This window comes from Ohtaekwangia sp. (assembly GCF_036568665.1).
GTDB lineage: Bacteria > Bacteroidota > Bacteroidia > Cytophagales > Cyclobacteriaceae > Ohtaekwangia.
Map to the genome: position 1 here is coordinate 1 of NZ_DATCSD010000348.1, position 57,671 is coordinate 57,671.

Consider the following 57,671-nt stretch of genomic DNA (forward strand, 5'->3'; position numbering starts at 1 on the left):
GGTAAGAGCTACTCCATGATCTTCTTCACACAGAAGATTTTTAGAAAATTCACTGGGAATTTTACATTCTTAATTGTAACGGATCGTGATGACCTTGATGGGCAGATATACAAAAATTTTCTTGGAGCAGGCGCTTTTAAAAAGGATGCGAAATGTCGCCCATCGAACAGTGAAGAGTTACGAGAAATGTTGGGCACTAATACTCGATACATATTCACCTTAATTCAGAAGTTCCGTTATCAAAAAGGTAAAGCGTATCCCATTCTATCAAAACGTAATGACATCATCGTTATCGTGGATGAAGCACACCGCACTCAATACAAAGAACTTGCGGAGAACATGCGGACGGGTTTGCCCAACGCACAGTACATTGCCTTCACGGGCACACCTTTGTTGGGAAGCAGGGAATTAACAAACGACTGGTTTGGCGGGACAGTTTCTGAATATAATTTCAAACAAAGTGTTGAAGATGGATCTACGAAGCCATTGTTTTATCATAAACGTGTGCCGGAAGTTCTTCTCCAAAATGATGAAATAGATCAGGATCTGGCGGAGATAGTTAGCGATGAAAATCTGACCGATGAACAGCAGTTAAAGCTAGAGAGAGAATTTGCTCAAGAGATGAGCGTGTTGAAAGCCGATGACCGACTTGAGACGATTGCAAAAGACATTGTTTACCATTTTCCCAGAAGAGGCTACTTGGGCAAAGGTATGGTCATTACCATCGATAAGTTCACAGCAGTACGAATGTACGATAAGGTGAAGCGTTTATGGGAAGAGGAGAAAAGAAATCTTCAAAAGCAAATTAATGAATCCAAAGATGCTTCAGAGAGAGACGAACTAAAGAGGACTTTGGAGTGGATGCGTAAGACAGATATGGCTGTGGTCATCAGTGAAGAGGCTGGTGAGGACGAAAAATTTGGCAAGCAAGGATTAGATATTAAATCACACAGAAAGAGACTTCAAACTGTTGACGAAAACGGGCTTGATCTTGAAGATAAATTTAAGGCCCCTAAAGATCCGCTACAGTTGGTATTTGTATGTAGCATGTGGCTAACCGGATTTGATGCCCCAACGGTTTCAACTCTTTACCTGGACAAACCGATGAAGGATCACACGTTGATGCAAACTATTGCCAGGGCAAACCGCGTAACCGATTTTCTGATTAACGGAAAGGAAAAGAAGAATGGGCTAATCGTTGATTACTACAATGTATTCCGGAATCTGAAAAAAGCATTCGCATCGTATGGTGGCGGCTTAATAAAGGATGGAGAAAAGCCAAGTGAAGACTCACCTGTTCAGGAAAAGGATCAACTGTATGTATTGCTGAATGACTCCATAAAGGAGTGCGATATGTATTGTAAAACATTAGGTATTGAACTGCAACGAATTGTTGAATCGAATCAGGTGTTTAATAAACTGAATTTGTTCGATGAATTCGTAGATAAGTTGGTGTCAAGTGATGATTGCAAGAAGCAGTTCATAGTTTACGATAATACGATAGATGCGCTATATGAGGCTTGTAAGCCTGAGATATTAGGAAAGCGAAATGAGTTTCCTTTAGTGGCCGTCATCCACTATTTGCGTGATGTGATGGATGGTCGGGTGGATCGCGGCAACCTTGACAATGCGAAGCGAAGGATAAGCCAATTGCTTGACGAGAGTATTGTGGCGCAAGAAGAGGCCAAGAATTCGAGAATTGCCGAGTCAGACATTGCGAACGCAGCTGAGAAAAAAGAATACTTTATCAAAGCGTGGAAACAAATTGATTTAAGTAAACTTGACGTTGAGAAACTCAAGGAGCAGTACCATGCGGCTCCTTACAAAAACATAGAGATAGCAGATTTAAGAGCTTTCATTGCCGCTAAGTTGCAACAGATGATGGAACGCAATGTGACACGAGTCGGCTTCGCCCAAAAACTTCAAGAGATAATTGATCGATATAATTCAGGGGGTGCCCTTACGGAAGACTATTTTGACGCATTGGTGAATTTCGTTGACGCATTGCGGGACGAGGAGCTTCGTGCAACGAAAGAAGGCCTTACTGAAGAGGAACTCGAACTCTTTGATCTACTCAAAAAGGAAAGCCTAACTAAAGATGAGGAACAGAAGGTCAAACTAGCTGCCAAAAATCTTCTGAAACGGTTAAAGGAAGAAAAGCCCACCGTGTTAGTCCATGACTGGCACAAGGACACGCAAACCCGAAATCAGGTTAAGAACGTAATTGAACAAATTCTTGATACGTACTTGCCGGATCCAGCTTACAATAGAACATTGTTCGCTTCAAAGAGCAATAAAATTTACGAACATTTTTTCACTCAAGCAGTGAACGGTTTAGGGAAGGCAGTCGCTTAGCAAGGACAATTAACGGGTAAGACCATAAAAGTTAATTCATAACTCATGATACAAAGCGTGATATCAATCAAGCCAGCTTCAACTCTCGAAGACGTTGATTTATATTACATTGACCTGTTTAGGTACATTAAGCAGGGCGCAACGGTACATGTTAGCTTACCCAAAGTACTAAAGAAACAATACTTTGGCTTGGTGCCGGCACTCATCCAGTTAGTCAGCACCTGGGTTCGATACGAGAAATCAGGAAAATTACTTTTGTCAGTCTCTGCCAATCCTAATGCAAATGAAATTGATGAGTTATACGAAAATGAAATTATCTATCCACTTACGGCCTTAGTGTGGAATAGGAATGAGGTGTACGACAAAAGCGGAATGGTGAATTTGCGCTCTGCTCTACGGGATAAGAATAGGGAGATTACGAGCAAAATGAAAAGCGTAAAGGCCTTTAAAGGTTATAAATTACCCTTAATCATTTCAGATCATATTGCTGGAGCAAGTCTTCCCATTTTTGAATCAAGCAATGACTTCAAAAACGAAGAGGAAATTAGGGAGAGCTTAAAACCTGCCGTTAATGAGATGCTTAACTACATTCTGAGTCTGAAGTCTGAACATAATACCGTGCTTGACGACTTAAAAAAAATCACCTTCGAATTGATGAAAAATACCTTTGAATGGGCTCGGACAGATAAAGATAATGTCTCTCTTGACCCTAACATCAGGGGTGTGATTTTCAAATTCTATAAAAACCGCAGAAGAACCCTTGTAAATGATTTTAAAGATCATCCTGGTGTCGTCAATTATTTAAATAGCAAATCGCTCAAAGAGAATACTCTGGGTGAGTTGTATTTTTTGGAGCTTTCAGTTTTTGATAGTGGTGTCGGTTTTATCGACAAGTATAAATCATTGCACCCCTCAACGAAGTTGAGCGATGTTGACATTGTAAAGACCTGCATGATTAAGCATAACACCTTAGCACAAGGACTTGAGAAGGAGGATAAGGGTATTGGATTGGATCGCGTATTGAAAACTCTCAATAAAAAAGGATTCCTCAGAATTAAAACTGCGACTGTTTGCCTATACAGGGATCTAATAGCCAATAATTATTTAGAACTGGAAAAGGGAGATGTCGCTAAGATGGAGTTGTTTGATTGGAAGAATGAGAGTAATTCAAAGTACACGTATTTTCCATCAGCGTCCGGTTCTGTGATTACAATTTTATATCCCCTATCAACTCATGAAGTATAGGATATGAACAACCACTACATCTACAAATTTACCTACATCGAGAAGGAGCAAGGTGTGGAGAAGGTTGTGTCAGCCACAGTTATATTCTGTGATCGCGATGAAATAAATCCGATTACTCTTTCAGTAGCGATTAAGACGTTCTACGAGCAAAATTCACAGACCGATAAGGTGTTTGTGATTGCGAGAAATTCGTTAGAGTTAGAGCTCAAAAAGATATTCGTAGAGAATCTAGACAAAACGTTTAAGGGAATTCCCAAGCGCCAAGAAACGCACTTATTAGATAATTTGTATCTGCTAGTTTTTAATCAAAAGGGTAATATTGAGTTAGTACACTCAAAGCCCAAGAAGATACCGAATGGCTTCCAGAAGAATTACCTCAACGAAGGTTTGCAAAATATTTTCATCAAACGCGGTGGTTTAGTTTCTTCATCCGGGAGTTCTCATCACTACGTCTTTCCATCCGGTAAGCATTGCGACAAGTTTTTAAGAACAGGTAACGTTCTGCTGGTAAGCTCAGAGATATATTTTATTGCCTATGCTTTATTAAGACATTTCGAGTACAATCAGCATTCACAAATTTATTGCGACACATCTTCTATCAATAGTATTGCGTTTGCGTTGGCCGATCTCGTCAATAGGTTCCAAGACGAAAAGACTCGAAGACAAATTCCAATTGAAAGCTTTAGTTCGTATGAGGGATTGTACAAGAACGAGATTAGTTATAAGAACAATGCCTTGTTGTTGATCTCCGCGTCAACATCCGCCAATATTGTTTCATACATATTAGATAATCACAAGGAAATAGACCGTTCAAATATAATAGTGCTTTACTACTTGGGAGAGGTTAGGAATTATTCAAACATAAAGGATAAAGTAATTTGCAATTTAACCCAATCAAAAAATAACCTGAATGGAATTCAGTTTTATCAAACTTTTAAGTCGGAGAATTGTGAATTCTGTCAGAAAGGATCATTTCCTGTCGAAGTAAAGGGGGATTCATTTTTACTGGAGCAGCCAAAAATAAATCGAATCTTGTTGGGGGTCAAAGATCCAGAGAAGTATCTATCGAAGTTTGTCGAGCAATTTAAATCGAAGAAACGGAAAAACACAGTTCTAAAGGCTCACTATAAAGAGAAAAATACAAACAAGTATGAAGTGTATATAGATTACTACGAATTGCTTGATGGAGTAAGGAAATCAAGATATTCAGATTATCGAAATAAGCTGAATGCATACGTCAATCAATATGTCCCAAGCACTACCAAATACATTGTTCACCTGGAAGATAATTCATCTGAGGAACTGGCTGACTATATCATTGATAAAATTGGAAACAACTATCTAACAAGGAAGAAACCGACTAAGCTTTCACAGGACAATTTGGGCAAGATCCCGAAGGAGTCTGAGGGGGCTATATTGGTAGTCGGGTCTTGTATTTCCAACGGCAAGAACTTGTTATACATAAGCAGGGCGTTAAGAAACTACGGCAACTTTAGAGTAGTTTATTTCATAGGTATTACAAGAACAAAGAACAAGGAATATCTAGATAGCTTGAAAAAGAATCTCAAGCAGGGAACATACGGTGCAGAGTCGAGTTCCTTTATTGAAGTTGAATCGATATTTTGTGAGAATAATTCTAAAAACTCGTCATGGCTAAAAGAGATTGAGTTCATAAAGGAGTTCATCGATTTTTTAGCGGATCACATGCCTTCAGCATCAAGAGAAACTCAAAGGTTTTTGAAGCAGCGAAAAGCGGTTCTCGAATTAGGAGCAGGTGATAAGAACAGAGGGTTATCTCAGGAACTGTTCTATCCTCGCGTCCTTGACGACAAATATCATCAACTAGAAATAAGAAAGAACTTCGCCTTCTTCGACTTTGATGATTACGTTGAAGATGTTACGCAATCTGACATTTACTTTACCATTTCTAATATCATCAACGGGCTTAGAAACACAGATAGGTCAGACAGAAATCTAAAACAAACCGTGTATGTCAGGAATATTATTGAGCCTGGTAATTTTAATCGGTTTAATGATGGAATTATCCAAGCATCTATTTTGCGCGCTTCAAAAGCAGAAGAATTAATCTATTCTATCAACCCGGATCTCTCAAGTGAAATGTACGGTGTACTTGAAACGATTATTAAGTACTATGAGGAGGAACAGGGTGAGGCTCTCCTTGAGTTTCTTTATGCTATTGCGATTAAGAAATTGTCTCTCAAGAAAGGAGATCTCTTGAAGGTTTTAAATCTATTGGATGAAAAGTGTAAGGGTGAAATGTTTACTTGTTTTTCGAATTTTATTCGACAAAATGTATTTAAAGGAAAGGAACCGACTCCATTGAAACCAGTAAGACGAGACAAGGCGTCAAAAAAATAACCGGAGAGGTATTCTTGCAAAGTTGCGTTATGTAGAGTTTATGGTGTGGTTTACTCTTATCTGTATTGACTAAAAAATTGATCTATGACTTTTCTTGAGTTAGCAGAGCGTGTATTAAAAGAGGTAAAGAAGCCTTTGTCGGTTTCAGAGATATGGGACTACGCTACAAAGGCCGAGTTTAATGTTAAACTCGGCAGCCAAGGCAAAACACCATCGGCTACACTTGGTGCGCAACTCCATGTAAATGCCCGTGATAACAAGAACTCATTATTCGCCACTATCGGAAGCAGGCCTAAGAAGTTCTACCTGAAATCCCTGAAGTATAATAAGGAACTACTCGTTGAAGAAGATCTTGAAGCGAAAGGCGAAGTCGAAGACACACTTAGATACTCTGAAAAGGATCTCCACCAGCTTCTTGCCTACTTTGTTTACTATCACATGAAGGCGCACTCCAAGACCCTTGATCACACAAAGACCTCGAAGAAATACTATGGCGAGTGGATCCATCCGGATATGGTGGCTTGCTATTTTTCAATTGATGAGCTTAAATCCGAAGTGTATGATTTAATAAGAAGCATCAATAAATCACCCGTTCGGTTCTATTCCTTTGAAATTAAAAAGAAACTCAGCTTTGGAAATCTTCGCGAGTCCTTCTTTCAAGCAGTTTCCAATTCATCGTGGGCACATGAAAGCTATTTAGTAACATCGGACATTTCAGAAGAAAAAGAATTCACTGAAGAGCTGGTTCGCCTTTGCAACTCGTTTGGTATTGGTGTAATACTGTTGGATGTAAATGATCCGGATGATAGCGAAATCGTAATTGATGCTGATGCAAAAGACGGGGTTGAGGTGGACACGATTAATAAGTTGGCGATCAATCCGGATTTCAAGGATTTCTTGGTCCGCATTAGAAAAGATGTTGATTCCAAGGAGATCAGAAAGGAATGGTATGATAGAGTTGAGAGCCGAGAGTCGTTAATCAAATTCTTTAAGAATAAAAAATACAGGTGATGACCTTAAGCCGTTAAGTGTGTTGCAAGCAGGGAGATTCTGACCCAATTGACCACTTTGTTCAGGAGCGTATGGCCAGCTAAAGCTATCTGAGGGATTTGAGCTTCGCCTGGGTTTGGAATCGCTTGATTGCTAGACTAGTTTCTGGTCAAATGGGGGTGTGGAATTGAGTGCTACGTGATCTGTAAATTGATGGTCAAGGCCAAAACGGAAAGATTGGTCACAACCACTTTCGGATTCTCCACACTTAATCTTTTTTTTGTTCATAAAACGGCCAAATTCCTTAAATCTCGAAGAAAGTGGTTCGAGAATTGTCCGGTTAGGACCTCCCGACCGGACAACGTCATTTTAAGTGGAAGGGGTCCGTTCTTTTTTTGTTCTAACTCATTGTTTAGAAGGCATCTATAATGAGTCGCCTCGTTTACTCGAGCGGTTCGAACTCGTTGGCCATCACAAGTGAGGTTTTCTGGAAACATCGAACCAATCACAGGCTTTTTTGCTCGCTATCACCCTGTTCGTACACATAGCTTAGTTTTAAAAGATTGCCAATGCCACGATCCAGTAAAGTCCTCAATGGGAGGGACTAATGCAGAATGCAATTGTGATTCAAGCCGGTCGAGTTCGGCCCTATAGCGAGCTTTCATGTCTTTAAAGTCAACCGGTTCAAGGCCGCGTCAGTCGGAGTCTGATTGAGACCCTAAAAAAGCCCGTTAAACTCGCCAATTTTGGATAGTTTTTGACCTTTAGGAAGCTTCTAGTAAGTCTCTTAGGATTGAAGTTAGGTTTTCTCCAATGGAGTTTGTCTTTTGGCTTGAAAAACGAAAAGGACATGTGAAAAGAGGAAATCGACAATATATTCCGTAGAAAAATCGTATATTTTTAGCCGTCACCTCAATCCAGTATGGCTTAACTGGCTGTCCATGAGCAAAAAGAGATTACCGTCTATGTCGGCGCTCCTTGTCATAAGCTGGCCCGTGCTGTTTGCCCAGGTCAACAAAATGGACACTACGGCCGTGTTAAGTCTTTTGACTTTGGGGAATACACATTTGGAACTCGGCGGTGGCGTGGACAAAGCCATGGCCTATGCGCAAAAAGCCGATGCGTTGTCGGCCGGAGTACTATCTTTTTCAGCGGCTTTGTTTAGCGTATGGAATTCCAACGAAAACGACGAAAGGGTGCGTTATCACCTAAATGCCCTTGAAAATAAGATTGATTTAATTCAAACTGAGTTAAAAGTCATCGAGGCGAACAAGGACTCTACAAGGCTGCAAAAATGAACGAACCTGATCTCGACGTAGAGGGACGACTTCGTGAGTACTTCCCAACATTCTTCGAACTCCTGGGCGATAATAAACTAGATTGGAAGACGGTAAATAGAGTTCTTTCACGAAAGATTGATGAATGGAAAATGAAGTCAAAGGGAGGCACGATCCGGGTGGAATCATCGGGATGGGGGAGAAACAGCTCGATCGCATCGGCATTTTGCATACACTCGCCACGCTGTCTGAACACCCGGAATCCGTTCCCGTCAATGCACTTGTTCCTGTCGAAGGCACGCCGCTCGAAGATCAGCCCCGCGTATCGGTTTGGGAAATGATCCGGATGATCGCTACGGCGAGGATCATCATACCGAAGGCGATGGTCCGCTTGTCGGCCGGCCGCGTAAGAATGACACTCGAGGAACAGGCGTTATGTTTCATGGCAGGAGCTAACAGCATTTTCGCCGGCGATAAATTACTCGCGACACCCAACCCTGGTTACGTGGCAGACCAGGAGATGTTCCAGGTATTGAATCTCAAACCAAGAAAGGCTTTTAAAGATTATCCATTGCCCATTAACCATTTTCCATTGCATTGATCAAAATTTGCAAATGAAATGAACAATGGATACCGAATAATAATGATCAATCTGCCCGTAAGGACTCCACGGGGTTGGTGGTCGCAGCTCTTAACGCCTGCCACACTACAGTGATCATCGCAATTGCAAGGAGCATGAACGCTGTCAAAGCGAACACGAACCAGGTGATTTCGGTGCGGTAGGTATAGCCGCTCAGAAAGTCATCCATGATAAACCAGGCGAATGGCACACCGATGATGAGTGATATCAAAACAAGCCTCATAAAATCATAACACAGCATGCTGATCAGTTGGCGGACATTCGCGCCCAACACCTTCCTGATACCTAATTCTTTTGTCCTCCTTTCCGCTGTGAATGAGGCGAGGCCGAACAATCCCAGGCATGAGATCACGATGGCAATGAATGTAAACACGAGCGAAAGATTTTGAAGGGAATTCTCGCTGCGGTATTCGCTTTCGAACCGCTCGTTGAGAAAATAGTAATCGAACGGATACGAAGGATCAAACTTTTTCTGCGCCGCTGCGATGGCTTCGATCGCCTTATCCACATTCCCATTTTCAATTCTCGCAAAGGCTGTCCCCGATGCCCGCGGGAGACATAAGACGATCACTGGCTCGATCTCGTTTTGGAGATTCTGATTATTCCAGTCCTTGATCACACCAACAATGTGGCCTGGATCTCCGGCTTCAACAACGACGGGCGTACCGATCGCATCTTTCAGACCCATTATCTCTACGGCCTTCTCGTTTATGAGGTAGCTCATTGAATCCGCCTCATCATCAACAAAGTCGCGACCTGCGATGATCGTCATCTTCATTGTTGAAACGAAGTCCTTGTCGGTGAAAACGATCCTGAAATTTGTAACATCGCCAACAGGTTTACCCGGCCAGAATATTGCGGAGTTGTGGGCTGAAATGCTAAAGGGGTTGGTTCCATTGCCAGAGAAGGTCATACGTTTCACTGAAGGCTCATTCAGCACTTCATTCTTGAATGCATTCTTGTTATTCGATACACCTTCGCGCAAACTAAAGCCAATCACGTTCTCACGATCGAAGCCAAGATTCTTTTTCTTGATGAAATCAAGTTGCTGGTAAACAACCACGCTGCAGACCATGAGGATCACGGCCAGCATAAATTGAAATACAACGAGCGATTGACGAAGTCGTGCTCCGCCAAAATGATTCTGGCCCTTCAATACAGCAGCGGCCTTAATCGCCGACAAATACAAGGCAGGGTAGCTTCCCGCCATAACGCCAACAAGACAACCAAATGCAATTACCGCACCGATGAAAGTTGGAGAATAGTCGATCGTAATGTTCTTCGATGTTATTGAGTTAAAGAATGGAAGTAACGTTTGTGTGGCTGCAACGGCAACGATTGTCGAGATCAAAGCCATAAGAGTGGCTTCGCAAATAAATTGAAATGAAAGGGATTGGCGAGATGCGCCAACGACCTTGCGCACTCCAATCTCCCGTCCACGCAGTGACGATCGCGCGGTCGCAAGGTTCATGAAGTTGATGCATGCAATCAATAAGATAAAGAAGCCTATGAAGAAGATTATTTTCACATAAGCGATACGTCCACCATCCGCCTTGCCACTATTGAAATTTCCGTACAGGTGCAGGTCGCCGAATGGATATAAGAATATCTCGCTGATACAATCGTTGCAATGTTCTTTAACCATGCCTTTGATACGTCCATTTAATGCATCGACGTCGGTATTTGATCTCAGTTTTACAAAAGTCAGGCTTTCTTCACTGTCCCAGCTTTCGACCCATGGCTTGCGATCGAGCAAAAGATGGTAGGGGGCAAGGACGTCGAAATGAACAAAGGAGTTTGGACGATTGTCTTCAACAACAGCCGATACCTGGAGGTCGTGTTTGTTGTCGAGGCGGAATATTTTTCCGATCGCGCTTCCGGAAGGGAAATAACGTTGCGCAGCGGAGCGTGTAATAACGATCGAGTTTTTGTTAGGAACGGGGTTCGAAGCGTCTCCTTCGATCACCTTGAAAGAAAACACTTGCATGATCTGTGGGTCGGCCCACAAAACATTTTGCATCAAGCCTCGATCACCATTACTAAGAAGCAACGACACCGGCCAGTCTACCCGTGCCGCCGTTTCAACCGCCGGATAATTTGCGACGAGTTCGCTTGCGATCAAACCCTGCGTTGAGTACCATGTCTCGATGTGCCCATCGGGATAAACCTTGTTGTTCATCACCTCATAGATCTGATCGTTGCCGTCGAAGTACCTATCGAAAGTGAGTTCGTCGTTAATCCAAAGTCCAATGAATAACGCCGTTGTGATGCCCAGCGTGAGACCGAAAATGTTGATGATTGAATAGATCCTGGAGCGCAGGAGTGAACGCACGAAGGTTTTGAGATAATTGGTAAGCATAGGATCAGGGTAAAGGCTTGACACCGATTACCAAATTCAGGCCAGATAATTATTGCTGATTTAGCCTGATTACGGATCTTCGATCAAAGACTTTGTCCGCTCACGGTCGTTCCCGTTCGCTAGTGGACCTTAGCGACGCTGGCCATCAAAAGTGATTTTTTCTGGAAACATCGAAGCAAAAGATATAGGTTTAGGAATGATTCTGTAACTCTTTAGGTAATTGAAATGCCCTAGTTATGAAAAAATACTGGTCCGACTATATACATGATTATTCAGCGTTTCATTATGAATTTAACGTTCAGGTGTCGAATGCTGACTTTAAAGACAAGATACTTTCTGTAGATGCTGCTTTCTTAAAAGCGGGTCATCAGCAAAAACTATTTGTCTATCCGGATCTCGATAGAATAGAGTCTTATTTGAAAAGAAGGAGAGAGCAGTTTTTTTCTGAAGGCAATCGGTGGATAAACCTTATTGATTTCGATCAGTTTGAGGATACGTCGCGGAAAGAATTTCAAATATTCTTGCCCGACAGCGAAGGACGGCTTGTGGCAACACCCTACCATCAGCCATTTATCCGGCTCCGGGTATTGGATATCGAGAACATATCCTTTTTACACTGGTCGGACGTGGAGAATGAGGATGACTGGCATGACGGCATCTTTTTTGGATTGCATTCCAACAGTACGATCTGGAATGAGGATATCGGCCTTATGCTGGACGAAGGCACAGGTAACATGGTTATACTCGATCCCGCAGCCAATAATCGTTTCTTTGCTTACCGTATAGTGCCGCGGTTTAATAGTTTCCTGCGGGATGTCACAACAGCTATTGAATCGTTAGGTGGTAGCGTGACCTTGGGCGAGCACGACGGCAAACAGGTAACAGAACGAGGAATTCTGCTGGATGGACAGCTCATTTTTCAGGAAGATATAGATGCAGGAAAAATTGAGCTTCCGCGCTGACCAGCCGATCATAGTTGAACTCGATTTGATTGAAAGGGACACCTCAAAATTCACGGCTGTGATATGGATCGCAATTATTGGGCTGTACGCCACATCGCATTGATTGTGGATCAGGTAAGCTTTACATATGATTCAACAGTCGGCATCCCATGCTGCATCTTTCGTTTCTCGGAGCTATTATTTTGGACTATTTACACGATATTTTGACGTTCATGTTGATCGTGGAAATCCATGGGCCAGTTCCTGCAGTGCAAGGCAGACGTGGCAGATTCTCACAAAAGAGGCGACGGTGTATTGATAAAAATCATCGGTGGACTCTTTAGATTTTAAGGACCTTCATTTTCACAGCTTTAGAAATTCGGTTATTCTGTCGCTGAGTGGCTTGTTGTCGATGGCAATATTTTGGTGTGTTCTACCTTCATAGATAAAAAGCTCAACGGAATCTGCCATCCCGATTTCTGTCATTGCCGCTTTCAACTCTTCTCCCTGAGAGACAGGTACGATAAGACCATTCGCAGCCAGGTGAAGTTGTGTTTTAGGAAGTAGTTCTGAGAAATACACCGGTGAACTGGCAATCATTTTTAATCTTATCAGCGCTGGCGACTTATAATTCTCCACAAGAGCATTGAGAAACTGACATTGATATGTGTCATCATTTTCATTTGACGATGTTAATTCCAGAAGGTTCACTGGTCCGGCAATGCCTAAAGCTCTTTTTATTCTCTTATCTCGCTCAGCGACTAATAACGCCACGGTGGCCCCTCTGCTACCTCCTCTTACGATCGTTCGATGCACATCGGCCCTGATCTCAGTATTTTCAATCACATTCAGAAAAGCAATGATGTCATCGGCAGCTCCATCGAAAGCATCACAGTGTTCGCCGTCCGAAACAGGAGAAGTATACTCAATATGGTTGATAGTAATGGACAATGACTGTCCTCTCAACGCAGGAAAGGCAAAGATAAAGGGATCATCGTCGATATTGTCCAGAACCAGGTTAATGGAATTGACATAATTGTCGATGTCAAATCCCCCGACATAAATACGAACGGGCAGTGTGTCGTTTCCGGCGGGAATTACCAACGCACCATATTCTTTTTTCCCATTAACAATAAATGATACAATTCTAAGCGTCGCGTCCGCATTCATTATTTTACTTTCCTGTTCTATGTTATAACTTTTCACGGACAAATCCCTCGAATTCCAGTCTGATTGAACAATATCCAGTTCGCTTTGTGTGGGACTGGAAAACAATTCGTCTCGATCGTACCCGTCAAGAAAGTCATCCTCCTTGCAATAATTGCAAATCAGCATAACAAGTAAGATAGAGATGTATGTGGTGCTTTTCCGGGCGAATTTCATAGCAGTGTTATACCCTATGAGTCAGCGAAACGGCTAAAAGTTGTAGTGAAAAATACCGTGAGCGCACACGATAAAAAATCTTTTATAAGAATAGGAGTAAACTTATGGCGCGAACGGATTTAGAATCTGCTTATAAAGCCCGGATAGGCCCGTGGAAAGTTTCAGGCTGAATTGAAAGCCTGAAAAACATTAGCGATACAAACAGAGGTAAATCTCATAAAGAAATGCACTTTCTTGTTTATACTATAATGGTATAAACAATTAATGACGATGGCGTGCCCGCTACCTTGAAGTGTTTATTTAAAGTAATACTAAGGCCAAGGGACACAGATAGGTGTATAGTTAGGTATTATATAAGTAGCGCTTTATTTTTTTATGATTCACAGAAGACAATAGAAAAAAAACTGCGTTTGATAAGGCGGTGAAAGCTATCATTCCTTCGACAAAAGGATTGCGAAAAAAGAAAGTTGCAAGAGTATTTGTTAGAACAATCCTGATGTCGGCAGTTGTTGATTCAAGATCAAAGAATAGTATGGATAGAACTGGTTTGCATCCACCCTATGCTTCAGCTACACAATGGCTCTAGGAATTTTTATTGCACTTTTATTACCGCGGGCGGCGCCCATCTTTTTTTATCACATCTTCTTATGTAGCAGTCGGTGCCGCATTTGGATGCCTGATCGTCGTCAGTATTTTTTACGTGTCCGAAAGAATCAAGAAACCAGCATGGAGCATCAAGCATATCAAGGTAAAGTTTTGAGCTGGCTTGGTCCCAACTGATGTTTGCCAATCGATATTTTAGATTTCGATCCACTTCTTCGCGACTCCAAAATCCATGTGCTTGTAGCCTGATTATGGCAACCAGCAGTTGACCTGGAAGGTATCCAATGCTGAAATTCTGAACAAAGTAAACTTGGTATTTTGAGCAAAGCCCCCCGGATTGGTGGCGCCTAGCTTTGCCTTATCAAACACAAAAAAAACATTTTTATGAAAACAACACTAGAAAACAGCAACTATAACGGGAAGTTGCAACAACCACTCAATTCCGGGTTTAACGCATCATCCACAACAAGCGATGTCATAAAAGGCATTGACTTGACCGGCAAGATCGCCATTGTCACGGGGGGCAATGCCGGGATTGGCCTGGAAACCACCAAGACCCTCGCTGCAGCCGGCGCGACCGTAGTAGTACCTGCACGCGATGTGGAGAAAGCAAAGAAGAACCTGGCGGGAATCGCCAATGTGGAATTGGAAACCATGGATATGATGGATGCTAAATCCATTGATGCTTTCGCTGAAAAGTTCCTGGCATCAGGACGACCGCTTCACGTGCTAATTAACAATGCCGGAATCATGTGGGTGCCATTGCGCAGAGACAGTCGTGGCATCGAGTCACAGCTGGTTACAAATTTCCTGGCACAATTTGAACTGGTAGCAAAACTATGGCCCGCGCTCAAGCAAGCCAATGGCGCAAGGGTGGTCAATGTTTCCTCCCAGGGACACCAGTTTGCACCATTCGACTTTGCAGATCCGAACTTTGAGAATCGAGCCTATGAAACTTTGCAAGGGTATGGACAGTCAAAGACTGCTACCATTCTTTTCGCCGTGGAGCTTGACAATCGTGGGAAGGAGCACGATGTGCGAGCCTATTCACTACACCCCGGTTCTATCGGTGGCACCGAGCTGGGACGCGAAGCTCCCCTTGAACTGTTCCAGAAAATGGGATTCGTAGATCAAAACGGGCAGATGTACCCTGAGGTCGCAGCAAAATTAAAGACTATACCACAAGGTGCGGCTACAACCGTATGGTGTGCTACCAGTCCTGCGCTCGATCAAATTGGCGGAGTGTATTGCGAGAACGTCAACGTAGCCTTCTTGAACAAGGGAGACATTAGTCCGCAGCAGGAAGATCCTAAAACCCCGACCGGTGTGCGAGACTATGCAGTGGATGAAGTTTCTGCGAAGACGCTTTGGAAACTTGCCGAGAAAATGACTGGCATCCGTTTCAATGCCGACTAACGATGTTCTTGAAACGCCTTGAAAATCTAAACCAAATAGAATAACCCCAAAGTTGCCGATGATGGCAATTCGCAAAAGAAACAATATGAAAAACTTAAACGGAAAAATAGCCATCGTTACCGGTGGCAATAGCGGAATCGGTTATGCAGCGGCAAAGGAATTGAAGGAAAATGGCGCCCGGGTGATCATCACCGGAAGGCGCAAGGAGGCAGTTGAAAAAGCTGCCTCCCAATTGGGAGTGGAAGCGCTTGTGGCAGACCAGTCCAGCATCCAAGAGATCAACGCGCTGGTCGTGGCGGTATCAAAACGGTCAGGCACCGTGGATATCCTGGTTGTCAATGCAGGTATCACCCAATTAACCGACATTGAACATGCTCCCGAGAAGGTGTTCGATGATATCATGGGTGTCAACTTGCGCGGGACCTATTTCACCTTGAGCAAATTCATCCCCGTGCTCAGCGAAGGCGCCTCCGTTATTCTTGTGTCTTCCACAACAGCTCATACCAACAAGCCCTACACGTCCATTTATTGCGCCAGCAAGGCCGCTGTCAATGCCGTGATGAAGATCGCTGCTGTTGAATTGGCGCCTCGTAAAATCAGGGTAAACGCCGTAAGTCCCGGACCGATCGCTACCGAGCTTATGGAAAAAGGAACCATGGGCGATCCGAAATTGCAAGAGCTTATTGTCAGCGGTGTTCCCCTCGGACGTTTGGGTAAACCCGATGAGGTCGGCAATCTGATCTGCTACCTGGCCAGCAGCAATGCCAGCTTTATTACCGGGTCGGAATTCATCATTGATGGTGGACAAGTCCTGAATAAATAGAGTAACTCACGTCAGACACGCTGAATCAAAAATTGATGCAGAGAGGGAAGAAGGAATCTTCCCTCTTTTTGTCGTTTGGACTAGGCGAATTTGGAGCACGCTGGGTAAAAACAGGTGCCCGACTGAGTATTTTCAGAATCTGTAACCCAATGACCTGAGGAGTTCATCCAGCTGTTCAAATGTTAAAAAAGGGTCCCATCGCATAGACGGATAGTCAAAAAAGGTTTGCAAGTACCAAAAACCGTCACTGATTAGATACAGTATCAATCGGCGATCTGGACTCTGATAAGCCCCTTGTACATTATCATTAAATATTCCTGGTAAGAGATGATAGCCTCGTCTCAAGAGTTCCTGAGGAGTGATTTCCATAGCGATTAATCTGAATTCAAATATAGCATGGGGTAACCCTGTAACAAACGGACCGGTACTATTCGACGAAGTCTTTTAGAGTCACCTGGCGTTTTGCAGCGTCTAACGGAATAACGTTTTCTTTTGGGGTTTTAATTTCAGTATTATCTTTTTTGAGAGTAATGATGGCCGTGCCGACTTGCACAACGGTCATTTTGAATACACATGATCCGAAACTGACGTAGACTTCGTCACCGATCTGAAAGTTTTCCATTACATTATTATTCGTTTGCGAATGTCTCGACTTGGCGGGACTAACACTATGCCATGAACTTTTGCCGCCAATAAACTACTGTTCCGATAAGCGCAATTTACATTACCCAGAGTAAAGAGAAAATCCCGAAAGACCGGGATCGTGATCAAATCTAAGAAGTTGACTAAGTGCCCTTGTAGCTATGAAATTATTCAATTTTTCGGACTGCCCTTTGCTGTTCCTGGTGTATCATTTGACTCACCTCTGTAAGGCACTTGTCTAACTCCTCGAGGCAATACTGAAATTGAATGACCAGCGCAGGACAGTTGCTATAGGCCTCCAGTTTGGCCAGGTTGATTAAACCAAGCATGGTACACACATGGTTTCGCAGCCGATGGGACACGGTATGTGCCAACGTGTCCAAGAGTGGATAATATGGTTCGTTTGACGACTGCATGGCTTTCATTTATGATTGAGTATTTTTGAGACAAAGGCACCTCCGAGGAGCTTGGCGCTCACTCAGAGATGAACTTCCCATGTGCTATTGGGCTGTTAGGCTTGCTTTTTCACGAGCATGGTTGGAATATATCCGAAGTGTTTCTTGAAGGCGAATGAGAAATGCGACAGATCCTCAAAACCCACCTCGAGGTAAACATCCGCCGGCTTTTTGGCGTGCTGTGAAATTTGATAATGTGCCAGTTCCAGCCGCTTTGTGGTCAACCACTTCTGCGGAGTCTCATTGAAGGTCTTTCGAAAATCCCGGTTGAAGGTAGACAAGCTACGACCGGTGAGATAGCCGAATTTTTCCAGTGGCAGATTGAACATGAAGTGACTCTGCATGAACTTAGCTAAGTCCATCTTTCCCGGTGTTTCAAAGTTCGCCAGAATGCTGTCGATGTCTTCATCCGTTGTGCGCAGGATCGTCAGTGCCTCGTTGACCTTCATGGAGGCAATCTTCTCAGGGAAACCATCCTGCATATCGAAGTAGGGGACCAGCGATGCTAGGCAGCTTTGCAACAGCGGATGATTTTCGAATTGATAAATCTTGTCGGAAACGGGCGGACCTGGCTCAACATCCAGCTTTGAATAAAACTCGCGGAGACGCTCCAGTGTCAGGTGCATCGCTACAGTTTTATGTGGTAATCCGTCTTTTGGATAGTTGACTACAGTGACAACCTGGTTGCGCGGGATGAGAAAAATGTCTCCAGTGTTGAACGTATAGGTGTTTCCGGCCTGGATGATTTTAGTCTCCCCGGACATGAACCAGATCAACATATGGTGTTCAAAATGTGCCTCGGTTTTGAACAGTTCGTCCTCGAAGATCGAAAGCTTGATCTCCTGGGTGATGTATTTCGTTTTGAACTCAACTGCCATAGGTTTCTATATTCGTGACATTTTTAAATTCCTTGGTTTTTGGGGTTGTCCCGCCAGAAATTACTAAATCCTTTCGTTTCGGATAAACTTTTCAATTGGTTTGCAAAATTACCGCATTTAAGCGGTCATCTTTTTGTTCAAAGTTTCAATTTTACTTTGATCAAAGTGTCATCATAAAACCTTGATTTCGGCCTGAAAAACTGGATTTTTGGAGTATCTTGGAAACAATAGGGTGTGATCATGTATTCATTTCCCATCGATGCTGTCAATGCTGACGATCCCAACCTTTGACGCCTTTCCCTTCAATAAGACCGTCCCAAGGCGCTCGCCGGTGGCACGAAACCTGGAGGTAACTTTATTGAACAATTCCTCGGAAACCAGGAAGCTCCTTTGAAAATCATTACAGACACTTTGGATACGGGCAGCCGTGTTAAGGGTGTCGCCGTGGTAAGCGATCTCTCGTTTAACCTCACCGATCTCAACGGCAGTTACGGGGCCGCTATGCAAACTCGCTTTAAATTCGGGTAGCGATCCATAGTTATCCCGGTAGTATTCTGCTCTTTTTTCAAATTGCATTTTGCAGGCAAAAAAGAATCGGACACAATAACCCTCTTTAAGTCCTTCTTCCTCTGCCCAGGTTACTACAATTTCGTCCCCAACATATTGATACACTTGCGCAGCGTGAGGATAGAGGACATCATTGATGTCGGAGAAACAGTCCCTGATAAAGGAACTATACTTGAGATGACCGAGCCTTTCGGCTGTTGCCGTAGAAGATTTTAAGTCCATGAACATAAAAATTCTTTGTTCTTCTTTTGGTGTGCGGTACTGGCCAAGTAGTAGGGGAATAACTATACCCGGACCATATCGCTTGTTCACTTGGTTGATGAAACTAATAACAAGCGTCATGAAGAAGTAGTAAATCATCAATAGGAGAAATGTATAGCTATATGCCTGGTCATCAAAAGATACACCAGGCAATTGCTTCGGGGGCGTGACGATGAAAGCAAACAAAACGTACTTTAAAAGCGCCAGTACCGTCAGGAGCACCACCAGGGATATCAATGTTTTTAAGATGACGATCGTCCCCAGCGGCAAGTTCCTGAATATTTTATGATCGAGTTTGTATCCGGTTATCCCCAGCGCCAATCCATGGATTAACCCGAATAAAACGGCTGCCGCTACCATCGGCCCCAATCTTCCTGCTACGGAGATATTGAATACGCCACTGATCACGATTGCCTCCAAATGCAAAACCGCGACAAGTACCAGGTTGGTGATTACCCAAAAATTTACCTGTGTGCCAACATAGGTCAACAGGGGATACCGAGCCGTATATCGATGGGCGAGCATGGTGTATTTGATAGCTCCTTTCATGTCAGTGAAATGATTAGTTGTGTTAGTCCCGTGGAAATGATGTCGGAGGATAGCCAAACAATTTTTTGAACGCAAACGAAAAGTGGGAGAGATCTTCGAACCCAGCCTCCAGGTAGACATCAACAGGTTTCCGCTTGTATACCGCGATCTGATGGTAGGCTAACTCCAGGCGGCGCCGGGTCAACCACTTTTGTGGCGTAGCGTTGAACGTCTTGCGGAAATCCCGGTTGAAAGTCGACAAACTACGGCCGGTAAGATATCCGAATTTTTCAAGCGGCAGGTTGAACATGAAATGCGTCTCCATGAACTTGGTTAAGTCCGTTTTCCCCGGTGTATCGAAGTTTGTCAGAATCCCGTCAACCTGCGGCTCGAGCATGCGAATGATGCTGATAGCCTCTTTGATCTTCAAGGTTGCCAATTGAGCAGGTAATTCTTCGCGCAAGTCAAAATATGGATCCAAGGATGACATGACACTTTCAAGTAGCGGATGCCCGGTAAAGTGGTACACTTTGTTTGCTGTCCTGGTCATAAGTCGGGCGAAAGGCTGATTATCATAGTAATCCCGCAGTTGATGAACTGAAAGCAGCATGGCAACCGCTTTATGGGAGAGGTCTCCTGGGGTGTTGAGTACAGTTGTTACGCGGTTGCGCGGCAGCAAAAAAATATCACCGGGTTGAAATGAATAGGAAACGCCTGCTTGAATGATTTTGGAGGTACCAGCCATCAGCCAAACGAGAACATGATGTTCAAATAAGACCTCTGTTCGAAACGTCTTGTTATTGTTATTGGATAGCTTGATTTCAGGCGATATGTAGTAGGTCTTGAATTCCATGATTTTTCTGTATGTTGCCAGCCTTCGACTATATCGGAAGGGATTCTCCGAGTTTAAGAATACTGAGCTTATTTTGAATTTTTCCCCCAGCTTCCAATGTCCGTAGTATTTGTTCAGGCTCACCCAGGGGTTCGTCTGCGGAGTCAAACGTTCCATAGTGAAACGGAACGAATGTCTTTGCCCGCGTGTCATGGAAGGCTTTTAGAGCATCAAAAGGGTTCTGATGATTGGGGGCCATAAACCATGTTGGCGCATAGGCACCTGCGCCAATCAGGGCCACATCAATGCTTGGAAAGAGATTACCAATTTCCTTGAAGTGAGATCCATAACCAGAATCTCCACCGTAGTAGATACTTTTGTCACCCCCTTGGATCATAAAACCACCCCAAAGACTCGTGTTGACGTCAAACAGTCCACGGTTCGCCCAGTGCCGGGATGGCAGAAACGTAATTCGCAAATCATCCTGAAGGTCGTACTCCTGGAACCATCCAGCGGTGTGGATAGGCTTATCCGTCCACTCCCTGATGAGTTTGTCAAGCTTTAAACCCGCGATGATTTGGACATTGGGATTGTATTTGGCCAACAGCTTTAATGCGGCTTGATCACAATGATCGTAGTGGGCATGGGAAACGAGGATGTAATCTATGTCAAACAATTCCTTGGGGTCGATAGGGAGTTCTGAGAAACGCTTGCCAACAGGAAGTTCACCGAATACAGGATCGATCAGCAGACGCTTGCCCGACAATTGAATGAAAAAGCTGGCGTGACCCAACCACACGATTTTATCGCGCGCATCATTCAACCAGCCTTCGCCTTTGATAACGGCAATCTTCCAGGTGTCCCTGCCTTTGGTCTGACGCTGAGGATTTCGCTCGAGCATGTACTTGGCTATCTCCCTGTAATCGGGCAGCCACGGGTATTCATGATTTATGAAAAGTCCGTCTTGATCAAGCGGGGTTCCCGGCCAGCCCGGGTTAATCGTCTTTAGCCGTGGGTTGTGGGTGAAGCTCTTGACCACGGGTGTTTTCTTGGTTGCAAACATAGCAGTACCGGTTAGAAGAAGGCTCGATGCAACCAGCCCTCTTTTGATAAATTGACTTCGATTCATACCTGAATGCCTTTGCAATTGGCATAGACAAAGGTATCGCTATGTTCAGGGGTCGACTTTGGTCAGAATTTCAAATTTCCTTTGTTTAAAATGTCAAGCACAGTACGAAGTTAACTACGTTGCCGATTTTAGTTAGGTGGTGATAAGGAGTGAACGATCAATCAATCATTGCGCAGCGCTACGACAGGATTTCTGTTGCTGCCTTTACTGATTGAAAGCTCACAGTGGCCAGCGCGGTCTGTAAGGCAATAGTACCCGCGCCAACGAAATACCACCAGGGCCTGAATTCAGGGTGGGCCATGTTTTGCTTAATTGAACGGCGTCTGTTAACTTGGATGAACTCCCTTCCCACAAGGGCGGTTTGTGTTTTACAAAGTAGACTAAATCCGTATCAATCACGCCGGCCCTCATGTTCCACTTTCAGACCCTTTTACCCTCTCCACCGTTGCGCGATTATATCTATTCCTATCTTGTTGTCGACGTGGTGGATAATAATGACCTAGCCGTTGTGCACGAGGCCCTGCCCATGGGCATCACCACCCTCTGTTTTTCGGATCGCTCCGGATGTTATCACAATAAAGTCAGTTCATCGGACATTTTTTTGCCGGCGCCGGATATTGCTGTGGTCGGACAAATGGTAGAAAAAGGCGAAAGTATTTTCAGTCGTTCCTTCAGAAGTGTCGTGGCCTTGTTCAAACCCACAGCGCTATATCAGTTCGGCGGTGCGGCGATGAATGCCATTGCCGGAACTTATTCGGTTGATGCCACATCCCTTTTTTCACCAAAAGAGCTTCACGATTGTCGCGAACAGATGTTTCAATATGTTGACGGGGAGAAAGCCGTTGATGTTCTGGATCATTTTCTTTTGACAAAACTCGAAACACCCAAGCACAACGTCCGAAACCTCGATAAGCTGGCAGACTATATAAGTCACAAAAAAGGCAACGTTGGCATTGATTGGCTTGCCGACCAGGCCAGCATGAGTATCAAAACGCTCGAGCGCCATTTTGTAGAAAAGATTGGGCTCACGCCAAAGCACTTTGCAAGGATTATTCGCTTCAAAAGTGCCTTTCAACTCCTGGAAGGTCCGGCCCATTCGATGGACGTGTTCAGGATCATTGAGGGCTGTGGCTTTACGGATCAGGCGCATCTTATTAAAGAGTTTAAACATTTCACCAGCCGCACTCCAAAATTCTATTACGCTAGTCAAGAAGTGCTCTCTCCCTTCTTTCTGGGGGCTACATCAAAAAAATGACGACAACGACCCTGGAACCAAATGTTAAAACTGTTGCAATAGAGAAAACCTATAAATAACTGGATACTTCATCATGTTACTGGCACCGTTGGTGATCGTTGGCTTTTTGAAGGATATACTTCGGCCAATACCCTGAATTTAAAAATATTTTAAGCGGGCATCACTTTCATGCCGCGGTTGCGTCGGCGTGGATTGCACTTTTATTGTGCAACCGATCCTGATTCAGACCGGTTAGGGCGCTCAATTTTAGTTCTTCGTTTATTCCCCCCTTACAAAAGAAATACCGCTGACTATCTCATCGGTGTGGATGCAATTGACCTTGAACTGTCGGAAAACGATCCTAATCCAAGCCGCAATGCAAAGGAGATGGATTTCGATATCATGATTGCTTCCACTAGAAGCCTTTGAAGGGGTATCGGGATACCTTGAACGCGTTCCCTCTTTCTATTATCAAACCGACGCGGTTTTTGACTCCATCCTTCCTGGAAACGGCATCGTAAGATTGACGATTTTTTACAATGAACGATGAGGCAATTTCTAGGAACTTGTACTTGTTCCTCGTTGACGCATCCGCTTCGCAGACGGTTGTGATATCCAGGCGTCACTGGAAATAGTGATGCCGACAGATGTCCAAATTCATGCCGTTCGAATCTCATCGCCTGGGCAAATTGTTTTACTTTCCCCAGATGGATATCGAAGGACAGGAGAGACCGAACGAATAGAAAAAGATCAACCTTTAAATATTAAAACTATGTCAACATTAACGCTTGCAGTGAAAAGTATTAAATCGATAACGGAGAGTTCAGGACTCGGTTCCGACGAGCCGTACGTTTTAGTTACAGCGGCTAAACTCAGTGGAGTCATACCCCAACTTGAAGTGACACTATACGGACCGTGGAGTGATGTTGATGAAGGTGAGACCCATGGTACCTTGGTGCTACCCAAGCAATTGCTGCCAGAGGATACATTCGCTGGTCAAGTAGTCCGTCAGCCGTTTTGGGGATTGGATAATGTCAACGCAGCGCCGATAGCCCATCCTGATGAGGTGGTTTTTATTGTTTCAGTAATGGAAAATGATGGGGGCGATCCACATAACCTGCGATCATTTATCAAGCTAGCGGCCATTGCCAGCCTGGCTGCATCCTCCGGCATGACGCGTGCCGTGCGCGTTCGTAAATTGATCAACGATATTGGTGGAATAATGGGGACGATAACAGGCGTGGATTTCGATGAGCCCGTTGGTCTACGCGAGCTGCCGCTAACGGCCGCCAATTTGGTACCGCCGGCGGCGAAGCGAAACACCATACCATTGATCATTCGTGGTGGAAGCGAGGGCTCTTTTCAGGTTGATATAGAATTTGTTTTCAACAACTAAACGCATCACGATATGTCGATTCTAACGCTTGCAGTAAAGAGCATTGACCAATTAAACGATAGTACCGAGGTTGGTTCCGACGAACCCTTTGTTTTGGTTACGGCCGTGAATTTAAGCGACATTGTTCCGCAGCTTGAGGTTGTTCGCTATGGGCCGTTGGAAAATGAAGGTACGTTTCGTCACCAACTATTTTGGGGGCTGGATAATAAGCATGCCGCTGTCATAACTGATCCCAATGACGTTGTGTTTATTGTTTCACTCATGGAAAAGGATGATGGTAATCTTGCGGTCTCTCGGATCATTGTTAAGATGGCTGCCATCGGTAGTTTGATCGGATCTATGGGGATGCCACGCTCAACACGAGTTCAGAATTTAATAAAGGATATTCGATTTGCGATGGGTATTCGAACGGGCATACCCAGTGCAGATGATAGCGTCGGCGTCCACGAACTGATTTTGACACCGACAGACTTAACGCCTTCGGCCTCGAAGAAGCGCATAAGATCAATAGATTTTCACGGCGGAAAGGAAGGCTCCTTTCGGGTAAATATTGAATTGAACTTTGAATGATTGGAGATTTCGACCCCATTGACCACTTTGTTTCAGGAGGGCGTGACCAGTTAAAGTTACCCTTTGACTTCGCTCGAGACCTCTAAAAGCCTTGAATCTATACTGATTCGAGGCTTTTTATTTCATTATTAAACTTTTAAGCGACCGGCTTTGGTGCCCGATGTGAAGATAGGAAATAAAGTGTATTGAAATGAAATTTTGTGCACGCTTCAATTTCGTCAAACCCTGACCCCACATATATAGTATATCTGAGTTGCTATACTCTGCCGATCGATACCCCAGATATATATGTTTGAATTTTATAAGTATATCTTTCCCCGGCGTTTAAAGGTTAGAAGTTCATTCACTTCTCTGGGAATGCACTTTGCTAGTCCATATCAACTACCGGTAGAAGAACTGCAGGACAATACCGATTTCTATGGGAAGCGATCTGTTTCAGGAATTACCTATAGAAAAGTGCTGTACTGCAAAGAGGTACAAAAGGAGTTGTTCAGGCTTGCAGATAAATCCGTGAGCGGCAAGGAGCTTGATGACGAGCTTCGGCTATCAATGTACTACTTAAGCTATAATTCCACGCGGGTTCTTACATACCATGCTCACTATATAACTTCACACCTCGATAAATCCGAGTTTCGTTCCGAAAAATTGAGAAGCTGTCTTTTGAATTGAAGCGGATCATTCAAGCGCAGGTAAAACCTGGTATAAGTTACCATCTAAATGCTCCATCACTGAAGAGCCAGTTGACAGATTATATTAACGTTGAGTTGGAATATCAGGAGCGATTGCAACGCCTTTCAAACTCTCCATCTGATCCACCCGTCCGGTAATTTCCTGGATGGTTTCAAACTTAAATTTGATGCATCTGTCTCGCAGCTCGCTTACTTAATAAAAATTCTCATTGAAACGAAGATGATCCTGAATAACAACCTAAGCCAGTTGATGGGCTTAGTGATCCCCTTTTAATTGGCGGAGAAAATGTATAGTACTGGCCAATAATCTTCGGGCTCGTGCAACGGGGTAAGGCACTATATATACCGTAAATGATTTTCTATTGGCCATGAGTGTTGTCTTGGAAAACGCTCTAAATTCCTGCCGCCGAAAAACATATCTAGAAGCTTCACCTCCAAAAACAATAATCCGCTTAGGCTGAACCCGGTCAATTTCGTTTAACAGGACCGCACGGTATTTATCAATCACCACAGTATTTATTTCCGCCAATGATTTGACAAACGCAGTAATATAAAGTCCTGTGTGGGCTGCCTGTTTGTATATAGCTGATACGTTTTCAGTGGTCCATCCATTGTGTTGTACCTGCACGGTAAAATCATATAAAGACCTGTTGATCAATTCCAGGTTATATAACATTTTCCAGGCACCGGTTTTGCCAATGATAGGGACACGCAACCCTTTCCAGTCTTTGTCAAGCGTGATGTTGCCTTCAACAACCCTGTGAAATACCAGGAAATACTCCGGGTTCTTGTCTAGACCACCACCATGTATCTCAACCAATTCCATGTTGTTTAATACTATATCTTACTTCGATAAATCGTGAAAGGAAGAGATACACGGTACGGTATATACCGGTCATTACTCTATCCTTAAATTTTTAATCGGGTTTGCCCGCGCGGCCTTCGCCGAGTGAAAACTAACCGTGAGTATTGCCACACAAACAGCAGCGCCTGACGCTATCAGGAAGATAACCAAGTCAAGATCGACATGGTATACAAATGTACTTAACCAGCGATCAACAACATACCACCCAATGATACTGCCGAGTACCGATGCGATCAAGGTGAGAATAATCACTTCAGAAGCGAGCAGCAGCATAAGGCTGGGTATACCAGCTCCCAAAATCTTACGTATACCTAATTCCTTAATTCGCTTTTCAGCCGAGAAAGAGGATAAACCAAACAGCCCAAGAAATGAAATCAGTACAGACAGTATTGAAAAATAACTGAACATAGCACCAAACTGGCTTTCTGATTTATACTGTTTGTCCCAGTCTTGAGACAAGAAACTATATTCAAAAGGATAGGAGGGTGCATACCGGGAGTTGATCTCTTTTAATCCTTCTATAGCTTCGCTTTCATGTCCGGTTTTATAGCGTACAAGAATGACGTTATACCAGGAAGGATCAAACGTCATAAAAAGAGGTTCGACTTTATTGTGTATAGATTGAAAATTAAAATCCCTCACCACACCGATAATCTTTCCTCGTCTGGTTCCTCCCAGTGTCAGCAACTGATCAGATGCGTGATCAAATCCCATGGCCCTGGCAGCAGTTTCATTTATAATGAAGGTGGTAGTATCCGTGCTATATTCTCTGCGAAAATTACGCCCCTCGGCCATTTTCATTCCCATGCTTTCTATAAAGCTGTCATCGACAGAAAGACTTGCAAAAGCAATTTGTAATGCAGGATCTTTACCTTCCCATTCCAGGTCCGATCTCGAACCTCCAAAGTCAATAGGGTTCGTACTACAAAATGATACATTCTCAATAACCGGATTATTGACCAATTCACTCTTGATGGCATCGACATGACTTCGCATATCTCCCTTCATGCGCAGGTATATTATACCTTCTCGTTCCAGCCCTATATCTTTACTTTCGATATAGTCCATTTGTTTATTAATTACCAGCGTACCGGCAATAAGGACAATGGAGAGTGTAAACTGTGAGACTACCAGTATCTTCCTTAACGCAAAGGATCCCCGGCCCGGCTTCATTTTTCCCTTCAATACCTGTGCAGGCTGAAACCCGGACAGGTATATAGCAGGATAACTTCCGGCTATTAACCCGGTAAGCATAACAATAGAAAGAAGTATTATGATGGACTGCAAACTCAACAGATCGAGCGACAACGTTTTCCCGATGATCTGACTGAATACAGGAAGAGATATAGAGCAAATCAATAACCCAAGTAGTGATGCAGTAAAGACAATCAATAATGTTTCACAAAAGAATTGTAAAGCAACCTGCCATCGAATGGCCCCTATAGTCTTTCTTAACCCCACTTCCTTCGAACGCTTTTCTGATTGGGCCGTAGTGAGATTCATAAAATTTATACACGCAATCACCAATACGAGGATTGCTATAGCAGAGAACACTTGAACACGCTCAATTCGCCCTCCCGATATCACGCCATTCTTAAATTCTCCATGAAGATAGTAGTCACTGAATCGCTGAATGAATAACTCTCCTTCATGCTGCGGCCCCAGGCGTGATCTCATTACACCTTTCATCTTCCTTTGGAATGATTCGGGAGTAGCATTTGCATTCAATAAGACTACGGTACCAATACTACTCTCCCCCCACTGCTCCAGCCAGTCTTTGTTTTTGTTGAGATACCAGTCAAAAGGAATTAGGAAATCAAATCGCAAGGATGAATTGGCCGGCAATTCTTCTAGTATACCGGTAACAGTAAAACTTTCTGATTCATCCATGAGCAGTGTTTTTCCGAGGGCGTTCTCATTTCCGAAAAGCCTGGCAGCGGCTTGCCCGGTAAGTACAATGGAATGTATATCTTTTAAGGCGTCCAGTATATTTCCTTCCTTCATCGGGAAGGTAAACATTTGCAGAAAGTCAGGATCTACAAACCTGCCTTTCTCATAAAAGCTTTTGTCGTTGGCTTTAAACAATCGCTGATCAAGCCATGTCAGGCGGGTTGATAACCGGACTTCGGGAAACGTTTCTTTCATGAAGGAACGTAACGGACCTGGCGTAGCGACATCGGTATAAATCTCACCGTTCGAATACCGGTGATTTTGCAACACCCGGTATAACTGGTTGCCCTGCAAGTGAAAAGCATCTGTGTTCAACTCATCCTGTACCCATACGAGAATGATCAGGCTGCATGAAATCCCGGCAGCAAGCCCGAGAATATTTATCAATGAGAAAAGTTTATTACGAAATAGATTTCGAATAGCAATAATGAAATAATTTTTGAGCATAGTAATTTTTTGTTACTGTGTTTACCGGAGTAACAAGGCATGGTTACACCATCATCTAGATTATTCCTGAGGCGAATCAGAAGCAGGTATATTTTTACTTTCCAATTTCTCCAGAGCTTCGTCCCACATATAGTCTCCGCACTCATCGTTCACCCACGGTTCATTGTCAGGCTGTATCTTTTCAGTAGATTCCTGCTGTTGGGCCGGGCTTGCCTGCTGTTTTTGCAAGCTGGGTAATCTCTTTACTTTATTCATCGGTATATATTTATACTATATTGGGTCGCTGGATTTTTTCAGCATCTCCAGTTCCTTCTCGAGTTTCTGGACACGTTCCATGAGAGGTTGTAAAGCTTCCTGCACTTCTTCTTCCGTATACCGGGGTGTAATGTGCTGGGGACAATTCCAATCGTATCCCTGTATATGAAATAACATGATACGTTCTGCTTTTGCTGCATACCCCTTGGGCATAAGCCGCTCTGCCAAGTCTGGTCGTTCATTCAATTCATGAATAGAGACGGTGGCAAATAACTTCAGCCGGGTCTTGCTGGCGTAGTCCATTAAAAATAAAGCGGCTTTGTTATTTGTTTCCAGGTTGCCGGTCGTAATATACTGCCTGTTCCCTGCGTAATCGGCCATGCCCAGTGTACCCGAATCAAGTACTTTTAAAAAACCTTTCGGGCCACCACGAAATTGAATATAGGGATAACCGCTTGTTGCTGTTGTAGCGAGGAAAAAGCCATCGAGTGATTCGATGAAGCCGATCTCGTTACCAGTTAGTCCTCCTAGGTATTCTTCTTTTTCTAACCGAGCGTAACTTCTCCTGCTTCCGTATCTTTCCTGCAGCAGCCTCGATGCTTCCGAGAAAGCAATACTTGCAAATGCACGATCCATAGTTATAGGGTTAAATTTTTAAAAATGGTCCTTCCAACCTTTCCTCACCTTCTCCAGAGGGTATACCTACAATCATCTTCTCTACATAGCCTATTATCAACTGGGCAGTCTTTACATCTTCCAATGTTTTATTAAGCATGACTGCCCCTTCAAGCAAAACAATGAATGCTGCAGCAATCTGCTCACAATTAATCGAAGAATGAAATTCCCTCGCATGGATTCCTTTTTCCAACAAGGCAACCAACTTGTTCTTCCATCCCATGACTGCCCACTTCAATTTTTGCTTCAATACAGGAACTGAGTTATCAACTTTGGACATTGCATTGAGAACAGGACAACTACGGTTAGGTAAAGTCTGTTGCAAGAAGACACTGTAAACCCGGATGTAAACCACCATTTTTTCACGAATCGTAGCGCACTGATCCATCTCTGCATTCACCCGCCCATTCAATCGTTCCAGGTTATACTCAAATGCTGCAATCGCCAAGTGAGCCTTGTCTTCGAAATTACTATATATAGTGCCCTTTGATAACCCGGTTGCATCCATGATGTCGGCCAGGGAAGTCTGCGAATAACCCCTGGAGTTGAATAGGTTGGCTGTTCTCTCCAGTATCAAACGGCGCGTTCTCTCGCCCTTTTTCATTGCCAGTGTTTTATTAAAAAGAAGTGGCTATTGGATTTCTAAGCCGTAACAAAAATATACCATTTGGTATTTTGTATCAAAGTAATTTGGACCAAACGGTCTGGAAATAGTTCGGAATGTCGCCCACCGTACAAACATCAAAAAATGGGCTGCCTAGTTTTGAGGCGAACTAGCATAAAATCGAGTCAAATCCACTAATTAGTATAACATGTCAAAGGAAAATCATGCTATTGCCGACTACGCAACGGATCCACGCCTGGATATAGGAGTGAAAGAATTTTTAAAGGCAATAAATTCCGGAATACCGCCACTGGAAACACTGCCGCCCCAGGTTGTCAGAGAAATTCTGATGCAGGCACAGGCCTCGGTAATCGTTAACACATCAGGTATAGATGTCCATGAAAGAACCATTGTTTCGGATGGATTTAGTATCCAGCTATATATAGTCAAGCCCCAGAATACAACAGAAAAACTTCCCGCATTTCTGTTTCTTCATGGCGGTGGCTGGGTTGTAGGTGATTTTGAAACACACAAGAGACTCGTGCGTGACCTGGTTTTCTTCTCGGGTGCAGCAGCGGTATTTGTCAATTATTCTCTGGCACCGGAAGCAAAGTACCCGCAGGCATTGAATGAAATATATGCCACCTTGAAATGGTTGGCTATACACGGGGATGAAATTGGTATTGATGGAGAACGCCTGGCGATCGTAGGGAATAGTGCAGGAGGAAACATGGCTACTGTAACCTCCATTCTCGCCAAAGAGCGGAAAGGACCTGAGATCAAACTACAGGTATTATTGTGGCCCAACCTGGATATAAATTTTGATACAGGTTCTTACCGGGAGTTTGCCGAGCAGCGATTCCTGACCAAGCCTTTCGTTGAGTGGATCTATGATCTATATACTTCAGGTCAGGAGCAGCGTGAACTGATATATGTTTCTCCTCTCCGTGCATCGGTTGATCAGCTCCGTGGTTTGCCGCAGGCGTTGATCGTAACGGCTGAGAATGACATTCTGCAGGATGAGGGTGAGGCTTATAGCCGAAAGCTCAGGGAAGCAGGAGTCGAGTCCGCTTCAGTATGTTACAAAGGAATGATCCATGACTTTGGTGTTCTCAATGCACTGGCAGAATTACCTGCCACGCGTTCCATGGTACTACATGTGGCAGCTACATTAAGAAGATATCTTTTCTAAAATCAGGCAATGCCTGGAAAACCATGCAAGGTATAAATAGAGATACTGAAGCCGGTATATTCTCCTTTATCGGGTCAGCCAGAGGATCATGGAAAGTACAGTCAATGACAACAGTGACTGGCCGAAGCCTGGAATATGTTTCTGCCATTGATGTGAGGGCCGGAGAGCTTAATCTTATTGAAAAGAGTTCTGCCGCCTGGGTAATTACCGCAGCACTGAGTCACGCGAGATATACCACACGGAAGGAGAAAGTGGAACTGGCCGACTCTTCCCTGCAAACAGGTAATCCGGACTTTGATTTTGCCGCCATGATCCCCATTAAGAAATCTGCCGAATGGTGGGAAATGACACAAGATGAAAGAAGACGAATTTTCGAGGAGGACTCTCGCCACATTCGAAACGGACTCGCTTATGCGGGTATCATTGCTCGCAGACTTTATCATAGTAAAGATCGTGGAGAAGATTTTGATTTTGTCACTTGGTTTGAATTTACGTCATCTCATGCGAATGCGTTTGATACTTTATGTGAATTACTTCGTTCCTCGGAAGAATGGAAATACGTGCTCCGGGAGATTGACATCCGGCTTGTCAGGGATAATTGAGATTGGGGAAGAGTACAAAACTTCTTTATACCATTTTGTCAGTCACCCGGATTAAAGATCGCCAGGCCGAGGGCTACTAAATCCTGCCCACTAGGAAATAGCCTTCATCTGGATATACGGAGTTCCTACAGTTTCAGCTATTTATAGTATAGCATTAGGAGCAGATTTGAAAAGACCTGCTCCTTTTGATGGTTTACAACTCAAATGCTAAATTTTATACTTGATAGATTTTTATCCCTATGAATAAAGTAGTAATTGCTATAGGACAATACGGTCCCGTCTTTCTTGACCTGGAGAAAAGCCTCGAGAAGTTGGTATATATAGTAAAAGAAGCAGCGATGAAAGAAGCTCATCTTCTGGTGCTGGGGGAATCCTGGTTTTCCGGTTATCCCTCATGGCTCGATTTCAATGCCGACGTAGCCAACTGGGATAACGGCGATATGAAAGAAGCTTATTGGCAGATATACAGCAGCAGTGTAGCTGTAAAGAGTTCGCAGATGCAGGTGATTACTACACTTGCCAAAGAAAACAAGATTACCCTTGCGTTTGGATTTAATGAACGGGTTGATGCAGGACCTGGCAATGGTACCATCTATAATTCGTTTGCAATAGTCGATCAGCACGGGCAGATAGCTGTTCACCATCGAAAGCTTGTCCCGACTTTTAACGAGCGGCTCGTATATGGAAATGGTGATGGCGTAGGCTTACAGGCAGCACAAATCTCGTGGGGAAGAATAGGAGGAAGTATATGCTGGGAACACTGGATGCCACTTACACGTCAGGCATTGCACGATGCAGGAGAGCACATCCATGTTGCCTTCTGGCCATCTGTGAATGAAATACACACGCTCGCCAGCAGGCATTATGCCTTCGAAGGCAGATGCTTTGTCGTGGCAGTGGGTCAACTACTTTCTTGTGCCGACCTCCCGTCAGCACTCAAACCGTTACCGGAGAAGGTGATCCATAAGGACGGTCTTTTGCTGAACGGAGGAAGCTGTATTATAGCTCCGAACGGAGAGTTCATTACCTCCCCCGTGTATGATCGCGAAGCGTTGATAGTCGCTGAAGTAGATTTATCAGAGACAATCAAAGAACGCCTTACACTTGATACATCGGGACATTACCAGCGAAGGGATGTTTTTAGTTTTAAGGTCAAGGACTCCCATCGAGATTTTTGATATTGGAGTAAAAGAGGCTGCGCTCGTATAGACATTGCCATAAACAATTCAAACCCTGATCTATACTATGAAACGCTTAGTATAAAGAGATTGCTGGTATATATATATATATACTAAGCAGAAAACTTTTTGAAAAGGGAGCTGGCCGTATGCCCTCCAAAACCAAACGTATTGTTAAGCGCGTGAGTAACTTCACACTCAAGATACTTGCCGGTAACAAGATTCAGCCCAGACGGGATTTGATCATCCGGGTTGTCAACATTAATGGTTGCCGGTATAACATCGTTCTTTACCGACAAGATACATATAATACTTTCTATAGCACCGGCAGCGCCCAGGAGGTGTCCTGTCATGGACTTGGTTGAGCTAATCGGTACAGGTATATCTCCAAAAACTTTCTTAATGCCGTTGAGTTCACTCAAGTCCCCTATGGGAGTGGAGGTAGCGTGTGCGTTTATATAGTCTATCTTTACAGGAGAAATGCCAGCATCCTGAAGAGCTTTAGTCATTCCTAAAGCAGCTCCTATGCCGTCGGTGGGTGTACCCGTCAAATGGTATGCATCTGCGGCCATACCGCCCCCGATTATCTCTGCATATACTCTTGCGCCCCGCTGCAAGGCATGATCCAGTTCCTCCAATACCAAAGCACCTGCTCCTTCGCCAATGACAAATCCGTCCCTGTCGGCATCAAAAGGTCTGGATGCGGCAGTTGGAGCTTCATTCCTTTTTGATAAAGCCTGTGAGGCATTGAATCCTCCGATGGACGCAGGAGTAATAGGTGCTTCTGAGCCTCCTGCAATTATGATGGTGGCCTTTCCCAGGCGGATGGTGTCAAAGGCATTAATAATGGCTGTATTTGAAGATGCACACGCTGACACCGTACAATAATTTGGGCCCTGTAATTTATGCCGGATTGAAATAACGCCTGCGGCAATATCGGCTATCATTTTGGGTATAAAGAATGGATTAAATCGAGGCATACCATCACCGGTATAAAACTCCTTTACCTGATTTTCAAATGTACCTATACCTCCATTCCCCGAAGCCCAGATCACACCTATATCGCAGCGTTGAGTAAGAGTATAATTTTCAAATTTTAACCCTGCATCAAGAATTGCTTCGTCACTGGCAGCGATAGCATACTGGGTAAATAAGTCATATTTCTTGACCTCTTTCTTCTCCACGTATCGCTCGACCTCAAAGTTTTTCACCTCGCAGCCAAAATGTGTTTTGAATTTCGCGGTGTCAAATTTTGTAATCCTGTCAGCGCCACTCTTTCCCAGAAGTATATTCGACCAGAACTCATTGACAGAATTTCCCAGAGGGGTAATAGCACCTAGCCCTGTTATAACAACTCGCTTCATTCCTGTGTATATATTAAAGTTTACGCCTGTTTTTTAAACTCTATGAGAAGGCATGTACTGGTGGCATGCGCATACAATACGCCGTTATCATCGATTAGCTGTGCCTCTGCCAGCGAGGTTCTGGCCCCCGTGAAAATAACCTTGCCAACAGCCATCAGTTTACCCTGCTTCACCGTGACTCCCTTTACAAAATTTACTTTCATTTCTATGGTAGTATAGCCTATACCAGCCTTCAATGTAGAGTGTACGGAACATCCCATAGCAGAATCAAGCAAAGTAGAGATCACTCCGCCATGAACCGCTCCAATAGGATTATAGTGAAACTCCTTCGGAAGAAATTCAAAGGCTACGTTACCCTCCCGGATGTCCTTCACATAAATATCCAGTGTATGCAATACCGGCGGCAACGGAAGTTTACCTTCCTGCATGGCACGTAAATACTCCAGTCCGGACATGGATTGCGCTGTAACCGCGCCCTCCAAGGGATCCTGCCATTGATAGGTTCTTTCGCGTGATGTGCTCATAGATATATATACTATATATTCTTAAAACTTGATTTTAGAGACAGTAGCTCTCAATCTCGTGCTTGAGTAACTCCATAAGCTGATTCATTTGCCTTGGACTATCATGAAGGCGAGAAAGAAAGATGCCACCTTCAACAGTAGCGAAAGCCTTCAATGCAAAAATTCGGGCATCCATCTCCCTGGTAAATTCACCGGAAGCAATTCCGGCAACAACGAGTTTATAGATGCGCTGCTGACTACACCTGGCGGCCTGCCTGACACGGTCCTTCATAACCGGTTCGGTATCGTCCGATTCCACACCAAAGTTTAGCAGTGGGCATCCACCCTTGGATTCCTTGTAAATTTTTGCGTACGCGTCAAGGAGCGCGAACAATTTACCCTTGGCGGTCTCCTGGGTATCAACAGCCTCGTCAAGATATACCTGAAGCCTGCCTCGTAAATGATCGAAGGCCGCAAGAGCTATATCTTCCTTGCTTTCGAAATTTCCATATAACCCGCCTTTCCCCAGTTTAGTCACCTCCTGGATATCCTGCACCGTAGTACCTGCCACGCCCTTCACATTGAAAAGCTGAGCCGACTTCTCTAATATGTACTGACGTGTTCTTTCTGCTTTTCCCATTGATCGGTAAATGTAGTGGATAATTCTGGACTGTTTGGTCTGTTTTTAAATCTTTTAAAAATAGACTGTTTAGTCTGTCTTTGTAACCATGCACAGAATAGCCACAAGCCTGACTTCTCGCGAAGTATAAATTATCTGACCGGTTGGTATAGAAATGCAAGTTGTCTGCACCAACCGTATATATTAGGCGCTTATATATATTCAGGAATATCTATGTAAAATTATCCATGACGTTACGACATTTATCCATGTTTTCCCGCCTCACTCATATGATCTTTGTAACGTTAATATCGACACAGCATTCAAAAGAAAAATTTATGACACGTTTAACGGCACTTAACCCGGATGAAACTTCCGGAAAAACAAAAGACCTCTTCAACGTTTTTGCCAATGCTCTAGGTGTAGTTCCTAATATGATGCGTACTATGGGGAACTCACCCGCAATCCTGGAAGGATATATGGGCTTGAGTGGCGCTCTTGGTAAAGGAACACTGGGCAGTAAAATCGGTGAACTGATCGCCCTGACAGTAGCCGAGAGTAATGGTTGTAACTACTGTCTTTCTGCACACACCTACCTGGGAGACAAGCTGGCGAAACTGGATACGGAAGCCATGGAGTTGGCAAGACGCGGAACCAGTAAGGATCCCAAGATCAATGCAATTCTGAAATTTGCACAAGTGCTGGTAACGAAAAAGGGAAATGTCAAGGATGGCGATGTTGCTGCAATAAAAGCAGCCGGCGTAACGGAAGGAGAGGTCGGCGAAATTATAGGCCATGTGGCGCTGAACATTCTGACAAACTACTTCAATATAACGGCTGCAACGGAGATCGATTTCCCGCTCGTTGAAAGTCTTCAGCCAGCAGTGGTATAATAATCAATTGTAGCATTCATCATTAATATTAACTATATAACATCTATGAAATCACTAAGAACACTTTTTACAATGATCGTTGCGATCATCATTCTCCACCCGGTATATGCACAGGTTGTTGAACCTATAGATAAAAATAAAATTGCCAACGGAGGGTATGACCTTGTAAGCTATTTTACCGATGGCGCACCGCAGAAGGGAACCCAGGAGTTTACCGAGGAGATTAAAGGTGTAAGATATCAGTTCGCTTCGGCAGAGCACAAGGATTTATTCAAAAGCAATCCTGATAAATATCTCCCGGTATGCGATGGCTATTGCGCCTGGGGTGTAGCGGAAAAAGGTAAAAGAGTTCCGGTCAATCCGACCACCTACAAAATTATAGATGGTAAGCTATATCTCTTTTTTAATGGTGACTTCAATGGCAAACCTTTCAATACACTGCCGGAATGGAACAAGAACGAAGCGCAGTTGCTTACAGCATTACCAAAGAAATGGGCGGCACTACAGCGATAGCCAGATATAGTATATATTCGGAGAGCCGGGGAGTTGCTTCGGCTCTTTATCTTTTTCCGGCGGTATATCCGTGTTGGCAGAAACTGATCGTTTATACGGGTTTACGTTTAAGATAATTTTTTAAATGCACGGGAAAAAGGAATGGGAAGAGTTGTTGAGGTTCTGTAAGAGTCGCATAGTTGTATAATTTGAATGACACGACCATGCGCGACTATTGTTATGGGAATGAGTTGTAGAGTTTTCTAAAGTGCAAACTCAAGCATAACTTCAATGATCTGACAATCGCTATACCGGAAAGAAGCTATATTATTACATTACATGAAAGGCAGCACTTCGCTTACCCTGGTGAACCCCAAAAACGGTAACCTGGATTTTAAGATACTCACCTTCGATGACGGACGTTACTTTGATCACGTCCAGCGTCATAATTATTATTCGATCATCTGGATAACGGAAGGTACCGGTCGGATGAAAGCAGACTTTGCTGAATATAACTTTGAGAAAGGCCATCTCTTCACCTTTTCGTTGTATCAGCCCTATATGTTCCTTGAACACCAGGTAAAAGGAGTTGCCCTGTATTTTCATCCCGATTTCTTTTGCATTCATAAACACCAGGAACAAGTTGCCTGTAACGGTGTATTGTTTAACAATATTTATGAAGCTCCCTATACACCTATAGACGGCCATTCCGCTGCTTCTCTCTGGGGGCTCATCGATCGAATGAAAGATGAAATGAGTCAGGCAGCTCTAGCGCAGTACGATATACTGGTTTCGTACTTGAAGATATTTCTGATAACGGCTTCCCGCATCAAGGCAGCACAACCACAACGAAATAATGCGACAACGGCAGATATCCATAAGCCTATTATACAAAATCTGAAATCTTCCATCGAAAGAGACTTCAGAGTAAAGCATTCTGCCAGCCAGTACGCAGAGTTACTTAATATAGCACCCCGTTCTTTGGCTAAAATTACCAAGAGCTATTTCAACAAGACTATTACCGAGTTGATCTCGGAAAGAATTATTGTAGAAGCTAAGCGGGAACTATACCTTACACACAAAACCGTGAAAGAAATTGCCTACGAACTCGGATACGAGGATGAACATTACTTCAGTCGATTCTTTAAAGTTAATACCGACACTTCGCCACAATTCTTCAGAGAAACAGTGGGATATGGACGAGGTACTGTTGTGAGTTGAGATATAGATGTAGATGGAGTCCCTATATCTTCACAGGTGGAGTATATACGGGTTCTTCGTATAATGCAAATTTAAGAAAAGCCGAAGAGCAAATCGGCTCCCCGGCTTTGATCTTATTGTTTTATGATTTTTATAGTACGCACCGTACTACCAGTTAAACGGATATAGTATAACCCGTCTTTGAGATATGATACGTTCCAGGTGATAGAACTTCGTTTATTAACCGGCTCTGATAAAAGAGGTTGTCCCTGGACGTTCAACAGTTGTATACTTGTATAGCTATTCCCGTACAAATCCAGTGTAAGTAATTGGTGAACGGGATTGGGATGCAGGTATACTTCAGCATCGTTTATTCCGGATGATTCCACTGTTATCCGGGCCGAGGTTCCATTGGCAATGCTTATTGGTATAACTGTAGATGTTGATGTGCCGCCCGCAGCGGTGGTACTCCTGGCGGTGGCTCGCAAAGTATAAGCACCGTTTGGATAAAGGGAAGTGTTAATCGACCAGTCGTATGGCTTAATATTTTCCTGCAGTGAAGCAATGACCGTGGCGTTCTGTAAAAGCTCGAATATTACGTTAGCTATACCCGAGCCATCGGTAGTGGCTATATCCGGATCATACGCTGTGGCATTTACCGCTATTGTCCCCGACAGTGTTGCATTCGCAGCAGGGCGTGTAAATTGTACTACCGGACTGCCACCGGCACTGTTGGCAATAGTGATGTTGATTGATGACGAACCGGTTGTTCCACCGGCCGCTGCTGTGCTCGCAGCGGTAGCTTTGAGGGTATATATACCATTGGGGTAAAGTTTAGTATTCAGTACCCAGTCGTACGTTTTTATATTTTCCCGTAATGATGTCACCACGGTATTTCCGCTGATTAGCTCAAACAAAACACTGGATATACCTGAACCATTGGTAGTGGCTATATCCGGATCATATGCGCTGGCGTTAATGCTGATCGTGTTGGCTACTGTAGCATTAGCAGCTGGCGCAGTGAACTGCACTACAGGGTCTCCGGATGGTGGCGGTGTACCGTCAAAGTTGTGCACGTTTACCAGTGTATTGGATGGAACGGAAAAGGATCCTATTGCAGCACCATCTTTATATACGGTGGCGGTTTGTGCAGAAGATGACGGGTTATATACCACGTAACTATATACCTGGGTGGAAGCATTAAAGTATACAGTGCTGCTGGGAATACTTATATGGTAATTCCATTGTATATCTCCCAATGTTCGGTTGGCGTGAGTATAATAATATGTTTGTCCTGCAGTAGGCGTACCACGTGCCACAGCACTGTCATTTATATAGTAGTTGTGAAATTTCTGGGCCACGTAATCGGGATTCGACATTTGTGCAAAGCACAATGATACATTTGCCCAATCGGCACCATAGGTGGATTCGTCCCGGTTGCCTTCTTCTGTCAGTAGGTTGGTATATTCCTGCCAGTGCGCGGTTTTGTTGCGTACGGCATAATTCATAAAGGGCCCCCAGGGTAAATATTGTATACCGTGAATGTGCCGTGGTGCTCCACTGAAGAATGTACCATACACGATGCCGCCATCGTATATAATTCCGCCAACGGTATGGCCATAGCTCGGAGGAAAATTTTCGTGATCCCAATCAAACCAGTATTCCATAATCGCGCGCGACTCGGTTACATAGCCAAAGGCTCCGGCATCGCGCATGGCATTATCTCCCAGTGCATTTCCCATCAGAAATATACCGGCCCATGATTGCATGGCTTCAGAGCTTGATTCCTGGTTGTTGCCGTTACTCGAGCTTTTACCCCCTGCATAGGAATGACCACGCCACGGATTGAAGGTGCGGAATAGTGGAAAGTTCTGATCGTTACGATCCCAGTTAGCATATTGTTTGGCAACAAGTTTTATCATCGGTCCATATTGATTCAGAAAATCCTGATCTACCATACCCAGCATGGCACTGGCGTACGTCAGGTATCCATAGTGAAAATGATTGTCGGTAAATTGAGAGCTGCCGTAACTTGAATTGAATCCTACCAGCGCTTTCCATTTATCGTAGCGTGCGTAATACATACTCGCTTCACCCGGTGTATAGGTAAGCCAGTTCTGCAGCAGTGCGCGTGTTTTGGTTTTAAAAGTTTCGAAGTGGGGATTGTTCGTCTCTTTGGCAATCAGAGTATATTTCGCTGCGTTCACCAATACCTTTCCTCCCCAGTATGTATCGCCCGGGTTATCGTTGTTCTGCGCGTAATCGCCAAGCAATACATCCATCTTGGCCGGGTCGTATGCATACGGTATATTTTGAACGGATGGCGATGGCAGGTGAGGTAATACACCATTGAAGTCGTAAGAGAATTTAAAGCTGGTTCCCACACCACATTTAATTGTTCCTCGCGTAGAGACATACTCTCTTCCGTTGAATGAAAAATCCTGTGTGGTTCTTTTATAGTGATGCGGCAGGAAGCCTTGTACTATTCTATTCTCCGGCAAGCCTTTCAGGTTTTGTGTTGTTACGTTCCAGGTAACATCTACTTTGCCCTGCTCCGGCAGGTAGCTCCAGTTTACTTTGGTATCGCGGGGTATAGAGTATGCGAATGTTTTATAGTAAGCGAGGTCTGTTGGCGAAGTAAGGGCTGCCAGTGTGAAGTAGGTTGCGTTCTTCAATGTTACAGCATTACCGGTAAGTGTAAACTGTGTATTGTCGGGTGCATATATACCATAATACTTTCCGCGATATAGCGCACCGATATGATCGGAAGTATAGGGCAGTGTAACAGCCGTTCCGGCATCGTTGAAGAAAGTAACACCCGAACCAAACTCGGTGATCGGATCAAAGCCTGTCGCTTCAAACCACGTCATCGGTGATCCCTGCACAATAGTAACGTCCAGCGATTTTGTACCATTCGGCATGTTGATTGTTAGCGACCAGTCCGTCCAGTTCTTCGCTATATTTTTCTCGGCAGTAAAGCCGACACCTTTTACCAGTACCGGATATTCCAGCACAGGGTTTCTGCCAGACCAACGAGTAAGTGAGAAAAATTCACAACCGTATGCTTCCGGATCAATCACGATCGGGTAGGCCCACAGGTTGCCGGCAAATTGTGTAAGCAATACCTGCGTCCACCAGTCGTTGGTAGGAATTGGTTTGGTATTCCCTGCCGGAACGTTCAGTTCCAGGTTGGTGAAGTCGATTACTTCCTGACCTTCGTCTGCCAGGGGAGCGGATGCATAACTTCCGCTGCCAACCGGCACAACGGTTTGGGCATACGCAGAAAAAGTAAAGAGTGAAGCCAGGATCAATAGAAATACATGACCTCTTGTAATGCGAGATAGGTTTTTCATATATATCATGGTTATAGTGGGGAATAAGAAATATTACCGGTACCGGGGCAAACAAGTATAGATATAGTTGCCTGCTCCGGCCCGGTAGGGATAATTATTTTCTGATCAGTTTGCGGGTGGATACAGTGCCGCTATATTTCAGCTTTATGTAATATATACCAGCCGACAGCTTGCTGCTATCGAAGGTGATGGTATGTTTACCTTTGGCGTGATTTTTTTCAACCAGCGAGGTAGCGATGCCGCCTTGCCCCGGATACAACGTTAAGGCTACAGGCCCGGATTCCTTCACGGTATATTGAATGGTTACCTGACCATCGGCCGGGTTGGGATATAGTACCAGCAGGTTTTCCGGATCATTGCTGTTATCTTTTTCCTCTGCAGAAGCAAGTCGTGATGAACTTCCTGTGCCGTATACTTCTAACTCAAAAATAGAATAACCATATACAGTAAAGCGTGTGGCGCCGTAGATGCGCACGTAGCGCACACTGCTATTCAGCCCGGTGTGATCGTTTACTAATTGATTGTTGCCCGTTATTGGTTTTATAAGGTTCCAGGTCTGTGCATTATCCGATCCTTCAATCAGGTAGTTTACGGCATACGAATTTTGCCAGGTGATCTTTACCCGATTTATAGTATAGGTAGCACCCAGATCTACATATAGCCACTGCGGATCGCTGAAGAGACTGGACCATCTTGTACCCGCGTTGCCATCCACAGCCTTGGCTCCTGTAAGCGATGCATTCTCGGTAGAAGATACCGTGGTTGGTTTGTTCAACGCCAGGTTAACGGTGCCACCACTGGTAACCGTAATATTTACCGGTGACGAAGTAGTGACAGCACCATTGTTATCGGTTGCCTGCGCAGTAAGTGTATACGTGCCAGCAACTACATTGGCCCATGTATAGCTATAGGGAGCGGATGTGTCGGTTCCCAATAACGAAGCCCCATTGTAGAATGATACTTGTGTAACAGTGCCATCGCTGTCGCTGGCGGTTGCTGCTATATTTATAGTGGCGGGTTCTGTTGCTGTACTGTTGTTGGCAGGTGCTGTTATACTTACAGCAGGAGCGCTGTTGCCGGAGGAAGTAAAATGGATATAGTTGGTGTTGATGCCATCGCTGTCAAACACGATGCGCAGTGTCTTTTGCCCGGTAGTGAGGGAGGGTGTAGTAAAAGAAACCGTCTGCCAGGTTTGAAAAGCTCCAGTGTTGGGAAGGCTAATGGTGCCGGATATATTCTGACCATCCAGTTCTACGTGCATGGATTTGCCTGCGGCTGTTGTGGCAATGCGAACCTGCCCGGTATATATACCCGCGGTGGTTACATTTATGGTGTACTCCAGCCACTCCGTTGTAAGCACCCAGCCGAGGTTAAATCCTCCTTCCGAACAAGCCTGTATATCTACATCTTCGGTTGTGCGATAACTGTTGCCGGCATTGCCGGTGGTAAGATCATTGTAGGCAATGGATTGCCCCCCGGTATCAAAGTCTTCGGCTTCGATGCGGCCCGGTATATTTCGTGCTGTTCCTCCATAGGGATTTTGTACGGATGCAGTCGCAGTATAATTAGCCGTATAGGTTGTGTTGACAGCGGGTATACGAATGGATTGATTGGCAACGCCACCATGTGCCCAACTGGTAAAGGTATAATTGTTGTTGCCGAGTACCTGTGGTGTTATAGCCTGCAGATCAACGAGACTATTTACTACCAGTGTTTTTGTAAAAGGAGTGGTGCCTTGTGCGCTCAGCACAGCTTTCAGTCCGGGTACATTACTGTTTACGGTGATATCAACTTTGTTGGGATATATATCTACAGAATCTTTTCCGATCCTTCCGTTGGAATCTGTTACGCTCAGAATAATTCGCAACCAGATATTAGGCGAACTCTCACCTCCGTTGTCTGCAGTAAACGAACCTGACTTTACACCGGATGGCACCACCGGCCCCGGGTGCCAGTGCTCGCTGGTAGGACTATCTTTATGAAAGAAGCGTACTTCCCAATCGAAAGCAGAAGCCGGTAACGTTCCATCTTCCTGGTCGGAAGCATTGCCGCTATAGTTAATCAGATCGCCTACACTCCAGGTAGTGGAAGAAGATGGCAGCGTGATGTCTGCAACTGGTTTGGCGTTGAATGGCAATACCGTTAATACAGCATTGTTGCTGGTAGCCGTACCGTTGGCGTTGGTTACAATACATCTATAATTGCCTGCATCGCCTTGTACGGTAGCAGCGATGGTATAGGTGCTGGAAGTAGCACCGCTGATGTTGGCGTTATTCTTCTGCCATTGATAGGTAAAAGGTGTAGCTCCGGATGCACTTACCGTAAATGATACCGGGTCGCCAGCGGTAACAGTTTTACCGGCCGGGTGGTTTACAATTACCGGTGCCTGTGTATTGTCGTATTCAATTCGCCATAAGCTGCCGGTGTTGCCATACTTGAAGTAGTATATATTTCCATCTATACCTACACTGGTGCCGAGTATAGATCCGAAACCTGTTGCTGAGAATACCTGGTATTGTCCGATCACCGGAGTTGCATCTACACTACGCATCCAGCCGGAGCACCAGTCGGTAAAGTAAAACCGATTCTTATACTGTGCAGGATAATTGGTGGTTGGCGGATTGAAGAATGTGCCCGAGGTAATAGCACAGCCCCATCCGCTGTGGCCATAGTAAAATGCAGCTGTTATAGTATTGGCCGCTTGCTCGGGGCCTGACCGTCCGTTCTGATCCCAGCCATAGTTATAATTTTTAGCAGGATCGGGATTGGTAACATCATCGATCTCTTCATAATTACCACCCACGTTGGCCACGAATATTTTTTGTGACAGAGGATCAAGGCTCATGCGCCACGGATTGCGCATACCGATGGCCCATATACTTCTCTTCTGGCGCGAAGCTCCTGCTTCATTATAGTATGGATTGCCGGGAGCGGGCTGACCATCTTCTGTAAGGCGAAGTATCTTTCCCCTATATGTATCAAGCTTGGCAGCTTCTGCCGAAGAATTACTTTCTCCGATCGCTACATATAGCAAACCATTTTTGAACAGCAGCGCGCCTCCATTGTGAAACCCGTTAATGATCGGATCAAATTGCATAACGCGTGTAACGGACGTTACCACGTTAGACGAATTAATCACGATTACATCCAGGTAATGCAACGTCATGGCCGTGTTGGTATAGAATATATAGCACTTGCCGTTTTGTGCAAAGTCCGGATGCAGCGTTATACCCAGCAACCCTTGTTCGGAAGCCGTAGTGGTTGAAACGGTATGTATCGTGCTGACAACATTGTTTTGAAATACTTTTACGGCACCTGAGCGCTCTGCTATAAAGATGCGGCCATCGGGTGCGTGTGCCATGGCTGTAGCTTCTTTGATGTTATCGCCCGTGAGCTTTTTGTTTATGAAACCTGTGGGCAATTGTGCTGCAAGCTTCTGCGTGCAGAGCAAAAGCACCAGTACACAGTATATACAAAAGAGTCGGGAGCAGGAGAACAGGAGGAGAGAGGTATTTTTTGTCGTGGTTAAATTCATAACGTGTTAAATTGATGTAACGATTGATACTCGGATGCCTGACTATAGCCATGATGATATATAGGTATATATTTGCCGATAATGGAGGAGTTAAGTGAACGGGTATACGGATAGCCACTTTTTTTCAGAGAGACCCGGAGCGTAGTCCGGTACCGGGGGCACAACAAAATAAAAAAGTACCGGATGGTGCCCGGTATCGCGCGCGTACCGCCATCCGGTGATCTATGAGGTAGGTCAGGTTCTATTTATGCTGCAACTCATGGTAATAGTTCTTTAAAGTATAAAATGCTTTTTTCTTTAATCCTTTCTGACTGATGAGTCCTTTGTTGTTCCAGCCTTCCTGGTAGTAAGGATTATTTCTGCGTGGTGATTTGAAATCGGCAAGTATCCAGGGCGACCAGCCTACAAAATTATCGGGCATGCGTTTCATCATCGCGATCTGTTCCTGAAAGTAATACTCCTGGTATTCTTCACTCCATCGCGTAAGCTGATCGGCATGAAAACCACTCACCGCTTCGGCACCTGTTTCACTAAAGAAAAGTGGTTTGTTATACTTTACTTCCCACACGGCTTTTGCACATGCATCGGGCAGACCACTATACCAGCCGAGGTATTCATTTACAGCAACGATGTCTACATATTCTCCCAGGGGATCGTCTATAATGTTTTTATCTTTCGTATAGGTTACTTCAAGAGCGGCAGAAACAAGCCGGGTGGCATCTTGTGCCCGCGCTGTTTCGAGCAGTGACTTCATAAATATATTTCGTGCTGCCGATACTGGCGTTTCATTTCCGACTGACCATAACACAACGCTTGCGCGGTTATGATCCCGGTTGATCATATCAATCAATTGTTGTTTGGCATTTTCATATACCGATGCGCTGGCGAAATTTATAGTCCAATATACCGGTATCTCCGACCACACCATCAGGCCTAACGAATCGGCCACGCGGGTCATGCTTTCGTTGTGCGGATAGTGTGCGAGTCTTACAATGTTGCAGCCTAAATCTTTTGCCCAGCTCAATAATTTAACGGCATCACGAGCGCCATGGGCTCTGCGCATCTCTTCCGGTATCTCTTCATGTATACAGATGCCTTTCAGAAACACCGGTTTACCATTGAGCAATACCTGTTTCTCTTTTACATCAATGGTGCGAAAGCCAATCTTCTCCTGCAACTTGTCTTTTTCGCTGGTAATATTTACGGTATATATCTTTGGGTTTTCGGGCGACCAGTATTGAAGTTCCGGTGCAGCAATCCGCACAGATGCTGTGCCATGTTCTGCAGCAAAACTCTTTTTTACTTTTAACTCCGGTATCTCTATGGTTATTTTTTGAGTATTTCCGCCTGCTATATTTACCCAGCCGGTAATAACCGGTTTTTTAGTGTCGGTTGAGGAACGATCCAATTGCAACATATAGTCTGCTATATATTCAGACGGTAACTCCACCAGTTGTACACTGCGCGTTATACCTCCGTAATTCCACCAGTCGGTGTTTAGCGTGGGGATCTCGTCTGCCAGGCGCTTGTTATCCACTTTCACCACCAGGAAATTATCGGTTGGCTTCAATAAATTATCGGGAATCTCCAGGTTGAAAGGTGTAAAGCCGCCTTTGTGACTACCGAGCTTCTTCCCGTTCAGGTATATATGTGCCTGGTAGTTTACCGCGCCAAAGTATAGATATAGCCGGTTGGTGGCGCTGGTTTTTGTGTAGTTGAAGGTTTTCTTATACCAGATCGTGCCTTCGTAGTATAGCAGCGTAGGGTCTTGTGAGTTCCAGTCGCCCGGCACTTTTAACACGCGTGCATCGGAGTAGCCGTGTTCCTTGCGATCGCTCTTGTCGTTGGGTATATCTGTATTCCAATAAGCTTCGCGGTCGCTCTCCGCGCGCTCCATAAAACGGTAGTTGTAAAAACCGGTTTCGTAAGGATCAATAATATATTGCCATATACCATCGAGCGAAGTAATTTTTCTTCCCGGTATATTTCCTATCGTACGGTCTTGTGCTGCCGTAGCTATACCGATAAGAACGGCTACGCTGCCCAGTAAAATTCTTCTGCGTGTTTGTAGATTCATTTTATAGTATAAAGTGGTTCAATCTCATACCGACAACTTCTGTTACAAAAAAGCACTATACCAGCCAGGCACCGGTATAGTGCATGCTCATCGTTCTATTGGTAGCCTGGGTTTTGGTCCAGCACAGCATCCTTGTTCAGGTTTCTTTCCGACTGCGGTATAGGAAGCAGCATGTTGTAATCCTGTATAGTATTGTTCGCCTGGAAGTTCAACGCTTTTACGCGACTCACCAGTGTTTTTGTTCGTGCGAGGGTCATTCTCCGGTTCTCTTCCCCGATCAACTCGCGTACGCGTTCATCGAGTATAAAATCCAGTGTAATGTCCGATGCCTGCACCTGGTCAGCATGGGCGCGGGTGCGGAGTACATTTATACTCTCGGCTGCTTCGGTAAATTTACTTTGCATGAACTGCGCTTCTGCCAGCAGTAAATAAGTTTCACCCAGTCGCATGCGGATGTGATCTTTAAAAACTCCGTAGCCAAATTCATCGGCCGGTATAAAATGATTCCACTTGGTGGTATAGGGACAAAGTTTGAAGAGTGTATCACCGGGAGCAGGATTGATCTTTTTGCCGTAGTTGGCATTGGCCGGATCGTTATAGTAAAAATCGCGGTGAATGTTATACTTCGAGTTGCGCATATCGTTGGCCGCATATAGTTTGTTGGTTACCCAATAGGTAAGACGGATGCGGCCTATACCTCTTCCTCCCAATGAATCAGCGATCTTCATGCCCGATATCTGGTAGTAGGCTGCAACCCAAATGCGTCTGTGCTGGTCGTTGGCATTGGCAGAACCTCCGGGCACATTATACTCTTGTTCAATTACCCAGAGTGCTTCTTTGTTACCCTGGCGTCTTCGCTGATTGCCATAGATAAACATATCGGAGAAAGGATCGCCCGGTGCATCTTTCTTTACTCCATAGCGAGCCGTAATGAGGTTGAAGTCTCCGCTGCCAATCAAATCTTTACATTGCTGTTCAGCAAGATCAGGTTTGTTGTCGCGGATATATACTTCAGCCAGTAAATGCTGGGCGGCACCTTTATTGATGCGCCCTTCTATTTTTACACTGCCAACACGCGGAAGGTTTGCTACAGCAAACGTAAGATCATCGATGATCAGATCGTTTACATCTCTCACCGATGCGCGGGTGAAATCTGTTTTCGGTTTATCGATTGGTTCGGTAATCAGCGGAACACCACCATAGAGTGTTGCCAGAAAATTATAGGCATAGGCACGAAAGAATTTTGCTTCTGCCAGAAAACTGTTGCGGCCTTTCTCTGATAGTGGCAGCGACTCGTCATTGGCATAGTATATAATCTGGTTGGCGTTGTTAATTACTTTATAGGCCCACGTCCAGAAGAAGCTTACGCCTTCGGATTGTGCGTTGAGCGTAGCGTAATTGCTGAACGGAGTTTCTACTCCCTGAAAATTACCCTGCACCGTTACATCGGTACCATTTTGAAAGATGGCCAGTAAGCCCTGTGGTTCTCCCAATGTATACTGTTCGCGTACCGAAGCCTGCAGCCCGACAATGGCAGCTTCCAGTCCGAGTGAATCTTTCAAGGTGTTTTCGGGCGAGTAATTGGATTTCAGCTCTTCATCGAGGAACGAACTGTCGCAGCTATAGAGTATAATAACCGACAGCATTACGATGATGCTATATTTCAATGTTTTCATAGCAGTATATCTATAGTTTATTTCAGGTTGATGTTTAGTCCCATCACGTAAGAGGCTACATACGGATAGTTATTGCCGGTAAAGTCAAGGCTGGAGTTATAGTCGTTCTCCGGATCCCATCCCACCCAGTCGGTGAAAGTATATAAGTTGCGTCCGCTGATATAGGCCGTTAATCCTCCCAGCCCGATCCTGCCCAGTGTACTTTGCGGGAAGGTATAGCTGAGTGTTATATCCTTGATGCGGGTATAGTCCTGCTTCACCGGGTAGGCATAACCGCGCGGGTTGGTATAGGCCAGTGAAGGACGCGTGTTGCTTTTATTCTCTTCCGTCCAGTAACCTAATTGAGAAGGCGTGTTGATGCGTCCGGTCTGATCGCCCGTGTTGAGCATCGAGTTGGTAACTACAGCACCCTGGAAGGTCTGGATAAATATACTCAGGTGGAGATTGCCATAGTCGAATGTGTTGATGATACCACCCGTCCATTTGGGAAGACCACTTCCGAGATATTCACGATCGTCACTGGTAATTTTACCATCACCGGTCTTGTCATAGAATTTCAAATCACCGGGTTTGGCACCAGGGTCAATCTTGGAAGCATCTTCTCCGTTTTGCCATACACCTTCCAGCCGGTAATCATATACTGCGCGAAGAGGCTTGCCTATAAACCATTTGTTACCAATGTCATCTTTGTTATCGCCATAGAGCGACACGATCTTGTTCCGGTTAGCACCATAGTTGATGTTGGATGACCAGGTAAATTTACCGCTCTTCAGATTTACGGTGCGCAGCGTAACTTCTATACCTTTATTATCTACAGCACCCAGGTTGTCGAGTATAGAAGTATAGCCCGATATATTTGGTAACTGACGAAGCAGCAGCAGATCTTTTGTTTTGGTTTTATATACCTCTACCGTACCGCTGATGCGCTGATCAAGCACGGTGAAGTCAACTCCTACGTTGGTACCGGTTGTGGTTTCCCAGTTGAGGTCGCTGTTGCCGAGTCGGCCGTTCACTTGCATGCTGCTGGAAACTACCCCGGTATAAGTCTTGCCATTATATATATACTTGGTAGTGCCTTGCGAAGTGATAGTCTGATATGCGCCCACGGCCTGGTTACCGGTGCGACCATACGATACACGCAGCTTCAGGTTGTTAATCGCCTCTATATTCTTCAGGAAGCTTTCTTCAGAAACATTCCACCCCAGGGCAACTGAAGGGAAGAATCCATATTTACTGGTAGAGGAGCCAAAGGCCGAGTAGCCATCTCGTCTTGCTGTAAGCGTTAACAGGTATTTACCACCGAAGGAATAATTTACTCTTCCCATCTGCGATAGCAGGGCTGTGCGATACGGCCTCACATTGCTGCGACTGGTATTGTTTACTGTGGCTACAGCACCGGCATCTACACCATTATAGCTAAGACCATCGTTAATAAAGGTGTTGGCGTTAATGGTAGAAGTAAAGAAATTGGTTTCCTGTGCACTATATAATCCTGTAAGGTCGATGTGATGCTTGCCCAGGTCTTTTTCGTAGAAGAGTATATTTTCTACCAGCCAACTGCTGGTTTCGGAGTTGTTGATAGAGGCTGCACCACCGGTGGTTTGTCCCGCAGCTAAACCGGAGTAGGTGGCAAACTTGGTGGGCAGGTACGAATAGTTTGTGTTGAGTTTATATTTTAGTCCGCGCAGAAAAGTAGGCTCTATATCAATGTAAAAAGTGCCGTTCAGGTTATTGCTCTTGTTTACTTCATCGCGGTTCAGTCCCAGCAGCGGATTTTTATAGAGCAGCTCCGGACGCATAGGGTATATTTCGTAGTTGCCGTTCTTGTCGTACATAATACCGTACGGACTCATTTGGGTGGCGAGTGTAAGATTTACCGAGCCGCCACCATAATCGTTGTTGGCATAGAACAACGATGTGCCTGCGCTTAGCCAGGGCGTGATATTTACATCGAGGTTAGAGCGGAAGGAGGCACGCTTAAATTCATAGCCTTTCAAAACACCTTGCTGTTTCTGGTAAGCACCCGATACAAAATACTTTACGCTCTCGGTGCCGCCAGATATACTCAGGTTGTGATCTTGTATATACCCTTGCTGCGAGACAGCATCGATCCAATCGGTTTCTTTGCCGGCCAGGTAATTGGCAAATTCGTATTGATTGGGAACCGGAGGATCGTTCGGTGTCTGGTTGCGTTGCTTGGAGTAGTCGAGATATTTTTGTGAATAGGCCGCGCCCTTCAACGGAGTGATTGTATGATGCATATACTCCATACCGGCATAAGTATTATACCGGATACTCGGCTTGCCCGATTTACCTCGCTTGGTAGTAATAAGAATTACACCGCTTGAACCACGGGTTCCATAGATAGCAACAGCGGATGCATCTTTTAATATTTCGATGGACTCAATATCATTGGGATTGATATCGTTGGTTGTGCCACCCATGTTGCTGAAGGGAACACCATCTACTACAATGAGCGGGCTGGTGTTAGCTGTTATGGAATTTACCCCGCGCACCAATACGCTGGCGGAGCTTCCGGGTGCCGATGAGTTTTGCGTAATATATACTCCGGCCGTTGTTCCTTCCATGGCATGCAATACATTGGTAACGGGCAATTGCGCGAGGCGCTCTTTGGGTACGGACGAGACCGAGCCGGTTATATCTTCACGCTTTTGTGTACCATACCCAACCACTACAATTTCCTGCAGCGTGTTGAGTTGTTCCGTCATGGTAATGTTCAGCACCGCGTCTTCGCCTACACGTTTTTCCTGCGTGGCAAAACCGATAAAGGAGTAAACCAGAATCGCTTCGTTGTCAGGCACCGTTAAGGTATAATTACCATTGCTGTCGGTAGAAGTGCCTGACGTTGTTCCTTTGATAACAATGCTTACACCCGGTATAGGTTGATTGTCGGAAGAAGTTACAAGGCCCTTTACTTCTTTTCCCTGTGCAAGCACCTGGAGCGAGGCGATCATAAATAAAGAGTATACCGTGAGGTATCGGATGAGAGTAATAAACTTGATCATATAGTTGGAGGTTAAGTAGCGGTAATAAAGGGGCAGTAACCCAAACTGCCCCTGGTTAGAAAAACTCTATAGCAGATGCCGATAGATTATTGTTTGATGAATTTGAGCACCTGCATGCTGGTGCCGATCAGGCGCACATAGTATATTCCTTTTGGCAGGGATGATACTTCTACCTCGACTGCGCGTTGCTGACCTATATTGGCCGTGTGATATACCTGCCCCTGTGTATCGAGTATATATAGCGTGGTGTAGCCCTCGTCTCCACAGTTGATATATACTGTTCGCGCAGCAGGATTCGGTGACAGCGTAACGGCTCTACTTTCGCTACGTTGTTCGTCTCCCGCTATACGCGCAACAGTGGTATTGGCAATGGTAACCGGTATAGTTACCGACTTGGCTGTGCCGCCTGCAGCCGTAGTGCTGGTAGCGGTAGCACGCAATGTATAGGCTCCGTCAGGATATAGTCTTGTATTGAGCGACCAATCGTAGGTCTTGATGTTTTCGCGTAGCGATGCTTTTACGGTGGTGCCTTGCAGCAGCTCGAAAAATATATTCGATATACCGGCTCCATCGGTAGTGGCTATATCCGGATCGTAGGCAACAGCATTGATAGCTGTAGTGCCGCTGATGGTAGCATTGGCTGCAGGCGTGGTAAACTGCACCACCGGGTCGCCTGTAACATTGTTGATCGTAATGGTAATACTGTTGGCTGTGGCTGTTCCTCCGGCAGCAGCTGTGCCGGTGGCGGTAGCACGAAGTGTATATATACCGTTGGGGTATAGCTTTGTGTTAAGAGACCAATCGTATGGTTTAATGTTCTCGCGCAGCGAAGCAACAACAGTCCCTCCGTTCAGTAATTCAAACAACACATTGTTTATACCGGCACCATCAGCTGTTCCAACGGTAGGGGCGTACGCAGCAGCGTTAATGGCAATCGTACCACTCACGGTGGCGTTCGCGGAGGGACTGGTAAAGCTTACAACGGGATCGGTACCTTCAACAATAGCTTGGCCGCCATTCTTAAAGTATATATCATCAAACTGCAGGTCGCTCGCTGCACCACTGCCCGATACCATAAACAGTTCGCTTACATTACTGAGATCCACTACATCGGTATAGTCAGACAGCGGAATCTCTACTACGTGCCACTGGCCATCGCGCACAAATCCATACGGATCGCTGCCATTCACAAAGCTGATATACTTCAGCCCTACGCCCGGCAGGCTTCCGCTCTTTATACCAATCCGGATGGTAGCCGTTGAAGTTGTCTTCATGGCAAAATGCAGGCGACTGTCCGGATAGCGGAATGCGCTGAGATTATATTTCAGATTAGGATTGAACCCAAATCCGAACCACGGATTGTTTTGCAACGTGGTTCTATACGCCAGCGACTGTGTTCCTTCATACGGAGTCTGAGCTATAGGAGCGAGGGTGTTTTCCCAGATATACAGGTTGCCATCGGTTCCCTGTATAAATTCATCTACACGCGGAGCTGTTTCGGAGAGCAATACAAAATTACCATTCTGCGGAGCTTCCAGCGGAACACTCTCGGTTAGGTATACATTGTCTATCGCCAGATCGAATGCTGTGGTGGGCGCAGCGCCTTTTACCGTGAGCACCTGTTTGATCGTGTTATAGTCAATGTCATCAAATTTATTCATCGGCACCACTACTTCATGCCATTGCCCATCGCGTATCAATCCATACTCAGCTCCATTGAAAGTATACCAGGCTTCACCGTTGTTGGTAGAAGAATAGGCAGAGTTGATAAAACCAAAACTGATGGGTTGTGTGCCATTGGTCTTTACGTGCATGTGCAGGTAGCCATTAGCAAAGCGACTCAGGTTTATATCTTCCGTAGAAGATATACCCATACCATACCAGGCACCGGTGTTGATGTGATAGGAGAGTACACTGCTTCCTTCATACGGCGCAGTGCTAACGGGTGTCATGTTATTCCATACATAGAGTGTTGCCTTGGTGAAGTCTACCTGGCTTACCACGGGTGTTGTTTCGGTCCATATACCGAAAGGACCTTTCAATGCTGTATTACTGGCGAGACGTGTTTCGGTATAGCCGTTGTCGTATACCCGCACATAGTCAACATACATTTTGCCCGGAAATGTTGCTGTGATCAGGTCGGGATTGGTAATGCCGGGATAATTACCACCCACGGCCATGTTGAGAAGTATAAATGCGAAATTGTGAAACTCCGATTTATCTACATCGGTAATATCGCGCGTGAAGAAAGCTACATTGTCTACATATACTGTTACGGCAGAGGGAGTCCAGTCCAGTTTAAAGAGATGATAGTCGAGGTAAAAATCATTCGCTACAACGGTGTTGCTACTGGTTCCGGCATAGCCACCCGGTGCGGGGGCATCTTCAAACCAGTGAATGGCCGCACCTACTCTGCGGTTTACCACGCCTGCTGTTATAGCATCTTTGGAACCGAGCTCGAGTATATCTATCTCTCCGCATCGGGGCCAGCCTACATTTCCGAAGTTGGCGCCCATCATCCAGAAGGCAGGCCATAAACCATTGGCTACATTAGGAAGTTTGATGCGCGCTTCAATAGTACCATACTTGAAAGCGAAGCGACCGAGTGTGTTAATGCGACCGGAAGTAAATTTCCGGTTCTCATAGTTTTCTTTTCGTGCTTCAATCACCAGGCTTCCATCTTCTATCCGCAGGTTCTCCGGCCGGTCGGTATAGTATTGCAATTCATTGTTGCCGAATCCGCCACCTCCCGTGGTATATATCCAGGTTTTCGGATCGATGCGTGAGCCGGTATTAAATTCTTCTGACCATACGGGTGTTTGACCAACGAGTGAGTGAACAGGAAGCACAAGCAATAACAGTGGAATGAGCAGGTAACTGTGTACATTTTTTTTCATGATGTGGGGGTTTGGGGTTGCTGATTGATTTTAACCGGGTACCCGTTGCTTCCGGGTTTCCTGGTTGTTACCGCAGAATATATTTCGCGGAACAATCGTTTGAAGTAGTCCCAATTTCCCGTCAACCGAAAAAAAAGACACCCTATTAATACTCAAATGTCACTCAACAAAAACTCACGGAGTTCAATCAAACACTTGATTGATAATGGATTGATCATTGAAATTTTTTAAAGTATAGGCGTAGCGTTGTCAGCCATCAGGGCGATAAGCGGTGTAACAGGCAATTGATTAAGCGGCTATTGATTCCGTCTTTTGCCTTTTTTTTCTAATTTAAATCGGATGCAGTACCTAGTTCAGTAATTATTTTCGTCTATAGCAGTATAGCCATTCCCCATGGATCGCCTTGAAAAAAGTGTCTTGACTGTAGTCTTGCTTTTGACTTTTGCCTGCGCCAACGGGCAATACCATAACCTGGACTTCAGACCGGTTGACCGGAACAATTCTATAGCGCAGGCGCATATTCTTTGCATGCACCAGGACAGCCAGGGTTTTCTATGGCTGGGCACGTTCAATGGATTATACCGCTATGATGGCTATAGCTTCTCGAAGTTTTCGGTAACAAAAGCAGAAGGCGGGCTGGAAGAATTTGCGCACGAAGTACATGCGCTCTTTGAAGACGAGCAGCACCAGCTCTGGATCGGCACGCCCGATGGTATATATATAGTAAACAAATCGTCAGGTATGGTAAGGCACCTGGCGCACGATGCGCAAAACAAAAATTCACTCAGCAATAACTTTGTTAAATGTATAGCGGCTGCCAGCGACAGCTCGGTGTTTATTGGTACTTATGGCGGTGGCCTTATGCTCTATAACCTGCAAAACGAACAATTTACAACCTATACCTATAACGAAGATAATCCTGCTGGTATTACCAGTAATTTTATCAATACCATTTTTACCGATGAAGATGATAACGTATGGATTGGCACCGAAGGAGGTGGTATAACGATATTTGATAAAGCAAAGCAAACCTTTTCACATCCGCAGGGTTTCGGGCAGTTCGTACCAGATAACACCATCAATTGTATTACAGAAGATCATGACGGGCTCTGGATTGGAACCTGGAACAAAGGACTCTATAAATATGAGAAGTCGACCGCGACCTTTATTCACCACGATTTAGGAGAAGGTAAAGCAACCAAAACAATCCGGGCAATCATAAAAGATTGGAATGGAAATTTATGGCTGGCCAATTATGGCGATGGCCTTACGATCTATAATCCACTGAAAAAAGAAGTTGTTCACTATCAATATATACTCAGTAAAGAAAAACGAAAATACCATCGGTACCTCTGGTCGTTGTATAAAGATAACTCAGATATAGTATGGATCGGAAGTTTTGGTGCAGGACTATATAATTACGATCGTAACAAAATACGTGTGCAAAATTTTATTGCTGATGAAGCGGTAAATGAGGCCGTAAGCGATCTTGCTATAACTGTTGTGATGGAAGATAAAAAAGAACGCCTATGGCTGGGCACGTTAGGCAATGGCGTGGTGATATACGATCCGCATACAAATACATTGACGAGACTATCGCGGAAGCCGCTCCTAGAAAATGCCATTATACAATCCATTTATGAAGACCGGGAAGGACGTGTCTGGATTGGTACAGACGATGGGCTGTGGTGTGTGAAGAATATGATATCGGAAATTGTTTGGTATGAACCGGATGTAAACAACAAGAACAGCATCAGCAACAATGGTATATATGCCATTCGCCAGGACGCAGATGGTGATCTGTGGCTGGGTATATGGGGTAATGGTATAAATCTGCTTCGTAAAAAGGAGATCGATAAAAAAGATCCACGTACCGCAATCTTTACCAAGATTGGTGATCGCGATAAAGAGTACGATAAACTTTCCAAGAGCAGTGTGTGGAAGATACAGGAATATAAAGCCGGAGAGCTTTTCTTTTGCACCAACCAGGGACTCTATAAATATACCAAGCGCGATAACTTATTAAAACAGCTGAGTGTCGACAATGTTAACGCGATATACCAGGATAGTCACTCGCACATCTGGGTAAGCACATATGGTAAAGGCGTACTGCGATACAATACCGGTAAGGAAACGTTCGAGAGCTTTACCGTAGAGAAAGGAATTGTCAGCAACGTAGTATATGGTTTCTCGGGCGATTCGAATGGTAATACATGGCTGTTTGCTGATAAAGGCATTACACGGTTAAATCCGGATAAGGGCTTTGTGCAAAATTTCTTGCTGCAGGAAGATCTCAGTTTGATCAAAATAGGACAGAAGGCATTCAGTAAATTACACAACGGACTAATTCTAATAGGTGGCGAGCGGGGGCTGCGTGTATTCAATCCGGAAAGTGTGCATGAGGGTGTGAGCGATAACCCGGTATATATAACAGATGTGAAGATATTGAACAAATCCATTAGCACACGTGGTGAGAAATTTCTTGATATACCTTCGCAGCAACAACTGGATATTCGGCATAATGAGAACAACGTTCAGTTTGAGTTTTCCGGATTGAACTTCAGCGGACCAGAAAAAGTAAAATATGCTTACAAGCTGGAGGGTTTTGATAAAGACTGGGTCTATACTGATGCTGATCATCGCACGGCTACCTATGCCAATCTGCATGGCGGCTCC

41 protein-coding genes and 1 pseudogene (1 of these 42 running past the window's edge) are annotated in these 57,671 nt (G+C 44.7%); 19 read left to right on the forward strand and 23 right to left on the reverse strand.

What is annotated here, in order from left to right:
- The 6 genes and pseudogenes from VIN08_RS19630 to VIN08_RS19655 form a co-directional block, all read left to right on the forward strand.
- A partial coding sequence (locus VIN08_RS19630) for an HsdR family type I site-specific deoxyribonuclease (protein ID WP_331968581.1) occupies positions 1 to 2,355 on the forward strand: 2,355 nt, incomplete at its 5' end.
- Positions 2,356 to 2,400: 45 nt separating this feature from the next.
- Positions 2,401 to 3,600 carry a hypothetical protein gene (locus VIN08_RS19635; RefSeq protein ID WP_331968584.1) on the forward strand — a complete coding sequence of 400 codons (1,200 nt, stop codon included), beginning with the start codon at positions 2,401 to 2,403 and terminating at the stop codon, positions 3,598 to 3,600.
- Positions 3,601 to 3,603: 3 nt separating this feature from the next.
- Positions 3,604 to 5,979 carry a hypothetical protein gene (locus tag VIN08_RS19640; protein ID WP_331968587.1) on the forward strand — a complete coding sequence of 792 codons (2,376 nt, stop codon included), beginning with the start codon at positions 3,604 to 3,606 and terminating at the stop codon, positions 5,977 to 5,979.
- An 84-nt stretch (positions 5,980 to 6,063) separates the two neighbouring features.
- Positions 6,064 to 6,990: an HTH domain-containing protein gene (locus VIN08_RS19645; RefSeq protein WP_331968590.1), complete on the forward strand. Its 927-nt coding sequence runs from the start codon at positions 6,064 to 6,066 to the stop codon at positions 6,988 to 6,990.
- A 920-nt stretch (positions 6,991 to 7,910) separates the two neighbouring features.
- On the forward strand, positions 7,911 to 8,267 hold the full coding sequence (locus VIN08_RS19650) for a hypothetical protein (protein WP_331968593.1): 357 nt from the start codon (positions 7,911 to 7,913) through the stop codon (positions 8,265 to 8,267).
- A gap of 157 nt (positions 8,268 to 8,424) precedes the next feature.
- Positions 8,425 to 8,847, forward strand: a pseudogene (locus tag VIN08_RS19655) (biotin synthase); the annotation flags it as partial.
- Positions 8,848 to 8,893: 46 nt separating this feature from the next.
- On the opposite strand, the gene VIN08_RS19660 reads toward VIN08_RS19655, so the two are convergent.
- Positions 8,894 to 11,245, reverse strand: a complete 2,352-nt coding sequence (locus tag VIN08_RS19660) for an ABC transporter permease (protein ID WP_331968594.1) — start codon at positions 11,243 to 11,245, stop codon at positions 8,894 to 8,896.
- Positions 11,246 to 11,481: 236 nt separating this feature from the next.
- Between VIN08_RS19660 and VIN08_RS19665 the strand changes: the two genes are divergently transcribed.
- Positions 11,482 to 12,207, forward strand: a complete 726-nt coding sequence (locus VIN08_RS19665; protein WP_331968597.1) for a hypothetical protein — start codon at positions 11,482 to 11,484, stop codon at positions 12,205 to 12,207.
- A gap of 342 nt (positions 12,208 to 12,549) precedes the next feature.
- Here the strand turns inward: VIN08_RS19665 and VIN08_RS19670 are convergent, their stop codons facing one another.
- Complete coding sequence (locus tag VIN08_RS19670) at positions 12,550 to 13,569, reverse strand: hypothetical protein (RefSeq protein WP_331968599.1); 1,020 nt, start codon at positions 13,567 to 13,569, stop codon at positions 12,550 to 12,552.
- 987 nt (positions 13,570 to 14,556) lie between these two features.
- Between VIN08_RS19670 and VIN08_RS19675 the strand changes: the two genes are divergently transcribed.
- Together VIN08_RS19675 and VIN08_RS19680 are read left to right on the forward strand one after the other, a co-directional pair.
- Positions 14,557 to 15,588: an SDR family NAD(P)-dependent oxidoreductase gene (locus VIN08_RS19675; RefSeq protein ID WP_331968602.1), complete on the forward strand. Its 1,032-nt coding sequence runs from the start codon at positions 14,557 to 14,559 to the stop codon at positions 15,586 to 15,588.
- 58 nt (positions 15,589 to 15,646) lie between these two features.
- Positions 15,647 to 16,411, forward strand: coding sequence for a glucose 1-dehydrogenase (locus VIN08_RS19680; RefSeq protein ID WP_331968605.1), 765 nt, complete (start codon positions 15,647 to 15,649; stop codon positions 16,409 to 16,411).
- A gap of 427 nt (positions 16,412 to 16,838) precedes the next feature.
- Here VIN08_RS19680 and VIN08_RS19685 read toward each other — a convergent pair whose 3' ends face one another.
- From VIN08_RS19685 to VIN08_RS19715, 7 genes are all read right to left on the reverse strand, one after another.
- The gene (locus VIN08_RS19685) at positions 16,839 to 17,033 is read right to left on the reverse strand and encodes a hypothetical protein (RefSeq protein ID WP_331968608.1); all 195 of its coding nucleotides are present in this window, start codon (positions 17,031 to 17,033) and stop codon (positions 16,839 to 16,841) included.
- Positions 17,034 to 17,220: 187 nt separating this feature from the next.
- Positions 17,221 to 17,382 (reverse strand): hypothetical protein, encoded by a 162-nt coding sequence (locus VIN08_RS19690; protein ID WP_331968611.1) that lies wholly within the window; start codon positions 17,380 to 17,382, stop codon positions 17,221 to 17,223.
- 182 nt (positions 17,383 to 17,564) lie between these two features.
- Positions 17,565 to 18,386, reverse strand: a complete 822-nt coding sequence (locus VIN08_RS19695) for an AraC family transcriptional regulator (protein WP_331968614.1) — start codon at positions 18,384 to 18,386, stop codon at positions 17,565 to 17,567.
- Positions 18,387 to 18,632: 246 nt separating this feature from the next.
- Complete coding sequence (locus VIN08_RS19700; RefSeq protein WP_331968617.1) at positions 18,633 to 19,763, reverse strand: adenylate/guanylate cyclase domain-containing protein; 1,131 nt, start codon at positions 19,761 to 19,763, stop codon at positions 18,633 to 18,635.
- A 22-nt stretch (positions 19,764 to 19,785) separates the two neighbouring features.
- Positions 19,786 to 20,595: a helix-turn-helix domain-containing protein gene (locus VIN08_RS19705; RefSeq protein ID WP_331968620.1), complete on the reverse strand. Its 810-nt coding sequence runs from the start codon at positions 20,593 to 20,595 to the stop codon at positions 19,786 to 19,788.
- Between the two features lie 28 nt (positions 20,596 to 20,623).
- Positions 20,624 to 21,637, reverse strand: coding sequence for an MBL fold metallo-hydrolase (locus VIN08_RS19710; protein WP_331968622.1), 1,014 nt, complete (start codon positions 21,635 to 21,637; stop codon positions 20,624 to 20,626).
- 244 nt (positions 21,638 to 21,881) lie between these two features.
- A complete protein-coding gene (locus VIN08_RS19715; RefSeq protein WP_331968624.1) occupies positions 21,882 to 22,004 on the reverse strand; it encodes a hypothetical protein in 123 nt (40 codons plus the stop codon).
- Between the two features lie 108 nt (positions 22,005 to 22,112).
- Here VIN08_RS19715 and VIN08_RS19720 point away from each other — a divergent pair, with 108 nt between their 5' ends.
- The 3 genes from VIN08_RS19720 to VIN08_RS19730 all read left to right on the forward strand — a co-directional run bounded on the left by VIN08_RS19720 (position 22,113) and on the right by VIN08_RS19730 (position 24,903).
- Complete coding sequence (locus VIN08_RS19720; RefSeq protein WP_331968627.1) at positions 22,113 to 22,958, forward strand: helix-turn-helix domain-containing protein; 846 nt, start codon at positions 22,113 to 22,115, stop codon at positions 22,956 to 22,958.
- Positions 22,959 to 23,709: 751 nt separating this feature from the next.
- Positions 23,710 to 24,333, forward strand: coding sequence for a hypothetical protein (locus VIN08_RS19725; RefSeq protein ID WP_331968630.1), 624 nt, complete (start codon positions 23,710 to 23,712; stop codon positions 24,331 to 24,333).
- A gap of 12 nt (positions 24,334 to 24,345) precedes the next feature.
- On the forward strand, positions 24,346 to 24,903 hold the full coding sequence (locus tag VIN08_RS19730; protein ID WP_331968632.1) for a hypothetical protein: 558 nt from the start codon (positions 24,346 to 24,348) through the stop codon (positions 24,901 to 24,903).
- A 945-nt stretch (positions 24,904 to 25,848) separates the two neighbouring features.
- Here the strand turns inward: VIN08_RS19730 and VIN08_RS19735 are convergent.
- From VIN08_RS19735 to VIN08_RS19755, 5 genes are all read right to left on the reverse strand, one after another.
- Positions 25,849 to 26,418 (reverse strand): uracil-DNA glycosylase family protein, encoded by a 570-nt coding sequence (locus VIN08_RS19735; RefSeq protein WP_331968635.1) that lies wholly within the window; start codon positions 26,416 to 26,418, stop codon positions 25,849 to 25,851.
- A 72-nt stretch (positions 26,419 to 26,490) separates the two neighbouring features.
- Entirely contained in the window at positions 26,491 to 28,854 is a 2,364-nt protein-coding gene (locus tag VIN08_RS19740; protein ID WP_331968638.1) for an ABC transporter permease, read from the reverse strand.
- A gap of 60 nt (positions 28,855 to 28,914) precedes the next feature.
- A complete protein-coding gene (locus VIN08_RS19745; RefSeq protein ID WP_331968640.1) occupies positions 28,915 to 29,109 on the reverse strand; it encodes a hypothetical protein in 195 nt (64 codons plus the stop codon).
- Between the two features lie 15 nt (positions 29,110 to 29,124).
- Positions 29,125 to 29,745, reverse strand: a complete 621-nt coding sequence (locus VIN08_RS19750) for a pyridoxamine 5'-phosphate oxidase family protein (protein WP_331968643.1) — start codon at positions 29,743 to 29,745, stop codon at positions 29,125 to 29,127.
- A 10-nt stretch (positions 29,746 to 29,755) separates the two neighbouring features.
- Positions 29,756 to 30,388 (reverse strand): TetR/AcrR family transcriptional regulator, encoded by a 633-nt coding sequence (locus VIN08_RS19755; protein WP_331968646.1) that lies wholly within the window; start codon positions 30,386 to 30,388, stop codon positions 29,756 to 29,758.
- Positions 30,389 to 30,596: 208 nt separating this feature from the next.
- On the opposite strand from VIN08_RS19755, the gene VIN08_RS19760 reads away from it, so the two are divergent.
- From VIN08_RS19760 to VIN08_RS19770, 3 genes are all read left to right on the forward strand, one after another.
- Positions 30,597 to 31,580, forward strand: coding sequence for an alpha/beta hydrolase (locus VIN08_RS19760; RefSeq protein WP_331968649.1), 984 nt, complete (start codon positions 30,597 to 30,599; stop codon positions 31,578 to 31,580).
- 23 nt (positions 31,581 to 31,603) lie between these two features.
- Positions 31,604 to 32,182, forward strand: coding sequence for a chlorite dismutase family protein (locus tag VIN08_RS19765; protein WP_331968652.1), 579 nt, complete (start codon positions 31,604 to 31,606; stop codon positions 32,180 to 32,182).
- 239 nt (positions 32,183 to 32,421) lie between these two features.
- Positions 32,422 to 33,360, forward strand: coding sequence for a carbon-nitrogen hydrolase family protein (locus VIN08_RS19770; protein ID WP_331968655.1), 939 nt, complete (start codon positions 32,422 to 32,424; stop codon positions 33,358 to 33,360).
- Positions 33,361 to 33,473: 113 nt separating this feature from the next.
- On the opposite strand, the gene fabF is transcribed toward VIN08_RS19770, so the two are convergent.
- The 3 genes from fabF to VIN08_RS19785 are packed head-to-tail and all read right to left on the reverse strand — an operon-like array spanning position 33,474 to position 35,867.
- Positions 33,474 to 34,724: a beta-ketoacyl-ACP synthase II gene (gene fabF / locus VIN08_RS19775; protein WP_331968658.1), complete on the reverse strand. Its 1,251-nt coding sequence runs from the start codon at positions 34,722 to 34,724 to the stop codon at positions 33,474 to 33,476.
- A gap of 20 nt (positions 34,725 to 34,744) precedes the next feature.
- Positions 34,745 to 35,248 (reverse strand): PaaI family thioesterase, encoded by a 504-nt coding sequence (locus VIN08_RS19780; protein ID WP_331968661.1) that lies wholly within the window; start codon positions 35,246 to 35,248, stop codon positions 34,745 to 34,747.
- A 34-nt stretch (positions 35,249 to 35,282) separates the two neighbouring features.
- A complete protein-coding gene (locus tag VIN08_RS19785; protein ID WP_331968663.1) occupies positions 35,283 to 35,867 on the reverse strand; it encodes a TetR/AcrR family transcriptional regulator in 585 nt (194 codons plus the stop codon).
- 317 nt (positions 35,868 to 36,184) lie between these two features.
- Between VIN08_RS19785 and VIN08_RS19790 the strand changes: the two genes are divergently transcribed.
- From VIN08_RS19790 to VIN08_RS19800, 3 genes are all read left to right on the forward strand, one after another.
- Positions 36,185 to 36,739, forward strand: coding sequence for a carboxymuconolactone decarboxylase family protein (locus VIN08_RS19790; RefSeq protein ID WP_331968666.1), 555 nt, complete (start codon positions 36,185 to 36,187; stop codon positions 36,737 to 36,739).
- Positions 36,740 to 36,784: 45 nt separating this feature from the next.
- Positions 36,785 to 37,252: a YHS domain-containing (seleno)protein gene (locus VIN08_RS19795; RefSeq protein ID WP_331968669.1), complete on the forward strand. Its 468-nt coding sequence runs from the start codon at positions 36,785 to 36,787 to the stop codon at positions 37,250 to 37,252.
- A gap of 318 nt (positions 37,253 to 37,570) precedes the next feature.
- Positions 37,571 to 38,452 (forward strand): helix-turn-helix domain-containing protein, encoded by an 882-nt coding sequence (locus tag VIN08_RS19800; RefSeq protein WP_331968672.1) that lies wholly within the window; start codon positions 37,571 to 37,573, stop codon positions 38,450 to 38,452.
- 113 nt (positions 38,453 to 38,565) lie between these two features.
- Here VIN08_RS19800 and VIN08_RS19805 read toward each other — a convergent pair whose 3' ends face one another.
- From VIN08_RS19805 to VIN08_RS19830, 6 genes are all read right to left on the reverse strand, one after another.
- Positions 38,566 to 41,784 (reverse strand): glycosyl hydrolase, encoded by a 3,219-nt coding sequence (locus tag VIN08_RS19805; RefSeq protein WP_331968675.1) that lies wholly within the window; start codon positions 41,782 to 41,784, stop codon positions 38,566 to 38,568.
- 94 nt (positions 41,785 to 41,878) lie between these two features.
- The gene (locus VIN08_RS19810; RefSeq protein WP_331968678.1) at positions 41,879 to 45,319 is read right to left on the reverse strand and encodes a PQQ-dependent sugar dehydrogenase; all 3,441 of its coding nucleotides are present in this window, start codon (positions 45,317 to 45,319) and stop codon (positions 41,879 to 41,881) included.
- Between the two features lie 241 nt (positions 45,320 to 45,560).
- Positions 45,561 to 47,396, reverse strand: coding sequence for a glycoside hydrolase family 2 protein (locus tag VIN08_RS19815; RefSeq protein ID WP_331968681.1), 1,836 nt, complete (start codon positions 47,394 to 47,396; stop codon positions 45,561 to 45,563).
- 95 nt (positions 47,397 to 47,491) lie between these two features.
- Positions 47,492 to 49,072 (reverse strand): RagB/SusD family nutrient uptake outer membrane protein, encoded by a 1,581-nt coding sequence (locus VIN08_RS19820; protein ID WP_331968684.1) that lies wholly within the window; start codon positions 49,070 to 49,072, stop codon positions 47,492 to 47,494.
- A 17-nt stretch (positions 49,073 to 49,089) separates the two neighbouring features.
- On the reverse strand, positions 49,090 to 52,098 hold the full coding sequence (locus tag VIN08_RS19825) for a TonB-dependent receptor (RefSeq protein ID WP_331968687.1): 3,009 nt from the start codon (positions 52,096 to 52,098) through the stop codon (positions 49,090 to 49,092).
- Positions 52,099 to 52,184: 86 nt separating this feature from the next.
- On the reverse strand, positions 52,185 to 54,995 hold the full coding sequence (locus tag VIN08_RS19830; protein WP_331968689.1) for a family 16 glycosylhydrolase: 2,811 nt from the start codon (positions 54,993 to 54,995) through the stop codon (positions 52,185 to 52,187).
- 393 nt (positions 54,996 to 55,388) lie between these two features.
- Between VIN08_RS19830 and VIN08_RS19835 the strand changes: the two genes are divergently transcribed.
- Positions 55,389 to 57,671, forward strand: partial view of a two-component regulator propeller domain-containing protein gene (locus tag VIN08_RS19835; RefSeq protein WP_331968692.1) — the 5' portion only. Its footprint extends 705 nt past the window's final position; the window shows 2,283 of its 2,988 coding nt (coding positions 1–2,283); it begins with the start codon at positions 55,389 to 55,391; its stop codon lies off the right edge, out of view.

What these genes read in the sequence shown, in the direction of transcription:
- VIN08_RS19635 (WP_331968584.1), top strand. Translation starts at nt 2,401, where the DNA reads ATGATACAAAGCGTGATATCAATCAAGCCAGCTTCAACTCTCGAAGAC.
- VIN08_RS19640 (WP_331968587.1), top strand. Translation starts at nt 3,604, where the DNA reads ATGAACAACCACTACATCTACAAATTTACCTACATCGAGAAGGAGCAA.
- VIN08_RS19645 (WP_331968590.1), top strand. Translation starts at nt 6,064, where the DNA reads ATGACTTTTCTTGAGTTAGCAGAGCGTGTATTAAAAGAGGTAAAGAAG.
- VIN08_RS19650 (WP_331968593.1), top strand. Translation starts at nt 7,911, where the DNA reads ATGAGCAAAAAGAGATTACCGTCTATGTCGGCGCTCCTTGTCATAAGC.
- VIN08_RS19660 (WP_331968594.1), bottom strand. Translation starts at nt 11,245, where the DNA reads ATGCTTACCAATTATCTCAAAACCTTCGTGCGTTCACTCCTGCGCTCC.
- VIN08_RS19665 (WP_331968597.1), top strand. Translation starts at nt 11,482, where the DNA reads ATGAAAAAATACTGGTCCGACTATATACATGATTATTCAGCGTTTCAT.
- VIN08_RS19670 (WP_331968599.1), bottom strand. Translation starts at nt 13,569, where the DNA reads ATGAAATTCGCCCGGAAAAGCACCACATACATCTCTATCTTACTTGTT.
- VIN08_RS19675 (WP_331968602.1), top strand. Translation starts at nt 14,557, where the DNA reads ATGAAAACAACACTAGAAAACAGCAACTATAACGGGAAGTTGCAACAA.
- VIN08_RS19680 (WP_331968605.1), top strand. Translation starts at nt 15,647, where the DNA reads ATGATGGCAATTCGCAAAAGAAACAATATGAAAAACTTAAACGGAAAA.
- VIN08_RS19685 (WP_331968608.1), bottom strand. Translation starts at nt 17,033, where the DNA reads ATGGAAAACTTTCAGATCGGTGACGAAGTCTACGTCAGTTTCGGATCA.
- VIN08_RS19690 (WP_331968611.1), bottom strand. Translation starts at nt 17,382, where the DNA reads ATGCTTGGTTTAATCAACCTGGCCAAACTGGAGGCCTATAGCAACTGT.
- VIN08_RS19695 (WP_331968614.1), bottom strand. Translation starts at nt 18,386, where the DNA reads ATGGCAGTTGAGTTCAAAACGAAATACATCACCCAGGAGATCAAGCTT.
- VIN08_RS19700 (WP_331968617.1), bottom strand. Translation starts at nt 19,763, where the DNA reads ATGAAAGGAGCTATCAAATACACCATGCTCGCCCATCGATATACGGCT.
- VIN08_RS19705 (WP_331968620.1), bottom strand. Translation starts at nt 20,595, where the DNA reads ATGGAATTCAAGACCTACTACATATCGCCTGAAATCAAGCTATCCAAT.
- VIN08_RS19710 (WP_331968622.1), bottom strand. Translation starts at nt 21,637, where the DNA reads ATGTTTGCAACCAAGAAAACACCCGTGGTCAAGAGCTTCACCCACAAC.
- VIN08_RS19715 (WP_331968624.1), bottom strand. Translation starts at nt 22,004, where the DNA reads ATGGCCCACCCTGAATTCAGGCCCTGGTGGTATTTCGTTGGCGCGGGT.
- VIN08_RS19720 (WP_331968627.1), top strand. Translation starts at nt 22,113, where the DNA reads ATGTTCCACTTTCAGACCCTTTTACCCTCTCCACCGTTGCGCGATTAT.
- VIN08_RS19725 (WP_331968630.1), top strand. Translation starts at nt 23,710, where the DNA reads ATGTCAACATTAACGCTTGCAGTGAAAAGTATTAAATCGATAACGGAG.
- VIN08_RS19730 (WP_331968632.1), top strand. Translation starts at nt 24,346, where the DNA reads ATGTCGATTCTAACGCTTGCAGTAAAGAGCATTGACCAATTAAACGAT.
- VIN08_RS19735 (WP_331968635.1), bottom strand. Translation starts at nt 26,418, where the DNA reads ATGGAATTGGTTGAGATACATGGTGGTGGTCTAGACAAGAACCCGGAG.
- VIN08_RS19740 (WP_331968638.1), bottom strand. Translation starts at nt 28,854, where the DNA reads ATGCTCAAAAATTATTTCATTATTGCTATTCGAAATCTATTTCGTAAT.
- VIN08_RS19745 (WP_331968640.1), bottom strand. Translation starts at nt 29,109, where the DNA reads ATGAATAAAGTAAAGAGATTACCCAGCTTGCAAAAACAGCAGGCAAGC.
- VIN08_RS19750 (WP_331968643.1), bottom strand. Translation starts at nt 29,745, where the DNA reads ATGGATCGTGCATTTGCAAGTATTGCTTTCTCGGAAGCATCGAGGCTG.
- VIN08_RS19755 (WP_331968646.1), bottom strand. Translation starts at nt 30,388, where the DNA reads ATGAAAAAGGGCGAGAGAACGCGCCGTTTGATACTGGAGAGAACAGCC.
- VIN08_RS19760 (WP_331968649.1), top strand. Translation starts at nt 30,597, where the DNA reads ATGTCAAAGGAAAATCATGCTATTGCCGACTACGCAACGGATCCACGC.
- VIN08_RS19765 (WP_331968652.1), top strand. Translation starts at nt 31,604, where the DNA reads ATGCAAGGTATAAATAGAGATACTGAAGCCGGTATATTCTCCTTTATC.
- VIN08_RS19770 (WP_331968655.1), top strand. Translation starts at nt 32,422, where the DNA reads ATGAATAAAGTAGTAATTGCTATAGGACAATACGGTCCCGTCTTTCTT.
- fabF (WP_331968658.1), bottom strand. Translation starts at nt 34,724, where the DNA reads ATGAAGCGAGTTGTTATAACAGGGCTAGGTGCTATTACCCCTCTGGGA.
- VIN08_RS19780 (WP_331968661.1), bottom strand. Translation starts at nt 35,248, where the DNA reads ATGAGCACATCACGCGAAAGAACCTATCAATGGCAGGATCCCTTGGAG.
- VIN08_RS19785 (WP_331968663.1), bottom strand. Translation starts at nt 35,867, where the DNA reads ATGGGAAAAGCAGAAAGAACACGTCAGTACATATTAGAGAAGTCGGCT.
- VIN08_RS19790 (WP_331968666.1), top strand. Translation starts at nt 36,185, where the DNA reads ATGACACGTTTAACGGCACTTAACCCGGATGAAACTTCCGGAAAAACA.
- VIN08_RS19795 (WP_331968669.1), top strand. Translation starts at nt 36,785, where the DNA reads ATGAAATCACTAAGAACACTTTTTACAATGATCGTTGCGATCATCATT.
- VIN08_RS19800 (WP_331968672.1), top strand. Translation starts at nt 37,571, where the DNA reads ATGAAAGGCAGCACTTCGCTTACCCTGGTGAACCCCAAAAACGGTAAC.
- VIN08_RS19805 (WP_331968675.1), bottom strand. Translation starts at nt 41,784, where the DNA reads ATGAAAAACCTATCTCGCATTACAAGAGGTCATGTATTTCTATTGATC.
- VIN08_RS19810 (WP_331968678.1), bottom strand. Translation starts at nt 45,319, where the DNA reads ATGAATTTAACCACGACAAAAAATACCTCTCTCCTCCTGTTCTCCTGC.
- VIN08_RS19815 (WP_331968681.1), bottom strand. Translation starts at nt 47,396, where the DNA reads ATGAATCTACAAACACGCAGAAGAATTTTACTGGGCAGCGTAGCCGTT.
- VIN08_RS19820 (WP_331968684.1), bottom strand. Translation starts at nt 49,072, where the DNA reads ATGAAAACATTGAAATATAGCATCATCGTAATGCTGTCGGTTATTATA.
- VIN08_RS19825 (WP_331968687.1), bottom strand. Translation starts at nt 52,098, where the DNA reads ATGATCAAGTTTATTACTCTCATCCGATACCTCACGGTATACTCTTTA.
- VIN08_RS19830 (WP_331968689.1), bottom strand. Translation starts at nt 54,995, where the DNA reads ATGAAAAAAAATGTACACAGTTACCTGCTCATTCCACTGTTATTGCTT.